Origin of the sequence: Streptomyces sp. NPDC051776 (genome assembly GCF_040681345.1) — a bacterium.
GTDB lineage: Bacteria > Actinomycetota > Actinomycetes > Streptomycetales > Streptomycetaceae > Streptomyces.
Genome location: NZ_JBFAYQ010000010.1, coordinates 1 through 55,843, shown reverse-complemented (window position 1 = coordinate 55,843; position 55,843 = coordinate 1). Strand labels below are relative to the sequence as shown.

46 protein-coding genes and 5 pseudogenes are annotated in these 55,843 nt (G+C 70.9%); 28 read left to right on the top strand and 23 right to left on the bottom strand.

Annotation, left to right across the window (positions count from 1 at the left end):
* Window positions 1-210 (bottom strand): annotated as a pseudogene (locus AB0M26_RS10825) (hypothetical protein); the annotation flags it as partial.
* A gap of 61 nt (window positions 211-271) precedes the next feature.
* Here AB0M26_RS10825 and AB0M26_RS10820 point away from each other — a divergent pair.
* Window positions 272-1,312 carry an ROK family protein gene (locus AB0M26_RS10820; RefSeq protein ID WP_365257905.1) on the top strand — a complete coding sequence of 347 codons (1,041 nt, stop codon included), beginning with the start codon at window positions 272-274 and terminating at the stop codon, window positions 1,310-1,312.
* A 190-nt stretch (window positions 1,313-1,502) separates the two neighbouring features.
* Here the strand turns inward: AB0M26_RS10820 and AB0M26_RS10815 are convergent, their stop codons facing one another.
* Window positions 1,503-2,063 (bottom strand): GNAT family protein, encoded by a 561-nt coding sequence (locus AB0M26_RS10815; protein ID WP_365257902.1) that lies wholly within the window; start codon window positions 2,061-2,063, stop codon window positions 1,503-1,505.
* A gap of 208 nt (window positions 2,064-2,271) precedes the next feature.
* Between AB0M26_RS10815 and AB0M26_RS10810 the strand changes: the two genes are divergently transcribed.
* On the top strand, window positions 2,272-3,066 hold the full coding sequence (locus AB0M26_RS10810; RefSeq protein WP_365257899.1) for a DeoR/GlpR family DNA-binding transcription regulator: 795 nt from the start codon (window positions 2,272-2,274) through the stop codon (window positions 3,064-3,066).
* Between the two features lie 138 nt (window positions 3,067-3,204).
* Here AB0M26_RS10810 and AB0M26_RS10805 read toward each other — a convergent pair whose 3' ends face one another.
* The 3 genes from AB0M26_RS10805 to AB0M26_RS10795 form a co-directional block, all read right to left on the bottom strand.
* Window positions 3,205-5,781: an ATP-dependent Clp protease ATP-binding subunit gene (locus AB0M26_RS10805; protein ID WP_365257896.1), complete on the bottom strand. Its 2,577-nt coding sequence runs from the start codon at window positions 5,779-5,781 to the stop codon at window positions 3,205-3,207.
* 165 nt (window positions 5,782-5,946) lie between these two features.
* Window positions 5,947-7,425: a glutamate-cysteine ligase family protein gene (locus AB0M26_RS10800; RefSeq protein WP_365257893.1), complete on the bottom strand. Its 1,479-nt coding sequence runs from the start codon at window positions 7,423-7,425 to the stop codon at window positions 5,947-5,949.
* 224 nt (window positions 7,426-7,649) lie between these two features.
* The gene (locus AB0M26_RS10795) at window positions 7,650-7,793 is read right to left on the bottom strand and encodes a hypothetical protein (protein ID WP_365257890.1); all 144 of its coding nucleotides are present in this window, start codon (window positions 7,791-7,793) and stop codon (window positions 7,650-7,652) included.
* A gap of 707 nt (window positions 7,794-8,500) precedes the next feature.
* Here AB0M26_RS10795 and AB0M26_RS10790 point away from each other — a divergent pair.
* Window positions 8,501-8,977 carry a MarR family transcriptional regulator gene (locus AB0M26_RS10790; protein WP_365257887.1) on the top strand — a complete coding sequence of 159 codons (477 nt, stop codon included), beginning with the start codon at window positions 8,501-8,503 and terminating at the stop codon, window positions 8,975-8,977.
* Window positions 8,978-9,505: 528 nt separating this feature from the next.
* Here AB0M26_RS10790 and AB0M26_RS10785 read toward each other — a convergent pair.
* Window positions 9,506-9,832 (bottom strand): hypothetical protein, encoded by a 327-nt coding sequence (locus AB0M26_RS10785; RefSeq protein WP_365257884.1) that lies wholly within the window; start codon window positions 9,830-9,832, stop codon window positions 9,506-9,508.
* Window positions 9,833-10,149: 317 nt separating this feature from the next.
* Between AB0M26_RS10785 and AB0M26_RS10780 the strand changes: the two genes are divergently transcribed.
* Together AB0M26_RS10780 and AB0M26_RS10775 are read left to right on the top strand one after the other, a co-directional pair.
* Entirely contained in the window at window positions 10,150-10,779 is a 630-nt protein-coding gene (locus AB0M26_RS10780; RefSeq protein ID WP_365257881.1) for a redoxin family protein, read from the top strand.
* An 18-nt stretch (window positions 10,780-10,797) separates the two neighbouring features.
* Entirely contained in the window at window positions 10,798-11,697 is a 900-nt protein-coding gene (locus tag AB0M26_RS10775; protein WP_365257878.1) for a cytochrome c biogenesis CcdA family protein, read from the top strand.
* A gap of 108 nt (window positions 11,698-11,805) precedes the next feature.
* Here the strand turns inward: AB0M26_RS10775 and AB0M26_RS10770 are convergent, their stop codons facing one another.
* Complete coding sequence (locus AB0M26_RS10770) at window positions 11,806-13,233, bottom strand: DUF1996 domain-containing protein (RefSeq protein WP_365257875.1); 1,428 nt, start codon at window positions 13,231-13,233, stop codon at window positions 11,806-11,808.
* 934 nt (window positions 13,234-14,167) lie between these two features.
* Between AB0M26_RS10770 and AB0M26_RS10765 the strand changes: the two genes are divergently transcribed.
* Window positions 14,168-14,383, top strand: a complete 216-nt coding sequence (locus AB0M26_RS10765) for a hypothetical protein (protein WP_365257872.1) — start codon at window positions 14,168-14,170, stop codon at window positions 14,381-14,383.
* A gap of 459 nt (window positions 14,384-14,842) precedes the next feature.
* Here AB0M26_RS10765 and AB0M26_RS10760 read toward each other — a convergent pair whose 3' ends face one another.
* Window positions 14,843-15,373 (bottom strand): pyridoxamine 5'-phosphate oxidase family protein, encoded by a 531-nt coding sequence (locus AB0M26_RS10760; RefSeq protein ID WP_365257869.1) that lies wholly within the window; start codon window positions 15,371-15,373, stop codon window positions 14,843-14,845.
* Between the two features lie 312 nt (window positions 15,374-15,685).
* Complete coding sequence (locus AB0M26_RS10755) at window positions 15,686-16,093, bottom strand: hypothetical protein (RefSeq protein WP_365257866.1); 408 nt, start codon at window positions 16,091-16,093, stop codon at window positions 15,686-15,688.
* 348 nt (window positions 16,094-16,441) lie between these two features.
* On the opposite strand from AB0M26_RS10755, the gene AB0M26_RS10750 reads away from it, so the two are divergent.
* A complete protein-coding gene (locus AB0M26_RS10750) occupies window positions 16,442-17,719 on the top strand; it encodes a damage-control phosphatase ARMT1 family protein (protein ID WP_365257863.1) in 1,278 nt (425 codons plus the stop codon).
* A 194-nt stretch (window positions 17,720-17,913) separates the two neighbouring features.
* On the opposite strand, the gene AB0M26_RS10745 is transcribed toward AB0M26_RS10750, so the two are convergent.
* Window positions 17,914-18,123, bottom strand: coding sequence for a hypothetical protein (locus AB0M26_RS10745; RefSeq protein ID WP_365257860.1), 210 nt, complete (start codon window positions 18,121-18,123; stop codon window positions 17,914-17,916).
* Between the two features lie 508 nt (window positions 18,124-18,631).
* Window positions 18,632-19,576, bottom strand: coding sequence for an aminoglycoside phosphotransferase family protein (locus AB0M26_RS10740; RefSeq protein WP_365257857.1), 945 nt, complete (start codon window positions 19,574-19,576; stop codon window positions 18,632-18,634).
* A 298-nt stretch (window positions 19,577-19,874) separates the two neighbouring features.
* Here AB0M26_RS10740 and hemC point away from each other — a divergent pair, with 298 nt between their 5' ends.
* Complete coding sequence (hemC, locus tag AB0M26_RS10735) at window positions 19,875-20,813, top strand: hydroxymethylbilane synthase (protein WP_365257854.1); 939 nt, start codon at window positions 19,875-19,877, stop codon at window positions 20,811-20,813.
* A gap of 190 nt (window positions 20,814-21,003) precedes the next feature.
* Here the strand turns inward: hemC and AB0M26_RS10730 are convergent, their stop codons facing one another.
* Window positions 21,004-21,495 carry a hypothetical protein gene (locus AB0M26_RS10730; protein ID WP_365257851.1) on the bottom strand — a complete coding sequence of 164 codons (492 nt, stop codon included), beginning with the start codon at window positions 21,493-21,495 and terminating at the stop codon, window positions 21,004-21,006.
* 456 nt (window positions 21,496-21,951) lie between these two features.
* Here AB0M26_RS10730 and AB0M26_RS10725 point away from each other — a divergent pair, with 456 nt between their 5' ends.
* The 4 genes from AB0M26_RS10725 to AB0M26_RS10710 all read left to right on the top strand — a co-directional run bounded on the left by AB0M26_RS10725 (window position 21,952) and on the right by AB0M26_RS10710 (window position 24,396).
* Window positions 21,952-22,812, top strand: a complete 861-nt coding sequence (locus AB0M26_RS10725) for a helix-turn-helix transcriptional regulator (RefSeq protein ID WP_365257848.1) — start codon at window positions 21,952-21,954, stop codon at window positions 22,810-22,812.
* Entirely contained in the window at window positions 22,813-23,055 is a 243-nt protein-coding gene (locus AB0M26_RS10720) for a DUF397 domain-containing protein (protein WP_365257845.1), read from the top strand. It abuts the gene before it with no gap.
* Between the two features lie 96 nt (window positions 23,056-23,151).
* Window positions 23,152-23,961: an SAM-dependent methyltransferase gene (locus AB0M26_RS10715; protein WP_365257842.1), complete on the top strand. Its 810-nt coding sequence runs from the start codon at window positions 23,152-23,154 to the stop codon at window positions 23,959-23,961.
* A gap of 108 nt (window positions 23,962-24,069) precedes the next feature.
* A complete protein-coding gene (locus tag AB0M26_RS10710) occupies window positions 24,070-24,396 on the top strand; it encodes a nuclear transport factor 2 family protein (protein ID WP_365257839.1) in 327 nt (108 codons plus the stop codon).
* A 138-nt stretch (window positions 24,397-24,534) separates the two neighbouring features.
* Here AB0M26_RS10710 and AB0M26_RS10705 read toward each other — a convergent pair whose 3' ends face one another.
* On the bottom strand, window positions 24,535-25,113 hold the full coding sequence (locus AB0M26_RS10705) for a hypothetical protein (protein ID WP_365257836.1): 579 nt from the start codon (window positions 25,111-25,113) through the stop codon (window positions 24,535-24,537).
* A 650-nt stretch (window positions 25,114-25,763) separates the two neighbouring features.
* Between AB0M26_RS10705 and putP the strand changes: the two genes are divergently transcribed.
* Window positions 25,764-27,290, top strand: a complete 1,527-nt coding sequence (putP, locus tag AB0M26_RS10700) for a sodium/proline symporter PutP (RefSeq protein WP_365257833.1) — start codon at window positions 25,764-25,766, stop codon at window positions 27,288-27,290.
* A gap of 247 nt (window positions 27,291-27,537) precedes the next feature.
* Here the strand turns inward: putP and AB0M26_RS10695 are convergent, their stop codons facing one another.
* From AB0M26_RS10695 to AB0M26_RS10685, 3 genes and pseudogenes are all read right to left on the bottom strand, one after another.
* Entirely contained in the window at window positions 27,538-28,527 is a 990-nt protein-coding gene (locus tag AB0M26_RS10695; protein ID WP_365257830.1) for an NAD-dependent epimerase/dehydratase family protein, read from the bottom strand.
* Window positions 28,528-28,659: 132 nt separating this feature from the next.
* Entirely contained in the window at window positions 28,660-29,241 is a 582-nt protein-coding gene (locus tag AB0M26_RS10690; RefSeq protein WP_365257827.1) for a hypothetical protein, read from the bottom strand.
* A 182-nt stretch (window positions 29,242-29,423) separates the two neighbouring features.
* Window positions 29,424-29,908: pseudogene (locus AB0M26_RS10685) on the bottom strand (GNAT family N-acetyltransferase); the annotation flags it as partial.
* Between the two features lie 845 nt (window positions 29,909-30,753).
* Here AB0M26_RS10685 and AB0M26_RS10680 point away from each other — a divergent pair.
* The 10 genes from AB0M26_RS10680 (at window position 30,754) to AB0M26_RS10635 (ending at window position 44,160) form a co-directional block, all read left to right on the top strand.
* Window positions 30,754-32,034: a YcaO-like family protein gene (locus AB0M26_RS10680; protein ID WP_365257824.1), complete on the top strand. Its 1,281-nt coding sequence runs from the start codon at window positions 30,754-30,756 to the stop codon at window positions 32,032-32,034.
* Between the two features lie 428 nt (window positions 32,035-32,462).
* Entirely contained in the window at window positions 32,463-34,268 is a 1,806-nt protein-coding gene (locus AB0M26_RS10675; protein ID WP_365257821.1) for an ATP-binding protein, read from the top strand.
* Window positions 34,265-34,687: a roadblock/LC7 domain-containing protein gene (locus AB0M26_RS10670; RefSeq protein ID WP_365257818.1), complete on the top strand. Its 423-nt coding sequence runs from the start codon at window positions 34,265-34,267 to the stop codon at window positions 34,685-34,687. The genes AB0M26_RS10675 and AB0M26_RS10670 overlap by 4 nt, the downstream gene beginning before the upstream one ends.
* Window positions 34,688-35,405: 718 nt before the next feature.
* Window positions 35,406-36,197 carry a DeoR/GlpR family DNA-binding transcription regulator gene (locus AB0M26_RS10665; protein ID WP_365257812.1) on the top strand — a complete coding sequence of 264 codons (792 nt, stop codon included), beginning with the start codon at window positions 35,406-35,408 and terminating at the stop codon, window positions 36,195-36,197.
* Between the two features lie 299 nt (window positions 36,198-36,496).
* On the top strand, window positions 36,497-37,435 hold the full coding sequence (locus tag AB0M26_RS10660) for an SIS domain-containing protein (RefSeq protein WP_365257809.1): 939 nt from the start codon (window positions 36,497-36,499) through the stop codon (window positions 37,433-37,435).
* A 705-nt stretch (window positions 37,436-38,140) separates the two neighbouring features.
* A complete protein-coding gene (locus tag AB0M26_RS10655; RefSeq protein ID WP_365257806.1) occupies window positions 38,141-39,514 on the top strand; it encodes an FAD-binding oxidoreductase in 1,374 nt (457 codons plus the stop codon).
* A gap of 370 nt (window positions 39,515-39,884) precedes the next feature.
* Window positions 39,885-40,478 carry an LAETG motif-containing sortase-dependent surface protein gene (locus AB0M26_RS10650; protein ID WP_365257803.1) on the top strand — a complete coding sequence of 198 codons (594 nt, stop codon included), beginning with the start codon at window positions 39,885-39,887 and terminating at the stop codon, window positions 40,476-40,478.
* Between the two features lie 339 nt (window positions 40,479-40,817).
* The gene (locus tag AB0M26_RS10645; RefSeq protein ID WP_365257800.1) at window positions 40,818-41,399 is read left to right on the top strand and encodes a PadR family transcriptional regulator; all 582 of its coding nucleotides are present in this window, start codon (window positions 40,818-40,820) and stop codon (window positions 41,397-41,399) included.
* Window positions 41,400-41,511: 112 nt separating this feature from the next.
* Window positions 41,512-43,533: an NADPH-dependent 2,4-dienoyl-CoA reductase gene (locus AB0M26_RS10640; protein WP_365257797.1), complete on the top strand. Its 2,022-nt coding sequence runs from the start codon at window positions 41,512-41,514 to the stop codon at window positions 43,531-43,533.
* Window positions 43,534-43,809: 276 nt separating this feature from the next.
* A complete protein-coding gene (locus AB0M26_RS10635) occupies window positions 43,810-44,160 on the top strand; it encodes a GNAT family N-acetyltransferase (protein WP_365257794.1) in 351 nt (116 codons plus the stop codon).
* Window positions 44,161-44,227: 67 nt separating this feature from the next.
* On the opposite strand, the gene AB0M26_RS10630 is transcribed toward AB0M26_RS10635, so the two are convergent.
* Window positions 44,228-45,058 carry a putative protein N(5)-glutamine methyltransferase gene (locus tag AB0M26_RS10630; protein ID WP_365257791.1) on the bottom strand — a complete coding sequence of 277 codons (831 nt, stop codon included), beginning with the start codon at window positions 45,056-45,058 and terminating at the stop codon, window positions 44,228-44,230.
* 564 nt (window positions 45,059-45,622) lie between these two features.
* On the opposite strand from AB0M26_RS10630, the gene AB0M26_RS10625 reads away from it, so the two are divergent.
* Window positions 45,623-46,081: an SRPBCC family protein gene (locus AB0M26_RS10625; RefSeq protein ID WP_365257788.1), complete on the top strand. Its 459-nt coding sequence runs from the start codon at window positions 45,623-45,625 to the stop codon at window positions 46,079-46,081.
* Window positions 46,082-46,445: 364 nt separating this feature from the next.
* Entirely contained in the window at window positions 46,446-46,841 is a 396-nt protein-coding gene (locus tag AB0M26_RS10620) for a VOC family protein (protein WP_365257785.1), read from the top strand.
* 66 nt (window positions 46,842-46,907) lie between these two features.
* Here AB0M26_RS10620 and AB0M26_RS10615 read toward each other — a convergent pair.
* The 4 genes and pseudogenes from AB0M26_RS10615 to AB0M26_RS10600 form a co-directional block, all read right to left on the bottom strand.
* Window positions 46,908-47,384 (bottom strand): annotated as a pseudogene (locus AB0M26_RS10615) (MFS transporter); the annotation flags it as partial.
* 180 nt (window positions 47,385-47,564) lie between these two features.
* A pseudogene (locus AB0M26_RS10610) lies at window positions 47,565-47,762 on the bottom strand (GNAT family N-acetyltransferase); the annotation flags it as partial.
* Between the two features lie 260 nt (window positions 47,763-48,022).
* Window positions 48,023-49,681: an FAD-binding oxidoreductase gene (locus AB0M26_RS10605; RefSeq protein ID WP_365257782.1), complete on the bottom strand. Its 1,659-nt coding sequence runs from the start codon at window positions 49,679-49,681 to the stop codon at window positions 48,023-48,025.
* Between the two features lie 614 nt (window positions 49,682-50,295).
* On the bottom strand, window positions 50,296-50,838 hold the full coding sequence (locus AB0M26_RS10600) for a hypothetical protein (RefSeq protein ID WP_365257779.1): 543 nt from the start codon (window positions 50,836-50,838) through the stop codon (window positions 50,296-50,298).
* Between the two features lie 234 nt (window positions 50,839-51,072).
* Here AB0M26_RS10600 and AB0M26_RS10595 point away from each other — a divergent pair, with 234 nt between their 5' ends.
* Window positions 51,073-51,513, top strand: coding sequence for a thioesterase family protein (locus tag AB0M26_RS10595; RefSeq protein WP_365257776.1), 441 nt, complete (start codon window positions 51,073-51,075; stop codon window positions 51,511-51,513).
* Between the two features lie 707 nt (window positions 51,514-52,220).
* Complete coding sequence (locus AB0M26_RS10590) at window positions 52,221-53,177, top strand: M28 family metallopeptidase (RefSeq protein WP_365257773.1); 957 nt, start codon at window positions 52,221-52,223, stop codon at window positions 53,175-53,177.
* A 649-nt stretch (window positions 53,178-53,826) separates the two neighbouring features.
* On the opposite strand, the gene AB0M26_RS10585 is transcribed toward AB0M26_RS10590, so the two are convergent.
* On the bottom strand, window positions 53,827-54,258 hold the full coding sequence (locus AB0M26_RS10585; RefSeq protein ID WP_365257770.1) for a protein phosphatase: 432 nt from the start codon (window positions 54,256-54,258) through the stop codon (window positions 53,827-53,829).
* Window positions 54,259-54,456: 198 nt separating this feature from the next.
* A pseudogene (locus AB0M26_RS10580) lies at window positions 54,457-54,708 on the bottom strand (GNAT family protein); the annotation flags it as partial.
* A gap of 398 nt (window positions 54,709-55,106) precedes the next feature.
* On the opposite strand from AB0M26_RS10580, the gene AB0M26_RS10575 reads away from it, so the two are divergent.
* Window positions 55,107-55,574: a lamin tail domain-containing protein gene (locus AB0M26_RS10575; RefSeq protein ID WP_365257767.1), complete on the top strand. Its 468-nt coding sequence runs from the start codon at window positions 55,107-55,109 to the stop codon at window positions 55,572-55,574.
* Window positions 55,575-55,843: the final 269 nt, after the last annotated feature.

Here is a 55,843-nt window from a genome sequence, read left to right as displayed (position 1 = left end):
ATGCGGTGCGAGGTGCGCGATGCGGTGCGCGCGATGCGGTGCGAGGTGCGCGATGCGGTGCGCGCGATGCGGTGCGAGGTGCGCGATGCGGTGCGCGCGATGCGGTGCGAGGTGCGCGATGCGGTGCGAGGTGCGCGATGCGGTGCGCGCGATACGCATGGTCCGGCGTGGGTGATCCGGTGCGAGCACGCCCGGTCGGGGCACCGCCATGGCAGGCTCGCCCTACGGGCACGCCGTGCACGAGACGACGACACCGGACGGATGAAGACCCATGGCACACCCTCACCAGGGCCGGGCGGACGGAGACGACCCGGCCGACCGGGCCCCGGACGCGGTCCTCGGGCTGGACATCGGTGGGACCAAGCTGGCGGCCGGGGTCGTCGGCGCGGACGGCGGGGTGCGCTCGTTCCTGGTGGCACCCACCCTCGTCCAGGAAGGGGTGCGGGCCGTGCTCAACCGGCTGTTCGACCTCGGCCGCAAGGCGATCGACGAGTCCGGGACCGATCCGCGGCGCATTTCCGCCACCGGCATCGGCTGCGGTGGCCCACTCGACCCCGCCGCGGGCATCGTCCTCCGCCCGCCGCACCTCCCCGGCTGGATCGACGTGCCGGTCACGCGCCTCGCCGAGGAGCGCTACGGCAGACCGGCCGTCCTGGACAACGACGCGACGGCCGCCGCGGCGGGCGAACACCGCTTCGGTGCGGGCACCGGTGCCCGGCACATGCTCTATCTGACCTTGTCCACCGGAGTAGGCGGCGGCGTCGTGATCGACGGCCGCACCTACCGTGGCGCGGCCGGGAACGGTGGCGAACTCGGCCATGTGACGGTCGACCGCACCGGGCGCCACTGCCGCGGCTGCGGCCGCACCGGCTGCCTGGAGGCGTACGCCTCCGGCACCTCGATCGCCGAACGGGCCCGCGAAGCCGTCGCCGACGCCGAGGCCGCGGGACGGCCGACCGCACTCGTCGCGTACGAGCCGCTCACCGCGGCCGATGTGTCGTACGAGGCCGGAGCGGGCGATCCCGTCGCAGCCGAGGTGTGGATCGCCACCACCAAGGCACTGGCCTGTGGCATCACCTCGCTCGTCAACGTCTTCGAGCCCGAACGCGTTGTGCTCGGCGGGGGCGTGACCCGCGCCGGTGAACAACTTCTCGCGCCCGTACGCCGCCTCGTGCGCGAGCAGGCCATGGGGCCTGCGGCCGGCGCCGTACGCATCGTGGCGGCCCGCACCGGGGACCGGGTCGGCGTCGTCGGGGCCGCCGCCGTGGCCTTCGAACGAACCGGCTTCCCCGGCTACGGCGCCGGTGCCTGACGGCCGTCCTCGCGGGGGGGGCGACGCCGGGAACGACGCGCGCCGCAAGACAGTGCCCTGCACCCGGGGGACCGTGCCGGCGCACGCCCGGCGGCGTACCCCCGCCGACAGTCACGTCCACGAAGCGGCCCGGCCGCAACGGGCCGCGCCGGACGCGCTTGCCGCCTGCACGGCCGCCGCACCTCTCGGCTCACGGTTGCGGCTCGTCCGCCTGCCACTCCGGCGCCAGGACCGACCAGATCTCCGTATCGTGCCGTTCTCCGCGGTACAGGTGGTTCTCCCGCAGCACGCCGTCCCGCCGCATGCCGAGTCGGCGGGCCACAGCGATGCTGGCCGCGTTCCCCGACGAGACCCACCACTCCACGCGGTGGATGCCCCGCTCGCGGACGGCCCAGTCGATGATCACGCGCGCGGCCCGGGTGACCAGGCCCCGGCCCGCCGCCGACGGTTCCAGCCAGCAGCCCGCCTCAGCGGTGCCCTGCTCGACGTCCATCGTCCGGATGAGGACTCCGCCGACCAACGTGCCGTCCGACCAGATGCCGTGGATCCGGCCCGTGTCGGCTGCCGTCTTCTCCGCGTACCTCTGGAGGTATGAACGACTCGACTCCAGGTCCGTGACGACGTCCGGCAGCCCGACGAACCGTCCGATGAACTCCCGCCCCCGGTCCATGTGGGCCAGGAACTCCTCGGCCCGCCACGGCTCCAGCGGGCGCAGCTTCGCGCCGTCGTCGCCCAGGGATATCGCGTACATCGTCACCTTCCGCGGTGGGACCGTCCAGGCACGCGATCACCCGCGCGCACCGCGGGGGATCCTCGCACAGGCCCGGCGACGTGGGCGCGGGTGGCAGCGGGCTCTGCGGGCTCTCCGGTGGACGGGACGCCCTGCTAACGTCGGAATTGCGTGAATCGCGCAAGAAGTCGCCTCCGATGCCGGGTCTCCGGCGGAAGGGGACCGTGAGGTGGCCGGTCGGGAGCGCTCCTCCACCAGGGACAGGCGGCAGCGCCTGGTGCAGCTCCTGGGCGACGACGAGCTGAGCGTGCACGCCCTGGCGGCGGAGTTCGAAGTCTCCCTGTCGACGATCCGCCGGGATCTGGCCGTCCTTGCGCGCCGCGGCCGGATCACCCGCACCTACGGCGGGGCGGTGGACCCGCTCGGTGCGGAGCGGCGCGGTACCGGCGGCGGACCGCCGGGCGGGCCGGACACGGTCGCGGCGGCATCGGCAGCCCTGGTCCACGACGGCGCGGTGGTGCTGCTCGACGCCGGGCGCGGCGTCGAGCGGCTGGCCCGCGAACTGCGCGACCGCACCGACATCACCGTGGTCACCAACGGTCTGGCCACCCTGTTCGAACTGGTCGATGCCGTCGTGGAGGTCGTCGTCCTGGGCGGCACACTGCGGCGGCCCCACGCGACCCTGGCGGGTACGAGGACGGAACAGGCCCTGCGCAGGATCAGCCCGGATCTCGCGTTCCTCGGTGCCGAAGGACTCGATCCGGAGCGCGGCGTCAACTGCCCGGACGCCGAACAGGCCGCGCTGAAGGAGCTGATGGCCGAGTGCGCCCGCGCCACGTGGGTGCTGACGGATCACGCCGGGACGGGTGCCCCCTTCCCCTACTGGGCCGCCATGCCCCCGGGGACGGGCCTGGTCGCGGCGGGAATCGACGCGGACCTGGCCCCGTTCGCCGCCGCACACTGGAGGGTCCGCGGCGCGGGGACTCCGGACGACGACCGTACGGGTGGCGGGAGCACGGAGTAGTGCAGGGATCGGCAACTGCGCCGTCTCGGAGGGCGGTTGAGTCAGGACAGTCAACCCGACGGCCGGCCCACGAGCCGTCCAGCAGGTTCAGCCGTCCAGCAGGTTCAGCCCGTCCAGCCGTCCAGCCCTTCAGCAGGTTCAGCCCGTCCAACCCGCCTCCGCCTGGGCCTCCGGCTCCTCCGCGGGGCCCCGGTGCATGGTCAGCTTCCCGTCCGCCACGTCCACCACCACATGACCGTGCGGCTGGAGCCTGCCGCTGAGGAGCAGCCTGGAGAAGTGGTTGTCCACCTCGCGCTGGATGGTGCGCCGCAGTGGCCGGGCCCCGTACTCCGGCTGGTAGCCCCGGTGGGCCAGCCAGTCGACCGCCTCCGCGGTGAAGTCGACCGTCACGTCCTGGGCGCGCAGACGCCGCCGCGTCTCGTCGAGCAGCATGCTGGTGATGCGCCGGAGCTGTTCGTCGGTGAGTTGACGGAAAATCACGATCTCGTCGATGCGGTTGAGGAACTCCGGCCGGAAGTGCTCGCGCAGCGGGCGCAGGACCCGTTCGCGCCGTGCCTCCTCCTCCGCCTCCCCGTCGCCGCCCGCGCCGAAGCCCAGCGTTCCGCCGCGGCCGGAGATGGCCTCCGAGCCCAGGTTGCTGGTCATGACGATGACCGTGTTGGTGAAGTCGACGGTCCGCCCCTGGGAGTCGGTGAGCCGCCCGTCCTCCAGCACCTGCAGCAGCACATTGAAGACGTCCGGGTGTGCCTTCTCGATCTCGTCCAGCAGCAGCAGGGAGTACGGGTGCCTGCGCACCGCCTCCGTGAACTGCCCGGCACTGTCGTGGCCCACGTACCCCGGAGGTGCTCCGACCAGCCGGCTTACCGTGTGCCTCTCCTGGTATTCGCTCATGTCGAGCCGGACCATCCGGTCTTCGCTCCCGAACAGTGCCTCCGCCAGCGCTCGGGCGAGTTCGGTCTTGCCGACGCCCGTCGGACCGAGGAAGAGGAAACTGCCCACGGGCCGGTCGGGGCTGGACAGTCCGGCGCGGGAGCGCAGCACCGCATCCGCGACGGCGGTGACGGCCTCGTCCTGCCCGATGACCCTCTGGTGCAGCTGCTCCTCCAGGCCCAGCAGACGCTCCTTCTCCTCCTGGGTGAGGCTGCTGACGGGGATGCCGGTCTGCCGCGAGACGATGTCGGCGATGTCCTCGACGGTCACCTCGGGGATGCGGTCCCCCCTCGGTTGCTCCTTGCGCTTGCCTTCCTCGATCCTCTTCTCCAACTCGGCGATTCGATCCCGGACTTGTACGGCCGTCTCGAAGTCCTCGGCGGCCACCGCCTGCGCCTTGTCCCGGCGGAGCTGCTCCACGTCGCGTTCCAGGGACCGGATGTCCGTGCCCCGGGTGGAGGAGCGCAGCCGGACCCGCGCCCCCGCCTGGTCCATCAGGTCGATCGCCTTGTCGGGCAGGAACCGCTCGGTGAGGTAGCGGTCGGACAACTCGACGGCGGCCAGGAGGGCTTCGTCGGTGTAGCGGACCTGGTGGTGCGCCTCGTACCGGTCGCGCAGGCCCCGCAGGATCTCGACGGCCTCGTCCGGGCTGGGCTCGGGGATGAGCACGGGCTGGAAGCGGCGGGCGAGCGCCGCGTCCTTCTCGATGTAGCGCCGGTACTCCTCCAGCGTGCTCGCGCCGATGACATGGAGCTCGCCGCGGGCCAGGGCGGGCTTGAGCATGTTGCTCGCGTCCATGGGCCCGCCCTCGGAGCCGCCTCCGCCCGCGCCCACGACCGTGTGCAGCTCGTCGATGAAGATGATCAACTCGTCGGAGTGGGAACGGATTTCGTTGATCACGGCGGTCAGCCGCTCCTCGAAGTCCCCGCGGTAACGGGTCCCCGCGACGATGCCGGACAGGTCGAGCCGTACGACCCGCCGCCCCAGCAGGATGCCGGGGACGTCGCCGTCGACGATGCGCTGGGAGAGCCCTTCGACGATGGCGGTCTTGCCGACACCCGCCTCCCCGATGAGCACCGGGTTGTTCTTGCCCCTGCGGGCCAGCACCTCGACGGTCTGCTCGATCTCCTCCTCGCGCCCGATCACCGGATCGATGCGCCCGCCGCGCGCCAGGTCGGTGAGATCGCGCCCGAACTTGTCGAGCGTGGGCGTGCCGTGGTCGCCCGTGGCCGTACGTTGCTCGGGGGAGCCGGGCGGTGCCGCGATGCCGCCGGGGACGCCCGAGCGCGGATCGAAGTGGGCGGCATTGAGGATCTGTCCGGCCGTGGAGTCGCGGTTGGCGGCCAGCGCCACCAGGACGTGCTCGGGCCCGATGTACGAGGCGCCGGTGGACCTGGCGATGTCATGGGCGTCGAGCAGGGCGCGTTTGACGGCGGGTGTGACGGCGATCTGCCTGCGCGGCGGGCCCTCGCCCGCCCGGCGGTCGATCTCGGCCGCGATGGCGTCGGGGTCGGCACCGGCGCGGGACACCATGGCCCGCGTCGGCCCCGCGCTGAGCGCGGCGCGCAGGAGGTGCTGGGTGTCGAGGTCGGTGCTGCCGTGCTCGGCGGCATAGGAGGCGGCGGCCGACACGAGCTGCCGCGCCGGTTCGCTCATCAGGCGTCCGAAGTCGAAATGGCGCGAGTCGGGCCGGCGGCTCTGCGGCCCGGTGCCGAGCAAGTGCGAAAGGAAGTCTCCGAGCGGGTCCCGGCCGTATTCCTCGGGACCCCTGTACCCGCTGTTCATAGGCGTCCGTCCCGATGGCCCGGAGAGGACCGGGCCACGCTGTCGTCGTGTGGGGTGCGGCTGCGGGCGGGTTTCCCCGTCCGCCGGGGCGACACATCGCCGTGGTGCTTGTTCCGTCACTTCGCTCGAAGGGCGCCCACCTTTCGCTGTGCTGCCGGGGGTTCCTCAGTCGACGGGCCAGGTGTGTGCGGGGGCGTTGAGGTGCATGTAGTCGATGTACTGCCTGGTCATACGGCGCAGCGCCTCGTGGTGGCCGACGTGGTCGGCTTCCTCGATGCGGTGGTACATCTCCGCCTGCCACAGAGCCCCGTTGCGCTGTGTGACGCACCGCTGCTCGATGATGCCGAGCATGGGCTCGCGCCACGCGGCATCGATGCCGGAGCGCTCCAGCCCCGTGTGGGCGAGGGGCAGCAGCCGCCGCAGCACCAGTTCGGATGCGGGCACCTCGCCCATTCCCGGCCAGTAGAGGCGGGCGTCCATGCCGTGCAGCGCGGCGGCGTGCAGATTGTCCTCGGCCGCCGAGAACGACATACGGGACCACACCGGCCGGTCCTCTTCCACCAGGGCCCGCAGCAGCCCGTAGTAGAGCGCCCCGTTGGCCGTCGTGTCGGCCATGGTGGGGCCGGCGGGCAGCACCCGGTTCTCGATGCGGAGGTGCGGCGTGCCGTCGACGACGGCGTAGACGGGGCGGTTCCAGCGGTAGATCGTGCCGTTGTGCAGGGTGAGTTCGGGCAGTTCCGGGATCACACCGTGCTTGAGCGACTCCAGAGGGTCCCCGGGTTCGCACAGGGGGAGCAGGGCGGGGAAGTAGCGGACGTTCTCCTCGAACAGGTCGAAGACCGAGGTGATCCAGCGCTCCCCGAACCAGACCCGGGGCCGCACCCCCTGGGCCTTCAGCTCCACCGCGCGTGTGTCCGTGGCCTGCTCGAACAGCGGGATACGGGTCTCCCGCCACAGCTCCTTGCCGAAGAGGAAGGGGGAGTTGGCCGACAGAGCCACCTGGACACCGGCGATGGCCTGCGCGGCGTTCCAGTAGTCCGCGAACTCGTCCGGACTGACCTGCAGATGGAACTGCGTACTGGTGCAGGCGGCCTCGGGTGTGATCGTGTCGGCGTAGGTGCGCAGCCGGTCGACGCCGTCGATGGCGATGCGCAGATCCTCGCCGCGCGCCTGGAAGATCTGCTCGTTGAGGAGGCGGTAGCGCGGGTTGTCTACGAGGGCGTCCTCGGTGACGTCGGTCTGCTGGAGCGTGGGCAGGATGCCGACCATGATCAGGTGGGCGCCGACCGTCGTGGCCCTGTGCTCGGCGTGGTTGAGGGCGTCGCGTACGTCCTGCTCCCAGGCGCCGGGGCCGCCGGTGGTCAGCTGGCGCGGCGGGATGTTGATCTCGAGGTTGAACCGTCCCAGCTCACTGGCCCAGGCCGGATCCGCGATGGCCCGCAGGACCTCGGTGCTCTGCATCAACGGCTCGCCCGAGTCGTCGACGAGGTTGAGCTCGATCTCCAGGCCGACCTGCGGGCGCCCGGTCTCGAAGCGCTCGTCCCGCAGCATCTGGGCGAAGGCGTCCAGGCACCGGTGCATCTTCTGTCGGTACTCGCGCCGGTCTTCGCGGGTGAAGACCCGTGCGGGGACATCACGTCCCATCCGTCCTCCCGAGGCCTGCTCGGCGGACACTCCCTTCGCATGTCAGCGTCCCACGACCGGCCCGCACCTGCCAGCGACCGGATGGCTGGGTACGTAGGGCGAACGCCCGACAGCTCACGGTGACCCGGTCCCGGCGCACGGAACGGACGGTCGTGCGGCGGCGTCCCCCGGGGCCGACGGGGGCTCGGGCGCCGCGGTGACGGGCGCTGTGACGGGAGCGGGGGCTACTCCTCGGCGGAGGCTTCCGGCGTCCGGCCGTCGGGCGGGCTGACCCAGCCGCAAAGGCCGCAGACGTAGCGGTTCTGCAGACCGTCTATCTGCGCTCCGCAGGCTGGGCAGGTGTTGGTGGAGTACGTGTCGCTGCTCAACGTTGCGCCCCGCAATTCCCGCAGAGCCAGCCGCCGTTCGGGCTCTGTTGCATCTGGCCGCCGCACTGCGGGCATTGATTCCGGGTTTCTGCCGGATCGATTCTCACAGCGAACTCCCGTCGTCCGTTCATTAGTGGAGACGCACGGGAACGTCACAGGTTCCATCCGCCGCTCTCATGGTCAACCTTTGGCCTGCACGATGCTCTCTGTAGGCGAACTGCGGATGGCCGTTCCCAGGCGCTCAACTGACGCTGTGACGGATCACGGACTGCGACAGGCCCGTCACCAGCGGAAGCATGAGCGTCTCGCCTTCCTTGAGCACTGCCGGCGGGGCGACTGCCCGGTCCGGCGCGACGCATGCATGGACGGTCCGCTCTTCACGTCATCGGCGGCCGACCGCCTCATCCTCCCCTCATCCGCCCGGCCGCCTCGGCCCCATTCCCCTATGCCCGGCTTCGGGCTGCTCCAGCCCCCGGCCGTGGCCGTCGTCGGCGCCCGGAGGTGTGGGTGCGGAACGGCGGTGACGGGTGAGGCTGTTGGGGTGTGGGCGGCATGGACGGTGAGCAAAGTCACACCGCTCGGAGGGTCTCCCTCCGTATTTCGTCCAGTTTTGCGAGGGCGGGCTTCCGGTTCGTCCAAGCCTCGGCTCACGGCTGGCTGAGGTAGGTCTCTTTCGTAGATGCATAACTCAGTGACATAAGTGGCTTATGGAAACCCGCCGGAACACCGAGGGCGACCCGGTGGCCGCGGAGACGGCGGCCGTACTGGAACGCCTCCTCCGTCTCTTCCGCCGCCTCGGGGCGCCCGTGGGGCTCTCGCTCACCGCCGTGTCGACGTTGAGCGCCCTGGAGCGGACCGGGCCCGGCCGTCTCACCGCACTCGCCGTCCGTGAGGGCGTCACCCAGCCCGCGATGACCCAGCTCATCTCCCGCCTGCAGGGGGCGGGACTGGTGACGCGGGCCTCCGATCCGGAGGACGGCCGGGTGGTCCGCGTACACATCACGGATGCCGGGCGCGAGGCGCTGGCCCGCCGCCGAGCGGCCCGCGCCGAGCGCCTCGGGGAACTGCTGGACCGGCTGTGCCCGGACGACCGGGCAGCGCTCCTCGCTGCCCTTCCCGCCATCGACGCCCTGACCCGGCTGGAGCCGGAGGACCGTACGAGCCCGGCTCGCGTGGCGCCCTGAGGCACCGGCCCGTCCGGCTCCCGGAGGATCTGCCTCCTCCCGCGCCCCGGGGAACGGCATTGCGCCGCGCCGGCCCGCGGCGTGCCGGCCCGCGGCGCGCTGGTCCGGGCTCACCGTGATCGTGGCGTTCAGCGCCCTGGCCGGCGCCTCGGACGGCATCGCCGGGATCGTCGGCTTCCGACAGTGCGCGGAGCCGGGGCCGGGACCGCCGAAGCGCGATGCGGTCCGGCACGAGTGCGGGTGGCCGGGCCTTCCGGTCCGCCCGCGGGACCGTACCCGTGCAGCCGCGCGCACGGTCCCTGCCACTACAGCTCGGTGCCTGGGCGCCGACCGCGGAGACGCCCGCCCAGTCGATGGCGGACGTTGAGGTCGAGCAACTCGGTGGCCTGTGCGGGCACGGGCAAGGCCTGCGGCACTCGTCGGGGGTGCACGGGGCGTCGTCCCCGTGCTTGCGCGCATCGGCTCCGTCCCGACTGCCCGTCCCCTCCTGGCCGGCCGCCGACACGGCCGGCCTGTGGCGGGCGGGGGTTACGCCGTGCGGGGCTGTTCGCCGGGCTGCTGGAGGGCGTGCCGCGGTGTCTCCTGGGAGCGGACCGCGTGCACCACCGACGGCGTCTCGGACGTCTCCTTCGCGGCTCCGGCTTCCTTCCCGTTGGGCGACGCCGGGGCGGGGCGGGTGCTCAGCTTGTGGCTCGCGGCCTCGTCGAGACTGATCGGACGCCCCATCTGGGCGGCGAGACGGCCGGCTTCATGGCCGAGCAGGGCGATGTCCTCCCAGCGGAGGCGCAGCACCAGGCGGAGCTCGGCCTTGCCGTCCGGGAGGGCTTGCAGTTGAAGGGCGTGCGGTTCGCTCATGCGACGGTCCTCCTGGGGGTCGGCAGCGGCAGGGCGGGCATGTTCCGCCCGCTGGTCCGCGGACGTGTGTCCAGAGATACGCAGGGCGGAGGTGGCCTGTTCAGCCGGGCCGGTCGTACTACAGCACCGCGCCTCCCCGCCGTACCGCACAGGACCTCAGCGTGATCCCGCACGGCACCTCAGCGCCCCACCCGCGCAGCGCCTCCGCGTGAAGCGACCTCCCGGGCACCGAACGCTTCCCCCGCCCGGGCCGTATAGCTGGGGGAGCTCAGGTAAGCAGGGGGAGCTCAGAGCGTCACACCTCAAGGGAGCCCGCCATGCGCATGCGCCGCCCCGCCCGCGTCCTCGTCACCGCTCTGCTCGCTGCCTCCGCGTTCGCCACCACCGGGTGCGCCACGGACAGCGGGGCCGGTGCGGCCTCCTCCAGCAAAGCGGCATCCGTAGGGGACGGGGCGCAGAAGGCGGACGGCGGGGGGCGGACCGCGGACGGCCGGGCGCAGGCCGGGGACGACGGCGCTCCGGACTCCGGAACCGACGGGGTTCCCGCGACCCTGCGGTTCCGGGGTACGACCCTGGACGGCAAGCCCTTCGACGGCTCGACCCTGGCCGGGAAGCCGGTTGCGCTGTGGTTCTGGGCGCCGTGGTGCGGCACCTGCCGGGGCCAGGCGCCCCAGGCGGCCGCACTCGCCCGGACCTATAGGGGCAAGGTCCATGTCGTCGGCATCGCCGGACTCGACACGACCGGGCCCATGAAGTCCTTCGTCTCCTCGACGAACGTCAGCGGCTTTCCACATGTCGCCGACGAACGGGGCGCCGTATGGAAGAAGTTCGGCATCACACAGCAGAGTTCCTTCGTCCTTCTGGACGAGAAGGGCGAGGTGGTGCACAGCGGAGTCCCCACGGGACCGGGGGAGTTGGACGGTCTCGTCTCGAAACTCGTCGGCTGACGCGGCCGGTCGCGACCGATGACGGATCTGCCCTTCGCCCTGGCGCTCACCGCAGGCATGCTCGCCGCGGTCAACCCGTGCGGGTTCGCCCTGCTGCCCGCCTATCTCTCGCTGCTCGTCCTGGGCGACGGCTCGACTACGCGCGTCGCGGCCGTGGGACGGGCCCTGACCGCCACCGCGGCGATGACCGTGGGGTTCGCCGTCGTGTTCGCGCTCTTCGGGCTGGCTGTCGCGCCCGGTGCGGCACAGGTGCAGCAGCAACTGCCCTGGTTCACCGTCGTGTTCGGGGCCGTGCTCGCCGCGGCCGGAGCCCGGCTCCTCACCGGCCGCCCCCTGCCGTCCCTGCTGCCGCGTATCCGCCGCGCCCCCGCCGTCACCCGGTCCGTGCCGTCCATGGCGCTCTTCGGCGCCGCGTACGCCGTCGCTTCGATCGGCTGCACCATCGCACCATTCCTGGCGATCGTGCTGTCCGCGTTCCGCAGCGGATCGGCGCCGGAGGGGGTCCTGCTGTTCCTCTGCTACGCGCTCGGCATGGGCGTGATCACCGGCGCCGCCGCCGTGGCGGTCGCCCTGACCCGTACCGCCGTGGTCGGCGGCATCCGCAGACTGGGCGCGATCGCCGGACGCCTGGGCGGCGCCCTGCTGCTGGTGGTGGGCGCCTACGTCGCGTACTACGGCTGGTACGAGATCCGGGTGTTGCGCGGCTCGGCAGTGACCGACCCGGTCGTCGACGGCGCGGCCGCGGCGCAGCGGTGGATCGCGGACGGCCTGGACCATGCCGGTGTTCCGCTGATCGCCGTGGTGTTCGCCCTGCTGCTCGCGGCAGCCCTTCTGCCGTACGGTCGCGGCCGGTCACCTGGCGTCCAGGGGACCGGCCGCGACCGTGTGGGGCCTGGTCAAGACCCCGCCGGGCAGTAACGCGGTGGGCGCGTCGGGCGGTGCGTGCGCCGCTTCAGCGGCCCGGGCCGGGGCCCTGGGCGCCGCGGCGGGGGCGCACCGGTTTCGGAGCGCCCCCGCGGCGAGCCGTCAGCCGCAGTTGCGTCCGCCGTTGATGCACGAAACCGCTTTGCGCATCAGGGCGTCGGACATCACGTTGATGAAGTCGCCGTGGTCCGTGACGGGCTTGTGGAGCTGCTCCGGGAAGCTGTCGACGGCGAAGACGGAGCCCGGCCTCACGTCGTAGGTGATCCGCTGCACGAGCTGCGGAATGGCCCGGAAGCCCTGCGGGCAGGCGCCGCTGCGGTCGGCGAAGGCCACATGCGTGCGGTGGTTGGCGCTGTCGATGTTGACACCGTCCCAGCAGCTCTGGAAGTTGAACGTCCGCACGACCCGGCTGCCGCTCGGGCACAGCGGGTACTTGTCCTTGAGCTGCCGGTTCTCGAAGCCGGTGCAGCTCCAGGAGGCATTGGCGTTGGCCGGGCCGTTGGTGAACGACTTGGCGTCGCCGGTGATGATGCGCAGGAAGCGGGGCATGGCCGTGACCTTTCCGACCGGGCTGCCCTTGAAGGTCAGTTTCACTGACGCCGGCTGGAGGATGCGGCCGATGTTGCCGTCCTGACCGCCGCCGGGCTGGTCGGCGTCGGCCTCCTGCTGGCCGTTGCGCAGACGGAGCACGGGCCAGTAGTGGGTGGAGCGGTCACCGTTGGAACAGGTGGTCCCGGCGGCGGCAAGGCTGTCGTTCGAGGAGAACGCGTTGGTGTCGAGGTTGCCGACGTAGTCGTGCTTGTGGTGGGCGCCGTTGCTCACACCCGGGGCCGCGATGACGTTGTCGGAGTTGAAGTGCTTGTTCCCGTTGCGTCCGCATCGTGTCCGGAACGTACCCACCGAGGCGTCGAGTTGCTTGGCGGGCTTGGCGACGTTGGGCCGCACGGTCCTGATGTCGACGAAGTCCGATCGGACGGGGCCACTGGCGGGCGGCGCGGAGCCACTGGCGTTCGGAGCGGGCGCGGTCGCGTTCGGGGCGGGGGTGCCCTGCGCGGAGCCCACGTCGGGGTCCCGTTTGACCGTGCACGACGCCAGCGAGACGAGCCATCCCGGGCGGTCGCCGGCCCGGTCCAGGGCCGTGCCGATACGGTCGAGCGCGGTGCGGCGCTGATCGGACAGCGGAGCCAGCACCCGAGTGCTCACCCACTGCCGGTCGCTCGTCGTACGGGACGTGGCGAGCCGCTGGTACGCGTCCGCAATCTGGCTGTCCATTCGCGCCAGCTCCGTGTCCACTGCGGGCCGTACCTGCCGCGGTACCCGCGAGAGGCGGAGCGTGACGTCCGGGCAGTCGATGGTGAGCCCGGCCTGCTGTACGGCGGCCGGAGTGGAGGTGGGGGCGGGGGCCCCGCCCCAGCCCGCCGAGGCGTTGTCATTGAGCAGTACGATCCCGCCTCCGCCCAGCGCGAGAGCGGCCACGGCAGCGATGGCCGTACCGATGACACGGGAGCGTCTGTGGCCCTTGTTTCTCACGAGGGGCCCCTTTCCGTTCGTCGTCCGCGCCGGGTGCCGACGTACGGGGTCGGGCCCGGCTTGATGCGTACCGAACCGTCCCCTGGCCCAGAGGGGACGGTTCGGTGCATGGAGATATACGGATGGGGGCGCGTTCGTGCTCGATGGTAGGGCGGAGAACTTCGTCGAATATGTCCGGGGCGCGCGGCGGAGCGTACGCGCCGGGTGCCCGCGGACCCGTACGGGGTGGCCGGCGAGGTGTACCGAGCGAACCGGCGGGCCGGCCGATGGCGGGCCTACCGGCCCCGGCAGGAGCTACAAGTCTGCCTTTCGGTCGCTCCATGCGCGTTGCCGGATCCGGCCCGAGATGGTGCCGCAGGCGCTCTCCTGTCGTACGCACGCCGGTCCTTCGAGGTGCCGCCGGCGCTGGGCGGAAGCGTTCGTCGCAGCGACGGGGCGGAGGACCGGTGCTGGGTGTGATGGGGGCCCGGGTGCTGGGTGATGGGAGGCCCGGGTACTGGGTGAAGGGGAACCCGCTGATCCGTCGACACCCTGGCCCGTCTTGGCCGAACCGCGCATCGTTGAGCGAGCGCCCTGCCCCGCGCCCATGCCCCGTCTTCTCGTAGCGCAAATCGCACCATGGGGAGTACTCCCTCCCGGGTGCCCCGCGCAGACCGTCGAGCCTCCCGGCCGGGACCGGATCCGGTGACCGGAACTCCCCGCGCGTAGGGCGATTTTGCGGCGGTCGCGACCCTTCGCCCAGTGCCCACGGTTGTCCGGAATTCAACGTTGCGCTGTGGCCGTGGGCGATGGGGCGTGGACACCGCGCAACGGGCGGAGGCTTCGCGATGGCCTCGCGGGCGTGCGCTGCCGGGGCCGATGAGCGGCCCGTTCGTGAGCCGTCGCGGGCCGGGGAGGACATGCGCGGCGGCCGCCGCTGTCACACGCTGGGAACATGACTGACGCACGGACCCCGATCGTGGTGTCGCGGGTCATGCCGGGCGATCGGCCCTTCCGCATCGTGGAAATCAACGGGGAGATGGTGGGGACCGCGCACGACATGCTCGATGTGGTCCGACTGGCCCAGCGCGCGGGCTTCCGGAATATCGATCTCGACGATCCGGCCGTCGTCAGATGGGTGGGCGGCGGCAAGTACACCTGGTCACTCTGAGCCCCGGGGCCGGCGTCCCGCAGCACCGCCCGCGCCGACTCTCCCGACCGATCCGGCCTGGGTCTCCCGGGTTCGAGCCGGCGCCCTGGGGCCCGGGGCGAGAGCAGGGCATTCGGGGGTGGGTGCTCGGAATCCGGGTCGGGCGCTGGGGATTCGGGGCGACTTGCCGGTCTGTGGGGCGAGCGCCCCGGGCTCGGGGTCTGGCGCTCGGAATCCGCAGCGGGGCCGGGGATCGGGGTGCTCGGACTCCGGGAGCGGGTGTTCCCGATACGAGCCGGTGCCGACCGGGCCTCGCTTCGGCCGGTGCCTCGGTTCGGAGGGCTGGCCTGGTGGGGTCGGGTGTTCCGGTTCGGGTGGGTGTTCCGGTTCGGAGGGGCGTCCCCCCGGCGTTCGGGCGGTGTCCCGGTTCGGAGGGGTGTCCCGGTTCGGGGGGCGTTCGGGCGGGTGTCCCGGTTCGGGTCAACCAGCGGTGGTGGCGGGGAAGCGCCAGCGGGTCTGGCCGTACCGGCCCTTGGCGAAGCCGAAGGCCGTCGCCGGCGCGACCCGGAAGACCAGGGCCCGGCCCGCCTCGTGCTGGAAGGCTCCGTCGCGTACGTCGAAGTGCCAGTCCTTGCCGTACTTCGTCTCGTACGCAGCGGCCGCCTGCTGCAGTGCGACGTCGTCTGTCACCCGCACCGCGTCTCCCTCCACGACCAGATCCAGCCCCTCGTTGAGTCTGTTGCACCCCGTGGTCAGGATGCAGTGGGTGTTGGTGCGCAAGTTCTTGGCCTTGCGCTCCTCCGGTCCCGTGCAGAAGAGGAGTGCGTCGTCCACCCAGACGGCGAGGAGGGGCGTGACGTGCGGGCGGCCGTCGGGGCGCACGGTCGTCAGCCAGAAGAGCTCGGCCCGTTCGAGTTGGCCGCGCGCGGTCGGCCACCGGATCGCGGACGCCTCCTTCATGCTGTAGCGCTCGTCCAGTTCGGTGACCGGTTCCGGTGCACTGGCTGCCATGGTGTTCCCTGCTTTCCGCTCTTTTCCGCACTCTCGCTCGTACTGCCGCCTGCCGCCTGCCGGCGGGCGGACGCGGCCGGGCGCCGGCGTGGGCGCATCCCGGTGCGCCTTCACGGCCGGCTGTAGATGAGACCGGGTACGGCCTCCGAAGTCATCGGTGTGCGCGGGGAGCGCAGACACGGGACGTGAACCGCACGAGGGCCCGCTCGCGCGTCGGGGACAGGACGACCCTGGGCGGTGCGCCTGGACGCCCCGGTGCACGGAACAAGCCGGGGCGGCCGGTGTGGGCCGCCCCGGCTTGCACCGGGGTGACTACTGACCGGGGCCCGCGGCCCCGGTCTCGCCGAGGTTCACGGCGTCGCCCTGCCCCGCCTGGCCCGCAGCGCTGTCGCCCTGGCCCTGGTTCAGGCCCTGGCTCTGGTTCAGGCCCTGGCTCTGGTTCAGGCCCTGGCCCTGATCCTGGCCCTGGTTGGCGGCCTGCACGGGGAGGGTGCCCTGCGCGGGACGCCCCGCCGGACCCACGGACGTGCTCGACACACAGGACTCGTTGCGCTCACCCAGGCTGGGGAGCAGGCCGCCGAGGATTCCGGGGTTGACCTGCCGGGAGCACATCTGCATGTTGCCGCCGCCGCCCGGACCATCGGCGACTGCGGGTGACGCGATGAACAGGGCGCCGCACAACCCGGCGCCTACTGCGGACATGCAAATCAGCTTGCGCATGAAAACCTCCTGATCGAGAGCACGTTGTTCCCACCGTGTCGCGGAGATCACGGAGCCGCACGCGGGCTTACTGCGACCGGGGTGACGCACCGTCGGTTATGCGCAGCGTTCACGTCGCGCCCCGGGCCTGGCCCATCACTTGTCCTCATTCATGACGATGCGTCAGTGATTTCGGCCTCTGATCCCTTCAGCAAGTCATGATCTGATGTGTCACCAGGTGATGCAGAGTCATGCGGCTGTAAGGTCCCGCCGGCGGTGGCGGCCCCTTGGTGCGAGACCGAGAGAAGTGCGTACCCGAGAGAGCGCGAGACCGAGAGAGAAGCGCATACCCCGAGAGAAGGTGCTGCGATGAGCCGATCCCGGACGGCGCCCGGACAGGACGGCGTCCCGCCGCCCATCGTGAGCAACGAGCCGGGATCCTTCCCGTACAACGTCTGGCACGAGCGTCATCCCGCACTCTTCCGGCGGCTGAAGGAGACGTTTCCCTTCGGAGCCGGTCAGCGGCAGGCACTCGACCGGTTGCTCGAGGAGACGCTCAGCGGTGTGATCGAGCCGCTTCCGGACACCGCACACGACCATGCGGTGTGGTCCGGGCCGTGGGACCGGGGGCACTACGACACGCGGTGGACGGATGCACCGTTCCTGTGGGCGGAGAGCTACTTCTACCGCCGACTGCTGGGGGCCGTCGGATACTTCGGGCCGGGACCATGGCAGGGCATCGATTCCTTCGGGCCTTCCAAGGACGGCGAGTTGAACAGCGAGACGGTCGACGAGGAGCTCACCGCCCTCGATGCCCTCGGCCCCGCGGGTACAGGCCCCCCGGGCCCCGCGACCCACACCGCCGGGAGCGGCACCGTAGGGACCGGCACCCCCCTCGCGGATGCCGATGACGGCCTGACCGATGCTTTGCTCCGGGCCGCGCTCTGGGGCAACCGTGCGGACCTCGGCTTTCTCATCACGGCGGGCGACGCCGGGCGGACCGACGGTGGCAGCCCGCTCGTCGCCGACGACCCCGAGACCCTGCATGCCCTGCTGAGCCCCTCGGCCCGGCAGGGCGGACGTATCGTCATCGTCGCCGACAATGCCGGGCGCGAACTCATCCCCGACCTCGTCCTGGTCGACCACCTGCTGACCAGCGGCCGCGCCGCCACGGTCACGCTGCACATCAAGCCGCAGCCCTACTACGTCTCCGACGCCACGGCCGCCGACGTCCTGGCGAGCCTGCGGAGAATGGCCGCCGCGCCAGGTCGAGCCGGCGGCACCGGCGGACGGCTCTTCGCGGCGATGCGGGATGAGCGGCTGAGGCTCGGCGCGCATCCGTTCTTCTGCGCCCCCTTGCCGTACGAGGAGATGCCCGGCGATCTGCGAGAGGACTTCGCCTCGGCTTCCCTCACGATTCTCAAGGGCGATCTGAACTACCGCCGTCTGGTGGGCGACCGGCACTGGCCCGCGACCACGCCCTTCGCCGAGGTCACCGGCCACTTCCCCGGACCGGTCGCGGCCCTGAGGACGCTGAAGTCCGACGTCGTGACCGGGCTGTCGGCCGAGACCGTCGCGGCGCTCGACGCCTCGGGCGAGGCGTGGCGCACCAACGGCCGTCATGCACTGATACAGGTCCGGCCCTGACCCTGCTCCGGTACTCCCGGGCGTTCGGCTTGACCGTGCGCCGGGCACCCGTACGGCCCCGACAGTGCGACAGCGACCCGTGCGCCCGGCCGGTAGGGCAACGGGCTACGCAAGGGCTGCGCAAAGGGCCGAACGAGACGAACCGGGGCGGCCGCGTCGCGGCCGCCCCGGCGGGTGCTGAAGATGCGCGGGGATCAGCTTCCGGGGTTGACGGCGCTGCTGGTGACGCAGGACTCGGCCTGGTTACCGGCGTTGGGCAGGAGCCCGCCGAGAATCCCGGGGTTCGTCTGCTTGGAGCACATCTGCATCGTGCCGTTGGGGCCCTCGGCCATGGCGGGCGAGGCGAGGACGAGAGCACCGAAGAGCCCGACGCCGACGGCGGACAGACGGATGATGTTGCGCATGGGAAACCTCCTGTGAGAGCGCGTGGGACCACGGTGTCCCGTTGATCAATCCATCGCACCCGGACGTACTGCGAGCGGGTTGCGGAGGTGACGGGCCGTCGGCGTGTCGGGGTGACAGGTCGTCAGGAGACATTCCACTTTCCGGCCCCGGAGGTCCGGGGAGACCCCGTTCGGCCCAGCCGGTGCCTCGTCCGGCGTACGGGGGCGTCGTACGGGGGCGTCGTACGGGGGCGCCATGGACGGGAGCGGACGGCGAAGCGTGCAGAGTCGGGGCCGAGCCGTGCGGAGTCGGGCTCGGAGCCGTGCGGAGTCGGCCGGTCTCAGGCGTCGTCGCTCGGTGTGCCCCGGTGAAAGTACAGTCGCCGGCCCTCGTCCTTCAGGCGCCGGTCCGAGGTGAGCCGCGCGCGCTGCTCGGATCCGCGTCCCGCTCCCACCGCGCCCCGCCGCAGACGATCGGCCCGACTCGGACTCCGGCCGCAGCGTCGGAGTCCCCCCGGGACGCTGTCGCTCATGATGCGCACCCGCCCCACACACGCTGCTCCGCACGCTCGGCCCGCAGAGCCGCCAGCATCGAATGGGCGCGCTCGACGCTCTCGATGTCCCGGTGCTCGATGCCCCGGCGCAGCGCGATCAGGGCCTCCACCGCTGCGTACGAGACACAGGCACGGCGCTCGGCGTCGGTGAGCTCGCGTCCGTATCCCTCGTAGAACGCGGAGCGCAGGCCAGAACCGGTCTGCAGCAAGCCGTACTCCAGGCCCGCGAGATCGCGCCGCGCCGCCGGCTCGACGCAGGTCCGCTCGAACCCGATGAGGCGGAGGAGCTGCTGCCGTTCGTCCCAGAGCCAGTTCCGGGGCTGGTAATCGCTGTGGGTCGGCACGCCGGGGAGGGACGGCGGCGGTTCTTCCGCGATGGCGCGGAGCAACTCCTCGTCCTCCCGGGCCAGATACAGCGCCGCTCCGTTGAGCATCTCCTCGACATCCGCCGCCCAGGTCGCCTCCGGCCCCGCCCCCGCATTCGCGGCTGGACCCGCGGCTCCCGCTCCCTCCGACGCTCCTGTTCCCGCCGTGGCGCCGACGGGAGCGGAGTGCAGACGCGCGAGCAGCGCCCCCGCCTGCCGGTACGCCTCGCGCTCCTCCTCCGGTGCGGGCTTGCGGATGCTGAGCGGGCGGCCGGGGAGCGCGGTGAGGACGATCGCCCCCGTCTCGGCGTCCGCCGCCGCCAGTTCGGCCGCGTGCCCCTCGCCGAGGTACCCCGTCCATCTGCGGTACGCGGTGACCTCGCGGTCGAAGGACTCCGCCTCCGCGTGCCTCCTGGCGAACCACCGTCGCCCGTCGAACCCCTTCACTTCCCAGCCTCTAGTCCCGCCAGGTCCTCCCCACGCATGCTCGCCGACCGTGAACTCGCCTGCCACGGAACCGACCAGGTGATGCAACTCCCTGGGCATGTCGGACATGACCTCTCCCCCTTGCGATCAGACAGCCGACGAGGCCGCCTCTGCCGCCGATACGGCGCTTCTGCGTGACGCGCCGGACACCCGTGGTCACCGGGTGCTGACAGAAGGATGCCAATCGCCACTGACATCCGGGGGCAGTACTCCACTGTTGCTACCACGAAGTCCTGTTCCTCTCGGCGCCGAAGGCCTTGCGCGCGAGATCCCACCCCAGCGCTCACGCTCCGCCCCCTGCCGCTGCTGCCGTCGCCCACTGGATCCGGTACACGACCCCGGGATCTGACGCTCTATCGTGTACGCCATGTCCGCCCCAGAGTTGATCCGCATCGTCTCCCGCTCCTCTCCCATGGCCCTGGCCCAAGTCGAGCGGGTCCGTACCGAACTGGCCGCCCTGCACCCCGGAGTCCGTACCGAGGTCGTGCCCGTCACGACATCGGGGGACCGATGGATGGGCGACCTGGCGAAGCTGGGCGGGAAGGGCGCGTTCACCAAGGAGGTGGACGCCGCTCTACTGGCGGGCGAGGCGGATCTCGCCGTGCACTGCGTCAAGGATGTGCCCGCGGACCGGCCGCTCCCCGCGGGAACGACCTTCGCGGCCTTCCTCAAGCGTGACGACATCCGCGACGCTCTGATCCACCCCGGCGGACTGACTCTCGACGAGCTGCCCCCCGGAACGCGCATCGGTACGTCGTCCGTGCGCCGGGTCGCCCAATTGGCCTCCTCTCACCCGCACTTGGAGTGCGTACCGATGCGCGGCAACGCCAACCGCCGCCTGGAGAAGCTCTACGCGGGGGATGCCGACGCCCTCCTCCTCGCGGTCTCCGGGCTCGAACGCATCGACCGCACCGATGTGATCACCGAGGTCCTTTCCGTGGAGACGATGTGCCCGCCGATCGGCGCCGGGGTGCTGACCCTGCAGTGCCGTGAGGACGACACCACCACGATCGACGCCGTGAGCGGACTCGGGGACCCGGCGGCGCATCGCGAGACCACGGCCGAGCGGATGTTTCTGCACGTGCTGCAGGGGCACTGCAATTCGCCCATCGCCGGATACGCCCGGGCCGAGCGCAACGGCGGACTCTCCCTCCGGGCCCGTGTGTTCACCCCGGACGGCAAGACCGTACTCGACGCCCATGAGTGGGCCGGCCCGCTCGACCCCGCGACGCTCGGCACATCCGTGGCCGTCGCGCTGCTGCGCCAGGGTGCGCGCGAGCTGATCGACAGCATCGCCCCCCACTGAGCCCCGCCGCCCACGGTTGCGCGCGGGACGCGCGGGTGCTTCACCCCGCTTCGGCTTGCCACCTCCCGGGCCGGACAAGCGTCACCGGCGTAGGGACCGTCACCCTCGTGCGGTTCGTCAACCCTCGTGCGGTTCGTCATCCTCGTACCGGTCCAGCACAGCGCACCCGTTCAGTGTCCGGCCGACCTGGTCACCGCGCGTGGACCTGCTGTCCGAGCCAGTCCTCCGACCAGGTCGGCGAGGATCCGGTGGCCCGGCACACGGCCATGTACAGCAGGATCGGGTGGGTGTACGGCATAGTGTCGACCGGCCAGTGGATCAGCCGGGGCGCACCGGGCCGTCCGCCCGCACGCTGCTGTCGCGGCTCGGGTACGTAACCCCCCACTGCGTAGCGGGCCTCCGGCGGCCAGGCGACCCCTTGGTGGGAGCCGGACGGCACGACCCACCACCAGTGTTCGCCGTCGTCGAAGATGCACCCCACCCTCGGCAGGGCTTCCAGGATCCGTGGTCCGATGTGCCGCGACACCCCCAAGGCGTCGCATCCGAGCGACAGAGGCAGTGCGGAGGGAACATCAAGACGCCGCAGGGGGACCGGTGCCGGACGGCGGCTCCGCTCGCCGAGCAGTCCGCGGGAGAGACGGGAGACCAGATCCCGGGCGGTGTTCGGCCTGGGGTGGTTCATGCGACGGCCCCGTCACGGGACCGAGGCGTCCGGGCCCTCTCGTCCGTACGGCGCCCTGAGGACTCTTCTTCTGTGCGGCGTCCTAAGGACCTGGCGTCCGATCGGTGTCCTAAGACCCTCTTGTCCGCACGGCGTTCGACAGGCATTCTCACTCGGGCCTCGCGGCCCGCGGCTCACGGCGAACGCCGGTGCCGGAGAACGAGCGTGTCGTCGTACGAGTCGTCATTGCCCGAGCGAAGGCCACGGCGGCTCCTAACGGTGGGGGTGTGCGGGATGTTGCCGCACTTTCTGTGCCGCAGCGACGTGAACGGCACGAACGTCACCATGACCAATATGGTTGTGTGCGCTGACACTTGGCAAGACCCACTCTGAACATTGCAGAGTTGAGATTGCAGTGTGTCCATGGCCAGCCGGACCGTGGCAGACTGCGGCCATGAACGTGTGGGGAGGTCCCGCGTGAGCGAGCCGCGCTCCGCGCCGACCGTGGGTCAGGTCGTTCTCGGCAAGCGTCTTCAGGACCTGCGCGAGCGTGCGGGGCTGAAGCGGGATCAGGCCGCCCGGGTGCTGCGCGTCGCGCCCGCCACCGTCCGCAGGATGGAGACGGCCGAGGTCGCCCTCAAGGTGCCCTACGTACGAATGCTGCTCGAGGCCTACGGTGTCGCCGGGTGCGAGGTCGATGCCTTCATCGAGCTCACCGAGGAGGCCAACAGGCCGGGCTGGTGGCGGCGGTTCCACGACATCCTGCCCGACTGGTTCAGCCTGCACGTCAGTCTGGAAGGCGCGGCGAGCCTCATACGCGCCTACGAGCCCCACTTCGTCCCCGGCCTCCTCCAGACCGAGGACTACGCCCGCGAGGTCCTGCGCTCCGGCGCGCTCGGGCAGTCCAGGCCAGATGACCTCGAGCGGCACGTGGCGCTGCGCATGGAGCGGCAGAATCTGCTGTCCCGCCCGGGTGGACCGAGACTCTGGGTCGTCATGGACGAAACGATTCTGCACCGCCGGGTGGGCTCTCCCGGGCTGATGCGAGCACAGATGGACCGACTGCTCGAAGCGGCCTCGATGCCCCAAGTCACGCTGCAGGTCGCCGAGTTCGCCTCCGGACACCACCCGGGCACCTACGGGCCGTTCGTCCTCTTCCGGTTCGCCCTCCCCGAACTCCCCGACATGGTCTACGCCGAGTACCTGACGGGCGCCGTCCACCTGGACGAGCGGCGGGAGGTGGCCTCCCATCTGGAGGTCCTGGACCGTATGGCGGCCCAGGCCGCGACCGCACAACGCACTCGGGACATCCTCAGGGAATTCCGCAGGGAGATCTGAATGGATCGCGAAGGCATCTACAACGGTATGCGCGCCACCGACCTGGGCACCGAGGGCTGGCAGAAGCCCTGGAGCGGTGGCAACGGCGGCAACTGTGTCGAGGCCATGAAGCTGGCGGACGGCCGGGTGGCGCTGCGCCAGTCCAACGACCCCGAAGGGCCCGCCCTCATTTGCACCGGCGCCGAGATCCTGGCGTTCGTCCAAGGGGCGAAGGCGGGCCAGGCCGACTTTCTTCTGTCCTGACACACCCCTAAGCGACGAGGCTGTCACCGCACGCACCATCAGGCTGTCGTCAACCGGCCGTCACCGGCCAGGACATCACCCACAGGAGCGCTCCCGATGACCGCACGAGAGGCCGAGGCCGGCCGGATCGACACCAGCAGGCCGCACCCGGCGCGCGTCTACGACTGGTTTCTGGGCGGCAAGGACAACTACCCCGTCGATGAGACCCTCGCCCAGCAGATCCTCGCCGTCGACGCGAACGCGGCCGACACCGCGAAAGCCAACCGCTCGTTCATGCACCGCGCAACCCGCGGGCTCGCGCGCGGTGGAATCCGCCAGTATCTCGACATCGGAACCGGGATCCCCACTGAACCCAATCTCCACCAGGTCGCACAGGGCGTCGCTCCGGAATCCCGCATCGTGTACGCGGACAACGATCCGATCGTTCTCCGCCACGCCGAGGCGCTGCTGCGCAGCACACCCGAGGGCGCCACCGGCTACATACAGGCCGATGTGCGCGAACCCGCACGGATCACCGAACTGACCGCCGGCGTCCTGGACTTATCCCGTCCCGTCGCACTGTCCCTCATCGGACTGCTGCATTTCGTCCCGGACGAGGACGACGCATACGGCCTCGTGCGCAGCCTCCTCGACTCCCTTGCCCCCGGCAGCCATCTCGTCCTCTCCCATGTCACGGGGGACTTCGATCCCGCGTCCACGGAGCGCGTCGTCGGGCTCTACGGCAAGGGCGGCGTCACGCTCAGGCCGCGGAGCAGGGTCGAGGTGGCAGCGTTCTTCGAGGGTCTCGACCTCATCGATCCCGGGCTCGCCCCGGCCCCGCTGTGGCGCCCGGATGCGGGGTCCGTGCGCCCAGACCCCGCGGGCCCGCCCGCCCCCGTGTACGCGGCGGTGGCGCGAAAGCCATGACCGCGAGACGCCTCTACAGACCATCGGCTCGGCCGCAGTCAGCCGGGCGTGACGGGATCCACCACGGCGATCACGCGAGGAGCGCGATGGGCGTCAGAGGCGACAGCGGTGCAGCGAGGCGTACGCCGTGGCGCCCCTCCGCTGGCGACGGCCGGCGTCGACGCGGAGGCCATCAGGGCGTGGCCCGGCACCTGGGACGGACCGCAGGGCTACGAGGTGGAGCAGCTCGCCGTCTCCGCGGCGGGCGACGTGGCGTTCACCCACAGCCTGGACCACATGTACGGCACCCAGTCGGGAGCCACGACCGACCTGTGGTTCCGGACAACGCTGGGACCGGAGCGTGTCGACGGCCGCTGGCTGATCACTCATGAGCATCAGTCGACGCCGTTCTACATGGACGGCTCGGGCAAGGCCGCGCTCGACCTCGCTCCGTGAATGCCGTGCCGTAGCCCTCGATCCGTCCGGTGTTCTTACGGACGGTGCTTTTCCGGCCCGTGGCGGTGCGCCCGGTGCCGCTGCGCTCGGGTGCCGCACCGCAGTGTGCCGCACCGCGGGCGTGTCCGTGGACGACGGTCACCGGGAGCGGCCGGGCAGGTAGGGGGACAGCATGCTGATCACCCGGTCCAGACCGGCCACCGGCTCGGACTGGTCGGTCATCACGGTGACGTGATCGTGGACGACCACGTACTGGATCATGTCCCGGGCCTGCTCGTTGATGGTGCGCCGCGGAAGGTTCGGGAAGTCCGCGGAGCTCAGCGCCTGGCGCAGCGAGCGCAGCCCGGAGGCTTCCACGGTGCCGCCCGGACCGGTCTTCCCCTTGTTGACCGTGGTGTAGGTGCCGTCTTCGAGGACGCGGAGCTGCTCCTGCCGTCCGGCGAACCCGCCGGTGACGACCATCTCGACCAAGACCGGTGCGGGTACCTTTCGGTCCTGGGAGACGGTCGGGGAGGGGGAGGGCGCCCCGGAGGCGGAGGGGCCGGGCTGTCCGGCTGACGGCGAGGAGGCGGCCCGGGAGGAGCCGGCCGACGAGGGCCGGTCCGGGGACGCCGTCGGCGTCGCGGAGGCGTCGTGGCCGTCACCGCAACTCGATGCGAAAAGCGCGACTGCCGCCGCCAGCGCGACCACCGTACTGGTCCGGAATCTCAGGCTCACGGCCACTCCTTGAGATGGCGTCTTAGGGGGATCGATCGAACTCTGCCGCTTTCCGGTCCCGGAAGAAAGGAGGCTGCGCGGTGCGTGAATCCGTACGCCCGAGGATGGGCCCGTGGCCCGCACCGTCGGCGTTTGCCGTCGTCGCTGCGCCCGCCGTCCGTCCCCGCGCAGGGTGACGGTCCGTCCTCGTGCTGGGTGACGGTGCGTTCCCGTCCGGGGTGACGGTCCCTCCTTGTGCTGGGTGACGGTGCGTTCCCGTCCGGGGTGACGGTCCCTCCTTGTGCTGGGTGACGGTGCGTCCTCGTCCGGGGTGACGGTCCCTCCTTGTGCTGGGTGACCCCCGGACGGGCCCCGGACCGACCCCGGACCGACCCCGGACCGACCCCGGACCGACCCCGGACCGACCCCGGACCGACCCCGGACCGACCCCGGACCGACCCCGGACCGACCCCGGCAACACCCGAGAAGGGCTCGCGCTTCCCAGCTTGGACACCGGTCAAACCTGGACACGATATTGGGTCGGCATCCATATTGTCGGCTCGCCCCGGGGTCTCTAATCTCTGGGTTCCGAACCGGAGAGGCCATCCCCGCGTGACGGCTCCGTGTGACGGCTCCAAGTGACGGCAGCGCCAGCACCAAGGGAGAGGCGGATGACCATCCTGACCGTACCGGTCATGATCAGCTTCGGACTGTTCCTGCTCGCCATGATCCTTGTGGGCATCTGGACGTACCAGGAGACCAGCACCTTCTCCGACTTCGCCCTTGGCGGTCGTCGCCTGAGCGCACCGGTGGCGGCGCTGTCGGCGGGCGCCAGTGATATGTCCGGCTGGCTGTTCCTCGGCCTGCCCGGCGCCGTGTACGCGACCGGCATCGGCGCCACGTGGATCGCCGTCGGACTCGTCATCGGTACCTATCTCAACTGGCTGCTGGTGGCGCCCCGTCTGCGCACGTACACCGAACTGGCGGGCGACTCCGTGACGCTCTCGGCGTATCTGGAGGAGCGCTTCGAGGACAACACCCGGCTGCTCCGCTTCATCTCGGCCGCGGTCATCGTCGTGTTCTTCACGGTCTACGTGGCGAGCGGCTTGCTGGCGGGCGGCGTGCTGTTCGAGGAGATCTTCGGCGGGGGCTTCGAGTTCGCGCTCACCGTCTTCGCCGTGGTCATCGTGGCCTACACCATCCTGGGCGGCTTCCGCGCGGTGAGTATGACGCACACCGTGCAGGCCACCGTGATGTGTTTCGCCGCGGTCGTCCTCCCGGCCGTTGGCATCGGACTGCTGGGCGGCTGGACCTCGTTCGAGAGTGTGATCAACGCGAACACCCCGGCACTCCTGGACATGGGAGCCGAGGCGAGCTTCGACGGCGGCCAGTGGGCGTCCGGCAAACCGCTCACCGCCGTTGCGGTGATCTCCCTCCTCGCCTGGGGCCTCGGCTATTTCGGCCAGCCCCACATACTTGCCCGCTTCATGAGCATCCGCAGCACGCGTGAGATACCGCTGGCCCGCCGCATCGGCACGACCTGGGTGATCATGGTCCTCGCCGGAGCCTCACTCGTGGGACTGGTCGGCATCGCCTCGCTCGACGAACCGCTGGACAACCCCGAGACGGTGTTCATCGCGCTGTGCGCGCAACTCGTCAATCCCTGGTTCGCGGGCCTGCTCCTGGTGGCGGTGCTCGCTGCCATCAAGTCCACCGCCGACAGCCAGCTGCTGGTGTCGGCGACCGCGTTGACGGAGGACTTCTACCGGGCGTTCCTCAAACGGCGCGCCTCGGACGCCACGCTGGTGCTCGTCGGCCGGGGAACCGTCGTGGTCGTGGCCCTGGTCGCGTACGCCATCGCCCTCAGCGGCGGCGCGGTGCTGGACATCGTCGCGTATGCCTGGGCGGGCTTCGGCGCGGCCTTCGGTCCGGTGCTCATCCTCTCGCTCTACTGGTCGCGCATGACGTGGGCCGGGGCGCTGGCCGGGATCGTGGCCGGTGCCCTGACGGTCGTCTTCTGGAAGAACATCGACCCGCTCCTCGGGCCCTTGCAGACCGGCGTCTACGAGATGGTGCCGGGCGTGCTCGCCGCCACGCTCGCCGCGCTGTTCTTCGGCCGGTTCGTCGGCCGTCCGCCGATGCGCGCGTGGTCGGGTTCGATGGAGAACCGGAGCAGCACGAAGGTGATGGTGGGCTGAGCCGCCGGGCTTTCCGAGTTCGGCCCTGCCGCTGCACGGGTTCGGCCCCGTCCCCGGGGTTCGGCCCTGCCGCTGCACGGGTTCGGCCCCGTCCCCGGGGTTCGGCCCTGCCGCTGCCCGCGTTCGGCCCCCCGGCGTACGGCTCGCCTCCGTCCAAGTACGCTTCGTCGCCGCCCGAATACGGTTCGCCGCGCCGGGGGCACCGGGACACACCCCGACCCCCCGGCGCCGCCTTCCCGTGCCGGCCTCAGGAGATGTTCCGCAGGACGCTCTCCTCCTTCTCGGGGTCGAGCCCGACGGCCGGGCGGTCGGGCCGCTGAGGCGCCCGCATCCCCAACTCCCGCAGCCAGGCCCACGTATCGGCCACCGTCTCGCCGACCGGCCGGCAGCGCAGCCCGGCCGCGAGGGCCTTCGACACGTCCCCGCCGTGCAGGGTGTCGTGCAGTTCGCCCGGTGGCGCCCAGACAGGGAGTTCCGTCCACGGCTCGATACCGGCCGCGAGCACTGCCTCCGGGGCCAGCCAGCGGAGCCGGGCGTCGCTGCCCGTCACACGCGCGCAGGCATCCAGGAGCTCGCCCATGGTGACGTGACCGGGCGGGCCGACGAGGTTGTACGGCCCCCCGAGCCCCGCCTCCGCGGCGTCCAGGACCCAGACGGCGAGATCTCGCGCGTCGATGTACTGCAGGGGCAGATCGCGCGGTCCGGGCGCGAGGACCTGGCCGCCGCGCGCGATGCGGTTCAGCCACCAGGGGAGCCGTCCGACGTTCTCCCAGGGGCCGAGGATCAGCCCCGCCCGCGCCAGTAGCCCCCGGTCCCCGAAGGCGTCGGTCACGGCCATCTCCCCGCCGCGCTTGGCCTGTGCGTACGCGACGTCACCGAGGCCGGGCGAAGAGTCCACGAGCAGGCCGTCCTCGTCCAGCCGGGCCGCGGACGGGAATCGGTAGACGGACCGGCTGGAGACATAGACGTACCGGCCGGCCCGGCCGGCCAGCAGACGGGCCGTGTCGCGTACGGCCGACGGCGCTCCGGACCAGGTGTCGACGACGACATCCCACGTGCCGTCCTTCAGGGCCTCCAGACCGCCGGGCGCCCTGCGGTCGCCGTGCAGCACGGTCATGCCGTCCGGCGGGCCGTGGTGTCCGCGGTGGAAGACCGTCACCTGTCCGCCACGGGCGCGGGCCTCTTCCGCGACGTTCCGTCCCACGAATTCCGTTCCGCCCAGCATCAGTAGTTTCATGCCGCTGACTCTGCCTGCCGCGTGCCGCGTCGGGGACGTCTTCCTGCTGTCAGCAGATCCGCCGAGGGCCGAACCACGCAGGCGCCTCGGCCCACGCGACGCGCCTCCCTCGGTGCTACGGGGAAGGCCGGGTCAGTTGCCCGGCAGACCGTCCGTCAAGTCGCCGATCACGGTGTCGAGCGTGCCGCCCACACCGTCGACGACGCCGTTGACCGGACCACGGTCCTGTCCGCCGTCGTCCTGCTGCCGGCCGGCGGACTCGTCGGTGGCGGTGGCGCGCCCTGTACCAGGGGACTTGGTGGCCTGGGAACTCGTGCCGGACTTCGGAGTGGCGGGCCGTTCCGCCGCCGGTGCCGAGCTGGGGGCGGTGACCGGCGTGGCCGCCGCGGTGGGGGTACCGGCATCGTCCGAAGCCTGGGACGCGGTCCGTTCGGCACCCGCTCCGTAGCCCCGGTCCTGGAGGAGCTCCGGCTCGGCTGAGTGGGTGGGCTTGAGTGCGGGGTGGGCGGGAGTGGTGTCCGCCGCGGTGGGCTCATCCCCCGGCGTCCCGCCCTGGCGGGAGTCGAGACCCGGCCGCGCCTGCACGGGCGCGTCGTCACCCGCGGTGGAGTGGATCACGAACGCGATGCTGCCCGCCGCACCCAGGGCGACGGCGGTCCTGAGCGCGCTGGAGTGCGCGTGCTGTATGGGGGTGGGTCTGCGGTGTCGGCCCATCTCGCTGCTGTCTCCCGGTGACGTCGCTGGGCTGGGCGGGGGTGGGCGCCCCAGTAAAGTCCGGCGAGAGGGCCGAACGCAGTTCCGAGACGTACTCGTTACAGGTCGGGGAACGAAACCGGACCATTTCCTTCGGCTGTTCTGCCGTCGTGTGGCGCGCTGCGGCGTATGGGCATTCTCTGGAGCGTGCGATACATGATGTGCAGCCCCACATAGCCTTGCGCCGGATGCCGGAATCCTTCCGGGATCGTGCCGATCACGTCGAAGCCCAGCGTCTCGTACAGCTTCACCGCGTGCTGGTTCGTCTCCACGACGGCATTGAACTGCATGCCGCGGAAGCCCGCGGCGCGCGCCCACTTCAGCGTGTGTTCGACCAGGGCCCGGCCCACACCGCGCCTGCCGTGCTCGGGGTCGACCATGTAGCTGGCGCCGGCCACATGGGAGCCGTTGCCCCTCTGGTTGCGGTTCATCTTGGCCGAGCCCAGGACGTGCCCGTGTCGTCGACGGCGATCACGGTGCGGTCGGGCGGTGGCAGCAGCCACCAGTCACGGCCCTCTTCCTCGCCGAGGTCGAGCGGAAAGGTGAAGGTGTCGCCCGCTGCGACGGTGCGGTGGAAAAAGGGCCAGATGGCGGGCCAGTCCTCCGCGGTGGCTTCCTTGATCAGCATGACGGTACGGGGGGCCGGCGGGCCAGCGCTTTCCCGTTAGGCACTTGTCCTGACCTGTGTACGGGCTCCGGTCCCCCGGAAACCCGGCGAAGGCGAGGAGCCCGGTTCGTCGGGGCGGGAACCGGAATTTCAACCGTCATCATTTCTCCATGCAATGAATCCGCAACCGCGGCCTGGGTGAAGGGCCGAACTCCGGCATGGTCCAGCCGCATATGATTCGCGCCACACGGACCGAACTCTTCGTTACGGACGGTGTGTTGACGTGCCGGTCGTTACGGACGGTAACGCGCCTCCGGCCGATTCAACCCTGAACCATCGCGTGAACGCAATGTTCACAAGTGCAGCCATCCGCTGATCTTCGCTGCGGCCCGGGGCAGTTCGGCGTGGCTTACAGGAAAGTCGTGGACGCCGTCAAGAGGGCCGGTTGCGGACCTCGTTCAGGGGTTGTGGATCTTCGGGTGAACTGCAATCCTCACCTCGGCATCCATTCCCGATGCCGGTGAACAGGTGAACAAGTGAAGGCTTCGACGGGTCCATGGCGCGGTCCCGCGCCAACTGATCGACGAGGAGACAGGCTCTTGCGGTCCGACTCAGTACCGGGAGCCGAACATGGTCCGGAAGCTTCGCGGAGTGTGATGGCCCCGGTTCCGATTTCCTTTCGGCAACTCCCTTCTTCAAGGATCGAACACCGGATTCACTATTCACCGAACGAAGCGCGGGGCGGCACGGCGATCCGTAGTCGGCCCGGAGAATCCCGGCCCAGGTCGGAGGGCCGGCCCGAAAGAGTTCGGAATTCCGCGGACAGGGAACGCGATGACGTATGCGGAGCGGCAGGAGGTGGCCTGATGGAAGGTCAGAAGGTCATGGAGTGCTTCTGTAGCGGTGATGAGCCCGACGCCGGGGAACTGCTCCCGATGTTCATGACGGCGATGGGTCCGCTCGCGGGCGGCAGGGGACTCCTGGAGGAGGAGCACGACTTCTGCGGCGACAGCCGTGCGGCGCTGCTGCGCCACGCGGAGGGCCGTGGCGCCGAGCACACCGGTACGGTCGTGGGCGCCGCCTTCGAGGTCTTCGAGCGCCACAGCCTGTCGGTCTACCGCGAGGATCTGCTGCTGACCGCGAGTTACGGGTCGCTCGAGGAGCAGCTGTTCGACGCCGTCGCGCCCTCCCGGTTTCTGTGCGCCCGGAGTTCGACCGTTGCGGACCGGCGCAGAGCCGATGCCCTGCCGCGTTCGTGGGTCCGCGGCGTCTCACTTGCGACCGGCGCCGACTGCCTCGTCCCGGCCCAGGCCGTCCACCTCCCGTACTTCGTGCCCGAGGGCGAGGGCTATCTGCGCGACCCGGTCGCCACCGGTGCCGCCTCCGGACTCTCCTGGTCGGCCGCCGCACGCCGCGGGCTTCTCGAAGCGGTCGAGCGCGATGCGCTGATGATCATGCACTACCTGCAGCTCTCGCCCGACAGGCTCGACCCGCGGCTCTGCCGCGACGGACGGCTGGGCGAACTCCTTGCCGCAGCACGGCGGGACGGCTTGGACGTCCGGCTCTTCCGCGTCCCGACCGACCTGCCCGTCCATGTGGCCGTGGCCCAGGTGACCGATCTTTCGGGCACCGGACCGGAGACGACCCTCGGTGCCAAGGCGTCGCTCTCGCTGCACGAAGCCCTCGCGGGTGCGGTCCTGGAGGCGGTCTGCTTCCGCCGCGGCCTGCAGGAGCGCTACGAGGACGTCGTGCGCTACGCCGACGAGTGGCTCGGCACCGGGTCGGACATCGGCTGCCGGGAGGACCGCGTCGGCTACTGGGCCCAGCCCGGCCGGTCCCGCGAACTCCCGTATCTGCATCAGGAGGGGCCCGCGCTGAACCCCGCCGACCTCGTACCCAGGGCAGGGTCGATGCGACGCCTTGTCGCGCAGGTCCTCGACCGCGTCGGGGACGTCGTGGTCTGCGATGTGACGACGGACGATCTGCGCGACATGGGGGTTTCCGTGGTCAAGGTCGTGGTCCCGGACCTGCAGCCGATGCATCTGGCCGAGCCCTTGAGGGTGTTCACGCCCCGCCTGCTCGGCTACGGCGCGTCCAGTGGCTACGGAAAGGTCCTTCCCGGCGACTCGCCGCACCCCTTCGTCTGACCAGCCGCCCCCGCGGGAGACCCTCCACGCTCCCCGGCGGCCCCGTCCCTCCGCACGGCTCGCGGGGGACTCGGTGCGGGCCCGGAATGCCCGCCCGCAGTGCTCGTCCGCAGTGCCCGTCGCGGTGCCGTCGGGAGTGTGCACCGGGGGTCACGTCTCAAGCGCGGCGCGTGGAACTCCTGCGTCAGCCGTCTACTTCTGATGGCCTCAACTCCTCATATCTGGCCGGAACTTGACGAACCTTCACTCCACCGGCACCACGACGCGCCACTGGATCCGTATCGTTGGGACAACCTGCAAGATCGATCTCACAACCGGTCGCCGGCGCGTCGGGAGTTGATGGGGACCGGGCGTTCTCACGGACTCCGTACGGAAGCGTGCCCGCCGCGGCCGGCCCTCCGCTCCCGTCCGAGGAATGGATGACACCCATGCCGGACGCACCGATCTGGCTCCTGCTCCCGGGCCTGGCCGCTGCCGGGGCGGTGGCTCTGCGGTACCGGACCATTGCCGCCGCCCGCGCAAAACGCATCCAGGCCCTCGAAGCAACCGTTCAGGACCGCGAACAGGCCATTCGTATGCGCGACGCCGAGGCGCGCCACTTGGTCGAGCACCGTGTGCCGGCCCTGTTGAAGGGCCTGCGGCAGAGGCAGCCGACCGAGGCGCCCGGTCTGCTGCACGACGAGCTGGCGGGCACACCGTTCGCGCAGGCCCACTTCACGGTGCTGGAGATGTTCGGCCGCGTGCCCGCGGAGACGTCCGAACGTGCGGAGTCCGCGGCACGCGCCGCGGTCAAGACCGTGACCCGGTCGATGGAAGCGCTGCTCAACGAGCAGCAGCGGACCATTCTCGACATGCTGGAGCGGCACCACGACGAGAAGGTGCTGCATGACGCGAACGCCGTCCACCACGCCGGCAGCCAACTCGGCCGCAGAGCCCAGGTCATCGGTATCCTCACCGGTTCCAGACCGCTGCGCCAGCGGACCAACTCGCCACTTGAGGACGTCGTACGTGGCGGCATCTCCCGTATCCGCGACTACCAGCGGGTCAAGGTCACCGGCAGTCCGGTGGCCGCGGTCGTCAGCCGGGTCGTGGAGCCCGTGGTGCTCGCCGTCGCGGAACTCCTGGACAACGCGGCCCGTCACTCCGAACCGGGCTCGGACGTACGAGTGTGGTTCGTCGAGGGCCACAACGGCGTCAGCATCGTGATCGACGACGCGGGGGTCGGACTGAAGCCGGAGGACAGGGAGTTGGCGTCACGTCAGCTCTCCGGCCGCGAGCCGGTCCTCCTCACACGGCTGCGCAACCCGCCGAAGTTCGGCTTCTCCGCGGTGGGCGTGCTCGCCGCCCGGTACGGGTTCCGGGCCAGCGTCGAGCAGGAGTCGGACTACGGGGGCGTACGGGCGATCGTCTATCTCCCCAAGGGGCTTCTGACCACCGACGTCGATCAGCAGCCGGCCGCCGCACGGTCCCGTCCCGCCCTTGCCCGAACCGGGCCCGTGCTTGCGGCGGAACCCGCGACCGCGGCTGCCGAGCCGGGACCCGAGCATGGAGCCGAGCCGGGACCCGAGCATGGAGCCGAGCCGGGACCCGAGCATGGAGCCGAGCTCGAGTGCGGGGCCGAACCCGAGCCGGAAGCCGATCCCGAGTGCGCGGCCGAACGCCAGCGCGGGGCCGAACGCCAGCGCGGGGCCGAACGCCAGCGCGGGGCCGAAGGCCAGCGCGGGGTCGGACCCGGATCCGGATCCGGACCCGAACCCGAGCGCGGGCCCGAGCCCTTGCCCGGGCCCGGGGTCCCCGCGGTTGGTGGGCCGCCCCAGACCGAGGAATCCGGGGAGTCCGTCGGATCCGGGGGTGCGACCGACGCGGCCCGGTCCTGGACGGGTTCCACCGCGGACACAACCGATCCCCACCCGCGGGGGTCCGCCCCCGCCTCCGAGCGCCGGTCCCGGACCCCGGAGGCGCAGCCCGCTGCCCCCGGGCCGCAGCCCGAAGCGCAGCCCGATCCCACGGCAGAGGCTTCGCCCGAGCCTCCTGCCGCGGCCCAACCGCCGTTCCGCCTGCGCCCCGACGGCCTTCCCCAGCGTCGCCGGAACGAGCCGCGCCGTCCCGCCGCGCAGCCCCGGCCCGCGATGCAGACGCCGTCGAACCCCGCGGGCAGCGTGGGCGCGGTGGTACGGGGCCGCCGAGCCGCCCAGCGAGAGCAAGACCAGAACGAAAGGAACCCGGAGTCATGACCACCCCCGGCACCGACCTCAGCGGCCTCGGTTGGATCCTGGACGAGAACATCATCCGACTGCCGCACACGCTCCGCGCCGTGCTGCTGTCGGCCGACGGTCTGACCGCCGCCGCGTCCGAGGGCGTCGAGCGTGACATGGCCGACCGCATGGCCGCCGCGGTCTCGGGAATGCAGTCCCTGAGCCGTGAGGCGGCCGAGTTCGCCGACTGCCAGGAATCCCCCTGGGAGTTGACGATGATTCAGTACACCGACGGCTTCATCTTCACCATGGCCGCGGGGCCGGGCACCTTCCTCGCGGTCGCCACCACCGCGGACGCCGACGTCGAGGCCGTCTCGTACGCCATGGAGAAGGCGATCGACCGGCTCGGACACGAGATGAGCCTCCCCGCACGGGACTCGGCCGGCAACTCGGCGTGACCCGGCCCCGGCTCGGCCGGAACGGGGGGCAGACGCAGGGCTGCGGCCTGTCGTACCGTCAAGGCGAGCCCGGCGTCATCAACTTCGACGCAAGTCGGCCGCGATCCGCACCTCCACGGGGAGAGCGTCAACGCTTCGAGAGCCTCCGGTCCGCTGCGCCGTGAGCGCATGGCGTTCGGACACGGCGCCCGCTGCCTCGGCGCCAACTCGCCTGCCTGGAAGGCCGGTACGCGCCGGCCGCCCTCCTCGGCCGCCTCCCTTCCGCCCGCCTCCCTTCCGCCCGCCTCCCTTCCGCCCGTCTCCCTTCCGCCCGTCTCCCTTCCGCCCGTCGGCCGTCGACCTGGACGGGCCACGCCCTGCCGCCTCGCTCATGTCCAACGCGCATGAGGTCCCGCCCGTACGACCGCAGGGAAACGGTGAGCGCGTGCCGCCGCACAGCTGACCGCCCCGGACGCGAACCTACTGGAAAGGGGTACGGGGACGACCGGTACGGGGACGACCGCGGGGCACGCAGAACCGGTCGCGCGTCCGCCCGGCGTCACAGGCAGGCCTGGTGCGGTCCGCCGGGGTGCCGCACCCGGAATCCGCCCGTTGCGCGACAGCTGTACGACTTGTTGGTCATCGCACGATGGCATGCTTCAATGGCCGCCCTCGTTCGGAGTCGGGCCCCGGCGCCCGCCGCTCCGGAGCGCACGCCGCAGTACAGGGGGGCGATCGCATGGCCGGATCGGCGCAGGCCCGCTGGAGCGCGCTCCTGGAGAAGGCCACACGGGACGGCAGGATCGAGGTCGAGGCCGCGGCGGCCGATCTCGGGGTCTCCGCCGCCACCATCCGCAGGGATCTCGATGAACTCGCTCGCCAGCAGATGGTGACCCGCACCCACGGCGGAGCCGTGATCAACGCGATCGCCTACGACCTTCCCCTGCGCTACAAGATCTCGCGGCATGCCCGGGAGAAGGAGCGGATCGCCCAGGTGGCGGCGGGCCTGGTGAGCGCTGGTGCGGTCGTGGGCCTCAACGGCGGTACCACGGCCACCGAGGTCGCGCGGGCGCTGGCCACCAGGCGTGACCTGCAGGAGTTCGGGGCGGGCCCCTCGCTGACCGTCGTCACCAACGCCCTGAACATCGCCAACGAACTGGTCGTGCGCCGCCATGTGAAGCTCGTCGTCACCGGAGGGGTGGCACGCCCCGCCTCGTACGAGCTGATCGGCCCGCTCGCCACCGGGCTGCTGGCCGAGATCTCCCTCGATCACGCCTTCCTCGGCGTCGACGGCCTGGACGCCATGCACGGCGCGACGGCCGGGCACGAGGGCGAGGCGAGCATCAATCGGGCCCTGGCGAGCCGCGCCCGGCAGGTCATCGTCGTCGCCGACACCTCCAAGCTGGGGGAGCGGGCCTTCGCGCGGATCTGCCCGGTGGTCGACATCCATGTGCTGGTGACCGACAAGGACGCGCCGCCCGAGCTGACCGACCCGTTCGCCGAGGCCGGCGTCGAGATCATCCGCGCCTGAGCGCGGTCGTGCGGCGCCTGATGGCGCAGTCCCGTCCACACCCTGTCGCACCCGGATTCGCTGTCCGCGAGCCCGGACGTGCCTGCGCCCATACCCCCGAGGGCCCGTGGGCATCCCCCTGTCGTGATGGTGCCCGCACCCTGCCGGGCCCCTGTGGCCACGCCCCCTCCGGTGCGGAGACTCCCCTGATGCTTGTTTCTGCGTGAATTGCACTGGAAACACACAGGGTTGTTCATCCATGATCAATGGGTGCGGTGACACGAGGTGCGTCACGACGGCCGAGACGGGAGTGCCCAGCGATGAGCCGGACCGAGACCGAGATCGCCACCCAGCCCGAATGCTGGCGCCGCGCCATCGAGTTGGCCGGCCGACCCGACGGTCCCGCCTCCACCGGCATGCCCCGACCCGGCGAACGGGTCGCCGTCGTGGGCTGCGGCACCTCCCGGTTCATTGGCCATGCCTACGCGGTGCTGCGTGAGGCCGCGGGCCAGGGGGAGACCGATGCCTTCCCCGCCTCGGAGATCCCGCCCGGGCGGAGCTACGACCGTGTGGTCGTGCTGAGTCGCTCCGGCACCACGACCGAGGTGCTGGACGCGGTCCGCCGGCTCCGCGGGATGACCCCCTGCGCGGCGGTCACCGCGGACCCCGAAAGCCCCCTGGCGGCACTCGCGGACGTGGCCGTCGCACTGGACTTCGCCGATGAGCAGTCCGTCGTCCAGACGCGTTTCGCCACCACTGAGTTGGTGCTGCTGCGCGCGCTGCTCGGGGAGGATCTCGGCCACCTGGCGGGACAGGCGGCGGGCGCGCTGTCCGAGCCACTGCTCGACGGCCACCGCGCCGGACCCGGCGGGGGCGGTGTGCTCGAAGAATTGCTCGCCGCCGAACAGTTCACGTTCCTCGGCCGTGGCTGGGCCCACGGCATCGCCCTCGAGGCCGCGCTGAAGATGCGCGAGGCGGCAGGTGCCTGGACGGAGGCGTACCCGGCGAAGGAGTATCGGCACGGGCCGATCAGCGTCGCGGGACCGGGCCGGGTGGTCTGGTGGTTCGGCGAGCGGGACGCGCTCCCCGCCGGACTCGCGGACGACATCACGCGCACCGGTGGCCGGCTGGTCGCCCTCGGGCACGACCCCCTGGCCGACCTGGTCGTGGTCCAGCGGCTCGCCGTAGGCCTCGCGGCAGCACGCGACCTCGACCCCGACCGTCCCCGCCACCTCACCCGCTCGGTCATCCTGGCCTGACCCGCAGGGCGGTGGTGAGCCGGTGTGTCGAGGAGGGCCGTACGGGGGCGTCGTGCGCAGGAGAAGCCGTGTGCAGGATGCATGCGCAGCAGAAGCGGAACGCAGGACGCATGCGCAGAAGAAGCGGTGTGCAGGATGCATGCGCAGCAGAAGCCGTGCGCAGGACGCGTCCGACGGGAGGCACCACCGAGAGGGCGCCACCATCCGGCGCGCCGCGGCGTCAGCGCCCCTCCGGGTCCTTCCACGCTCCGGAGGTGTCGCGCAGGCTCGGCCTCGGGGACCACGGGGGCTGCGCGTCGGGCTCGCCCCCCGCACGAGCGCGGACGACGCGGACCGGTTGCTCGACGCGCTCGCGGACTTCCTCCGGCGGTGCCGGAGGACGGTCGGCAGGAGCCGGGCCGATGCCCGCTCCGCGGTCGGGGGCTGAGGCCGGTCGCGGTAACGCCGGCCCGGGCGCGGGACTCCGCGCACCCTCCGTGCCAGCACCATCCGCCGAACGTGAGCGTTGGGGCGTTGCCCCGGCCCTGACCGGCTGACGTAGCAGGGACCCCGGCATCGGCGCATGCTGGAAAGTGCGAACGGCTTCAGCGGTGTCCCGGCTGTCGACGCCCTCAGCGGGCGCTCGTCAGAACTGATCGTGAGCAACCGAAGCGACGTCACGGAGCTGTTCACAGGAGCTGCAAAGGCCCGTGCAAGGAGTGCGCGATGAACACGGCAATCCGCGACTCGCTCAAGGACAAGATCCGCGGTCCCGTCATGGCGCCCGGTCAACCGGGCTACGACGAGGCCCGCGCGATATACAACGCAATGATCGACATATCCCCGGCGGCCATCGTGCAGTGCGCGGACGTCGGCGACGTCATGACAGCGGTCCGGTTCGGCGCGCAGAACGATCTGGAGATCGCGGTGCGAGGCGGCGGCCACAGCGGCTCCGGGCTCTGTCTGCTCGACGGCGGATTGACCATCGACCTCTCGGCGATGCGCGGGGTCCGCGTGGACCCGGTCGCCGGGACGGCGCAGGTGGCCGGAGGCTCCCAGCTCGGCGACCTCGACCACGCCGCCCACGCCTTCGGCCTCGCCACCCCCAGCGGCATCAACTCGACCACCGGCGTCGGCGGTCTCACGCTGGGCGGCGGCCATGGCCACCTCACCCGCGCGTACGGACTGACCGTGGACAACCTGCTGTCGGCGGACATCGTCCTGGCCGACGGCACCTTCGTCACGGCGGATGCGAACCGCGAAGCGGACCTGTTCTGGGCGTTGCGCGGAGGCGGCGGCAACTACGGGGTCGCCACTTCCTTCACTTACCGGCTGCACCCCGTGGACACGGTCGGGGTCGGCTTCACCGTCTGGCCGGCGGAGCAGATCCCCGAAGTGCTGCGGTGGTACCGGGAGTTCCTGCCTCAGGCGACGGAGGACCTCAACGGCTTCTTCGCCGTCCTGGTCGTCCCGCCCGGCCCGCCGTTCCCCGAGGAGCTGCACGGGCGGAAGATGTGCGCCGTGGTGTGGTGCTGGGTGGGAGAGCCGGAACAGTTCGAGAAGGAACTCGCCGCGGTGGGCGACGCGGGGCGGCCGGCCTTCCACTTCACGATGCCGATGCCGTACCCCGGGTTGCAGTCCATGTTCGACGAACTGCTCCCGACCGGGCTGCAGTGGTACTGGCGCGGGGACTTCTTCGACCGGATCACGGACGAGGCGATCGATGTCCACGCCAGGTACGCGGGCGCCATCCCGACCGGGCTGTCGACCATGCACCTCTACCCGGTCGACGGCGCCGTCCACCGCACCGGCCCCGACGAGACGGCCTGGAGCTACCGGGACGCGCTCTGGTCGGGGGTCTTCGCCGGGATAGACCCCGACCCCGCCAACGCCGGCGCCATCAGGGACTGGTGCGTCGGGTACTGGGAGGAGCTGCACCCGCACTCGATGGGCGGGGCGTACGTGAACTTCATGATGGACGAGGGACCGGAGCGCGTACGGGCCACCTACCGGGACCACTTCGACCGGCTCGCCCGGATCAAGCGGGCCTACGATCCGGAGAACCTCTTCCACGCGAACCAGAACATCCAGCCGGCGTAGCGCGGTCGCGCCGGAGCACGAGCAGGGCCGCCGAGGCCCGGACGGGTGGTGCCGCGGCACCACCGGTCCGGAGCCGTCCGCTCCGGGCATCGCCGATCCGGAGCCTTCCGCCGCGGCACCGCCGGTCCGGGTCCCTGCGGTCCGCATTCAGCCGGTCCGGGTGAATGCCGGTCACCCGTCCGTCCGCTGAGGGCAGCTCCCGCCTCCTGAACTCCCCTGCCCGCCCCGCCCGGGGGGTCAAATCGGGGCGGAGCGGACGGCTCCGGAATGCTGTGAAGGATGGTGGCGGGGATGCCTATGAGACTCCGGGGGAGGGGCAGTACTGTGCGCTCGCACGGTCACTCGACCGACGTACATGCGCGGAGGATTCATGAGCGTATCCAGCAGATCGTGGCGGCGTTCGGCCGCTGTGACGACGGCCGCGGCGGCCGGCCTGATCGGGGTCGGTCTGACCGCCACGCCGGCGTCAGCGCACACCCCCCGGTGGACGGTGGACTGCTCCGAGGTGAGCGTCGACCTCACCGCCTACAACGAGAAGGTCACCAACACCGTGACCATAACCGTGGACGGCAAGGACCTGCTGCCCACGGAGACCTTCGGCCGCGAGTTCCACAAGAAGCTCGAGATCCCGAGCCACAAGAGCGAGGCGCAGGTGCGTCTCGTCGTGAAGGCCGGCGACAGCGACAAGTTCTCACGTGACGAGACCAAGGTCTCGCCGGTGTGCGAGGAGACCCCGACGCCGTCCGAGACCCCCTCCGGGACTCCCTCGGAGACCCCCTCCGCCCCGGCGGAGGAGACCCCCTCGGCCGAAGCTCCGGCCCCCAGCACCTCCGCGCCGGGCGACCTCGCCGAGACCGGCGCATCGAGCAACACCCCGCTCATCGCCGGCGCGGCCGCCGTGGTCGTGCTCGCCGGTGGCGGCATCCTCTTCGCCACGCGCCAGCGTCGCACCGCGCGCTCCTGAAGTCCTGGGGACGCTGCGCCCGCCGGTCCGGTGGCCAACCTCCGGACCGGCGCGGCCATCACTGCGGCGCGCAGACCCCTCCGTGCACCCATCACCCCGTGAAGACACCGGGGTCTTTTTGTTTGCCCGCGCCTCGCCTGTGCGGGGGCGGCCTCCGGCCGCTTGTCCGCCCGCACCCCCTGCCCCGCGATGCGGCTCGCCCCTGCAACGGGAGCGCACTGATGCTGCGGGTCCGGGCCGCCCTTCCCACGACGCCGCACGTCCTGTACGGTCACATTCATGGGTACTCAATAAAGTGAATACCCACGAGAGTGACCAGGGATGGGAGGGGGAAACGGTATGGCCCTGCGCCACGCGGTGCTGGCGGCGCTGCTGGACGGCGAGTACAGCGGCTACCAGCTGGCCAAGGCGTTCGACACCGGCGTCGCCAACTTCTGGCACGCCCTGCCGCAACAGCTCTATCTGGAACTCGGCAAGTTGGAGAAGGAAGGGCTGATCGCCGGACGGCAGGTCATCCAGGAGACCCGGCCCAACAAGCGCCTGTTCACCGTCACCGAGGCCGGTGTCGCCGAGCTGGAGCGGTTCGCCGCCTCGGCCTCCAAACCGTCCTTCATCCGCGACGACCTGCTGGTCAAGGTCCAGAGTGTCGACCGCATCGACGCCGGGCCCGTGATCGCGCAGCTCGAGGAGAGGGCGCTCATCGCCTCTGCCAAGGCCGAGATCTACGGCAAGACTCTGCGCTATCTCCGCGGCGGGCTCCCCGAAGAGGAGTTCCTGCGGCACGGCGAGCGCATCGGCCCGTATCTGACGTGCCTGCGCGGCCTGGAGTTCGAGGAGGAGCACCGCGACTGGTGCCTGCGGGCCGCCGGGATCATCCGCGCCCGCGAGTCCGGCGCGCAACACACACATGCCGGACGGTGACCGCATCACGGCTCGTCCCTGCCGCGAACCGTTCGGACGAATCGTACGGCGAGGCCACGACGGCCCGTACGACCGGCCGGATCGAACCCAAGAGCGCGAGGAGGCGCTGACCTTGACCGAGTACCCCCACCTGCTGAGCCCGCTCGACCTCGGGTTCACCACCCTGGCCAACCGCGTGCTCATGGGGTCGATGCACATAGGTCTGGAGGAAGTCCCCCAGGGCTTCGAGCGGATGGCCGAGTTCTACGCCGCCCGGGCCCGGGGCGGCGTCGGCCTCATCGTCACCGGAGGCATCGCGCCCAACCCCGAGGGCCGCCCTTTCGAGGGCGGGGCGATGCTCACCACCGACGCCGAGGCGGAGAAGCACCGGCAGGTGACAGCGGCCGTGCACGCCGAGGGCGGCAGGATCGCCCTGCAGCTCCTGCACTTCGGCCGGTACGCCTACCACGAGGACCTGGTCGCCCCCAGTGCGCTGAAGGCCCCCATCAGTCCGTTCACGCCGCGTGCGCTGAGCGACGAGGATGTGGAGCGGACCGTCGAGGACTTCGTACGGGCCGCGGAGCTGGCGAAGTCCGCGGGCTACGACGGCGTAGAGATCATGGGCTCCGAGGGCTACCTGATCAATGAGTTCATCGCCGCGGCCACCAACCACCGGGACGACCGCTGGGGCGGCGCGTACAGCAACCGGATCCGCTTCCCGGTCGAGATCGTCCGCCGGGTCCGGGAGCGCGTGGGGCCGGACTTCATCCTGATCTACCGGCTGTCGATGCTGGACCTCGTACCGGGCGGGTCGTCGCTGGACGAAGTGATCACCCTGGCCCGGGAGATCGAGGCGGCCGGGGCCACGATCATCAACACCGGCATCGGATGGCACGAGGCGCGGATCCCGACCATCGCGACGTCGGTGCCGCGCGGCGCCTTCACCTGGGTCACGAGGAAGCTCATGGGCTCCGTCGGCATCCCGCTGGTGACGACCAACCGCATCAACACCCCTGAACTGGCGGAGCAGTTGCTCGCCGACGGGCACGCGGACATGGTCTCCCTGGCCCGCCCGTTCCTGGCCGACCCCGACTTCGTCGCCAAGGCCGCGCGGGGAGCAGCCGATGCCATCAACACCTGCATCGGCTGCAACCAGGCCTGCCTCGACCACACCTTCAGCGGCAAGATCACCTCATGTCTGGTCAACCCCCGGGCGTGCCACGAGACCGAACTCATCCTGTCGCCCACCCGGCGCCGCAAGCACATCGGCGTCGTCGGGGCCGGACCGGCCGGCCTGGCGTGTGCCGTCTCCGCCGCCGAACGCGGGCACCGGGTGACGCTCTTCGACGCCGACGGCGACATCGGCGGGCAGCTCAACCTGGCGCGCAGGATCCCGGGCAAGGAGGAGTTCGACGAGACGCTGCGCTACTTCCGGCGCCGCTTGGAGGACGTGGGGGTCGACGTCCGGCTCGGCACCGCCGTCACCGCCGAGGACCTGATCGCGTACGGGTTCGACGACATCGTGCTTGCCACCGGCGTCACCCCTCGGATCCCCGGGATCCCCGGCATCGACCACCCGAGCGTGGTGAGCTACCTCGACGTCCTGCGCGACGACGCGAAGGTCGGGGAGCGCGTAGCCATCCTGGGGGCGGGCGGCATCGGGTTCGACGTCGCGGAATTCCTCACCGACGCGGGCCACGAGGGCAGTCTGACACCGGAGTTGTTCTTCGAGCAGTGGGGCGTCGACACCGAGTACCGCACGCCGGGCGCGCTGCAGGAGCCGCGCCGTACCAAGCCGTCGCGGACCGTGCACCTGCTCCAGCGCAAGACCACCAAGGTCGGCGCGGGACTGGGCAGGACGACGGGCTGGATCCACCGCGCCGAACTCCGCCACCGCGGTGTGACGACGTTGGCCGGGGCGACTTACCACAGGATCGACGACGAGGGTCTGCACCTGACGGTCGACGGTGAACGCCGCGTCCTCGAGGTGGACACGATCGTGGTGTGCACCGGCCAGGAGCCCCGGCGCGGACTGTACGAGGACCTGCGCGCCAAGGACTGCGAAGCTCACGTCATCGGCGGCGCGGACGTCGCGGCGGAACTCGACGCGAAGCGCGCCATCCTCCAGGGCACGGAACTGGCGGCGGCGCTCTGAGCGGCGGCACGCCTGCCGGAGGCACCGCACGGGCACGGGCGCAGGCGCAGGCGCCCACGCCGCGCGGGACGTGGCCGGGGACAGGCAACGGTCCCGGCGCAGGCACAGGTACTGGCCCCGGCGCAGGCGACGGCCCCGGTAGCCCCCCGGCGCCGGTGGTAGCGGTGCGGCCCTCCGCCCGGCCCGGCCCGGCCGGCGAGTGGGTCGCCGTGGCCGGGCTGCGGTGGCAATGGGTACAGGAGAACGGGGGGCCCCGTCACCACGCGCGAGGAGTTCGTGCGGCACTTCGCGGCCTGGGTCGAGGAGCATGCGGCGTCGCACCGCTGCCTGGTCGCGGTCCGGGACGACGCCGTCATCGGCATGGCCTGGCTGGCCGTCACCCGCCGCGTACCGAGCCCGCTCGCGCTGGAGCGTGCCGCGGCTGATGTGCAGTGCGTGTACGTGGTCCCGGAGGAGCGGAACACGGGCCTCGGTGGCCGGCTCATCGACGCGCTCGTGGAGCGTGCCCGGGAGCTGGGGCTCGAACGCGTCACCGTCCACTCCAGCACCCGGGCCGTACCGGCGGACGTCCGTCGTGGATTCTCGCTCTCCCCGCGGCTGTTGCAGACCGGCCTCGAACCCCCATGACACCCCCGACCTGAAGCTCGTTCAGTACGGGCTCCTGACGCACCGGCAGACGCTCCCGGACACACAGTCATGTTCCGTCCTGGGACCCGATGACCACGGTGGCGCACAGGTCCTCACAGCGGGCCACGCGCGGGGACAGCCCGTTGTGCCTGAACGATTCGATGGTCCCGGAGGCCTGGCCCTCGCTCGTCTCGACGAGCAGACGGCCGCCCGGCGCAAGCCACGATGGGGCCTCGGCCGTCACGCGCCGCTGCACGTCGAGCCCGTCCGCGCCACCGTCGAGTGCCATCCTCGGCTCGTGTAGCCGTGCCTCCGGCGGAAGCAGCCCGAACGCGCAGGTCGGGACGTACGGGGCGTTGACGACCAGCACATCGACCCGGCCCCGCAGTCTCGCCGGCAGCGGATCGTAGAGGTCTCCCTCGTGCACCTCCGCCGCCGTGCCGAGGTTCCGGCGGGCGCAGCGCACCGCGGCGGGCTCGATGTCGGCGGCGTGCCACTCGACACGGTCGCCGTCCGGCTCCGCCGCTGCCGTCAGCGCGGCCGCCACGGCGCCCGAACCGCAGCACAAGTCGACGACCACCGCGCGCCGCCGCCGCGCGAGCGCCTCGCGCAGCGGTTCCGCGGCCTGCCGGACCAGGAACTCCGTACGGCGGCGCGGTACGAACACGCCGGGCTCCACGGCGATCCGCAGACCGCAGAACTCCGCCCAGCCGAGCACCTGTTCAAGCGGCACGCCCTCGGCGCGCCGCTCCACCATGGCGGCGATCTCGATGGGCGTACGGGCGGTGGAGAGGATGAGCCGTGCCTCGTCCTCGGCGAAGACACAACCGGCGTCACGGAGCCGGGACGCGATCGCGGACGAGGGGAACAACGACGGAGAGGAGGGGGAAACCGACATGAGAGCCTTCCGGGTCACCGAAGGGCGCCCTCCAGGCCACCTATGCGAGGTGAACCGTACGACTGAGAGATGAGAGCACCCGGTCCGATACAGCGGTGATGGGTCCCACCTCCTCACAAAGTGCCTGCTGGAGCCCGCCATCGTACCCGACCGGACCCGCTCCGGGCCGCGCCCGCGGGCCGCGCGGCCGGCCGAGGGCGCTCAGGCCCCGGGGCGCGGGCCGTGGCGGACCCACACATTGGGCTCGACGTAGACATGTCTGCCACGCTGCGGACCTTGCCACCGCATCCCTGCCCGTGCGACCGAATTATCCGCGCGGGCTCGTGATCCGCCGTTTCTCCGCGCGGGCTCGTGATCCGCCGTGGGCGCGTCGCTGCAGACAATCGAGGACTCTTGTCGCGCGTGCCCGCCGTCACCCGGTGGCATTCCTCCGCGCGACAGTGAATAGAGCCCCCTTGGCGTGTCCGATTGAGATACGTCGAGGCGGGCACCCGAATGCGTCGACCGTCCAATGCGCCGTACGACACGACGGTGCGTACGGCACCGAGGGAAGGAGACGTATCCATGGGCATTGTGCGAGAGTCCGTTGAGGTCGAGGTCCCGGTGGGAACCGCCTACAACCAGTGGACGCAGTTCGAGGAGTTCCCCAACTTCATGGAAGGCGTCGAACGCGTAACCCAGCTGGACGCGAGCCACAATCGCTGGACGACGAAAATCGCGGGCGTGCAGCGGGAGTTCGACACCGAGATCATCGACCAGCTCCCCGACGAGCGCATCGCGTGGCGCACGACGAGCGGAGACGTTCAACAGCGTGGACTGGTCACTTTCCAGTCCCTGGACGACACCCACACCCGCGTCGATCTGGTGATGGAAGTGGAACCGGAGGGCCTTACGGACAAGGCCGGGGATCTGCTCGGCATGCTGGACCGGCGTACGAAGGGCGACATGAAGCGGTTCAAGGAGTTCATCGAGCACCGTGGAACCGAGTCAGGGGCGTGGCGGGGCCGCATCTCTCCCGGCTGAACTCTCCGCGAGGATGAGCCAGGGGCGGGTCCGGGCCGGGCCAGCGGCCCGGACCCGGGTCACGCGACGGTCATGGCGTGACACCCACGCCGTGACACCCACGCCGTGAAATCCGTGCCGTGATATCCACGCCGTGAAATCCGTGCCGTGATATCCACGCCGTGACATTGACGTGCCATCAGGATGCCACGGCAGAACGACGAGAAACCGAGGAACGGTCTTCCGGCAATTTCCTGTTCAAATCCGTTACCGCGCATATCGCTTGAGTCTTCGCGTCGCGACCGCAGCGCGGGCGTGACGACCGGCTCCGGGGGTACGCGTGCGTACGACGCGGGCGCCGGGCCTGCGGGGGAGGGAAACACCAATGACGGTCGCCAAGACATGCGTTCTCGTTCTCGACTGCACCGAGCCGGAAAGCCTGGCCGAGTTCTACGCCCGGCTGCTGAACGCCGAGACCCGCCGCGGGTCGGACCCGGACTACGTCGAAATCATCGGTCACGCCGGTGTGCGCCTCGCGATCCGTCGTGACCACGGACTGACGCCGCCGAGCTGGCCCCGCCCCGAGGACGCGCAACAGGCACACCTTCAAGTCCTGGTGCCGAAGGTCGAAATGGACGCCGCGGAGCGTGAGGTGATCGGCCTCGGCGCGACTCCCGTGGACGCCAGGGACAACTCCGGTCCGCGCGACGTACGCGTCTACTCCGACCCCGCGGGCCACTCGTTCATGCTCGTGGCAGGCGAGGGGCGGCTGGGAGAGTAGCCGGGCTCCGCGCCTCCTGCGCATCATCGGAACACCCTGTGGTTGGCGTGTCAACGGTTTGTCCTGATAGCCGCCGAGGAACGGCCCGACAGCGGCCACCACACCGCCGAGTCCCGACCAGGCACCGATGGCGCGGCCCCGGTCGTCCGGATGGAAAGTCGCCGCGATGATCGCCAGGCTGGACGGGGTGAGCAGCGCCCCGCCGGCGCCCTGCAAGGCGCGTGCCGGCACCAGCAGAGTTGCGTCAGGGGAGACCGCGCACAGCAGGGACGCCAGAGCGAAGACCGCGGCGCCCACCACGAACACGCGCCGGTGGCCGTACCGGTCGCCCAGGGAACCGCCGAGAAGGATGAACGCCGCGAGGATCAGCGTGTACGCGTTGACCGTCCACTGCAGTCCCGCGACGCCCACGTGAAGGTCGCGGCCCAGGGCGGGCAGGGCGATGTTCACCACGGTCGCGTCCAGCATGGCCATACCGGATCCGAGGACCGTCGCCAAAAGGGTCCAGCGGCCGCGTGGTTCCCCGAGCCGTATGCCGCCCATGGTCCGCGGCGGCCCTGTGTGCGCCGGAGGTGCGTCGTGCCGCCGGCCGTACTGCTGTGGGGGCTGGTTCATGGTGTCTTCCGGGTCAGTCGACGAGTCGGCCGCGGTGGACGGGGCCCACGAGATCGGCGTACTGGGGATTCCTGCGGATGTGGTCCGCGATGAAAGGCAGAGCGGAGTGACGGCCAGCCCCCGATCGCGTACGTCGTCGAATGCGGCACCGGCGAGCGCGTGGGCCAGGCCCCGCCGCTGGAACGCGGGGGCGATCTCGGTGTGGGTGAAGACGATGCGGCCGTTCCTGGTGCGGTACTCCGCGAAGCCCGCCAGATCCACAACCACGCGGACTTCGTAGCGGGCCTGTTGGGCGTTGTCGGTCACCTGGGGATGGTCCGGCCCCGGTCATGGCGCCTCCTCGGGTCGGCGTGGGGGATCGCGCGGGCCCGGAATCCGAAGATTGATGTGACAACACTAGGCAATGTCGTTGATGTGTCAACCGGCTGCCCGTTCGGAGCCAGGGGCGGATGACGCCTTGAGCCCGCGGCATCTTGCTTTGAGGGCCACGGGCTTCCCTGCTCCACCGGTGCGGTCACCACCGCGGAGGTGCCCCCCGCGGTTGGTCACGCACCGGTGCTCAGCCGTCAGCGCGTCGGAAGGGACTGCGGAAAACGGAAGACGCGCCCCGGGTCGTAGGCCGTCTTCACCTCGGTCAGACGGGCGAGGTTGGCGCCGTAGTACGCCTTCTTCCAGTCGGACAGCTGCGGATCGATGTAGTTCTGGTACGCCTGACCGCTGGCATGCGGCCGCATCGCCCCGTGCAGGGTGTCGAGCCAGGCGCGGCTGCGCTTGATGGCGGTGGAGGAGGCGCCGTTCGGCCAGTTGGCGATGTACTGCACGAGAAACAGCGCGTTGCGGTGCACGAACGCGGTTTTCCGCGGCGCGACCCGGTTCGTGGCCCCGCCCAGGGCGTCGAAGGCGATGCTGCCGCTGCCGCCGGACGGGGCGATACGCGCATAGCGTTCGACCTGCTTCAGCAGCGCCGCGATACCGGTGGCCGACAGTGGCCGGGTGTAGAAGTCGGAGCGCGCGGCATACGACGCCCGTGCCGTACGGCCCGCCGGATTCTGGCCGGGGAGCTTGCCCTGCAGATGGCACTGCGCGGACGTCCATCCACTGGCGCCCGCCATCACCAGCATCGTGTCGTAATGCGACCGCGTCCGGACCACCGACGATGCCGGCTGGACGCCCACCGCGTCGACCAGCCGGTCCAGGTGGTTGCGCAGACCCGACTGCGGGCCGAGGTAGTTGGCACCGATCCCCACGCGCGGGGTGCCCGCGGTGCCGGTGAGGTGGAGGTTGGCCCAGAGCGCGTCGGGGGCGTGCGGCGCCCACTTCTGCCAGGCACGGATCACGGCGGCGGCACGTGACCACGGCCAGGACAGGAACGCGTAGCTGCAGTCCGGCGCGGCGTGGGTGCGGAAGTGCAGTTCGGTGACGATGCCGAGATTTCCACCGCCGCCGCCCCGCAGCGCCCAGAAGAGGTCGGTGTGGTGGCGCGCGTCGACCTCGAGGACGCGGCCGTCGGCGGTGACTATCTCGACACCGGTCAGGCTGTCGCAGGTCAGCCCGTACGCACGGCTGGTGACACCGACGCCGCCGCCCAGTGCGAGACCGGTGACCCCCACGGTGGGGCATGATCCGGCGGGGATCGTGCGCCCGTTGCGGTTGAGCGTGGCGTACACATCGATGAGGCGCGCCCCGGCGCCGATGGTGGCGGTCGCCCCGGAGGACACCTTCTTCATGGCGCTGACGTCGACGACCAGGCCGGGACCCGAGGACCAGCCGGCGTAGCTGTGCCCGCCGCCGCGGACGGCGACTGGTATGCGGTAGCGCTTGGCGAAGGCCAGACAGGTCCGTATGTCCTCCCGGTGCGACGGATAGGCGACACCGGCCGGCTTGATGGAGTCGAACTGCGGTTGGAACAGGCGCCGCGCCGCGTCGTACTGCCGCTGCCCCGGACGCACCAGCAGACCGTCCAGGTCGCGGGCGAACCCGGACCAGTCGGCCCCGGCGGGAGCTGCCGCCGCCGCACGGTCGGTGCACGCCGGCACCCACGCCGCGGCGGCGATGCCCAACCCGGCGCGCAGAACGTCCCTCCGCCTGCTGCCGGAGCCGGGGCGGGAACCGAAGTGTGAGCCGACGCCGGACAGGTCGGCTCCTGAAGCGTGGTCGGCCGGCGGCGCCTGCGCCGGGAGCCCAGGTATGTGCGGCAGTTCGGTGCGGGCTGCGCTGTCGGACACGCGAGGTCCCCTCCCCGTGAGGAACGATCGGGCCTGTCCGCGGCCGACGAGGGCGTCGCGCAACGGAGTTGGCCGGTGGCTTGCGGCGTGCCGCGGAAGGACGGCTCGACCTGCGCCGATGCCCTCGTACCGCGTCGCACTCAGGGGGATGGCGGATTGCTCGCGGCGGTTGCACGGAGAAGGGGACGATTTCCCGCGCGGGCGGACGACTCGGGAGGCCGGATGACGGCGGGGCAATGGGGCGGAGGTCCGTGCTCGATCCCGCACGGTCCGGCTTCCAGTTGGCCGAGTTCGCGGCTCCCCTGGAGTTGCCGCTCGTCCCACCAGGTGGCCGCGGTCCCCATCAACGTCCCGAACTCGTCGCGTGCTTGGCGGAATCTCCGGGGGTCGCCCCACCGGGAACGATCTCGAACTTTCCCGGGGACGGTCGTCAGGACGGTCGTCGCGCTCCCCGCGGATGTACGCGACGAGGTCGGGGACCTCGCCGACGGGCCGAACGCGGCGCTGCCGGCCGAGGCGGACAGCGGAACCGCCGCGTCTCGGCGGGCGGCCCGGCGCACAGGTCTGCGGTGGGCCGGAACCCGGCGAGCGGGCTTCCCGTACAGAGGCCGTTGCTAGTGGCGTGCTTCGGCGGCGTCGCGCTCGGCGAGACGTTTGAGCGTGAGCAACTGTTTGCGCATCATCACCAGATCGCCCCAGGCGAGGAGCCGTCTGAGGACCTTGTGGCGCAGTGCGGTGCGCGCTTCGGCGTCCACTTTGACCACGAGGCGGCACCCGCCCGCTTCGCGCGGGCTCACCGCGTAGGTCACAGCCATCTGACCGTGCCGCGGCACCAGTCGCTGCGGCAGGACGCCGGTGATGTGACGACCGACCTCGAACTCCGCGATGTCGAAGACCAGGAAGCTCTGCCCGACGGCCGGCGGCGGCAGATCCGGCGTCAGACGGTCGGGACTCCTGCGGCCGCGGAAGTCGATCCAGTCGTAGCTGTACGGGGCGATGGTGAGCTGCTGGAGCCAGCGGAAGACGAGGTCGCAGGGGGCCGAGACGTCAACGGCCCGGATCCAGCCCTCGTAGGGGACGTTCAGTAAGGCGTCGCAGGGATACGGCGCGCTCTGTTCCGACGGAGTTGCGCCCCATACGCGCCCGTTCACCTGCATGGGGGTGACACTACTTGATCGGTTCGTGTACTGATCAGGCGCACTCGTGATCCCCGGAACAACTCCGCGGGCCCGACTGCGATTTCGGGGCCGCGGCCCGCTGTCCACGCGGCCGTCAGTGTCGGAGGTGACGGGATATGGAGGATGTTGAACGCAACACTGCGACGCTAGTTAACGTTCACTAACCTCACAGTCGTACGGGCTTCGTTGGACTGTGGACCGAAGGAAACGCGGATGACCACCGGCATGGATGTGACGTATCGCGGGACGGTCTACCCCTGGCACTGCGATCACATGGGGCACATGAACGTGATGTGGTACGTCGGGAAGTTCGACGAGGCCACCTGGCAGCTCGTCGCGGGCGTCGGCATAACGCCGGAGTACCTGCGCAGCAGCGGCCGCGGCATGGTGGCCGTGGACCAGAGGATCTCCTACCGGCGGGAGCTGCGTGCCGGGGATGTGGTCCTGGTCCGATCGGCCTTCCTGGAGGTGCGGAGCAAGGTGATCCGCTTCTGCCACCGGATGGAGGACGCGGCCACGGGTGAGGTCGCGGCTGTAGCCGTGCTGACCGGGGTGCACATCGACGCGGAGGAGCGGCGCTCCTGCCCGATGCCGGAGGAGTATGTGGAGCGGGCGCGGGCGATGGTGATCGACTTCGACCCCGGCTTCAAGTAGCCCGAACCGTACGCACCCCGAACCGCACGAGCTTCGAACACTACGACTGTGCGTGCTCCGAACCGTACCCACGCCGGACCGCGACGTAGCTCGCACTGCCCCCGGGTCCGACGGCGGGTGGTCCGCGGTGCAAGCGGCGCTTGCCGGCGCATGCGTGCGGGGAGCTTGTCTGCTGCGCTCGCGCAGCACGTCCGCGGGTGCGGTCTGATCCCGTAAGGCCTCCGCCAGGGGCCGGATCCCCTCACGACCGATCCTCACGACTGAGCACGTGTCGCCCCAACGGCTCTCCGGCGGCCGGGACATCACCTCCTCCGGTTCGGCGGCCCGGAGATCCGCATCAGGGGGCTCCTGGGTGGTCCGGGTCCGTGTACGGCGAATGGTGCGAGAGCGAGCGCGCTTCCCGCTGGTGCCGTTCTCCCGCTCACGCTCCTCACGACGCCTTCCCCGGAGCGGCTGGGCCACACCCGCCGGCCGGAGTTCGACCTGACGCGAATGCCCTTGGTCCGGGGCGCACGCCGTGGTCCTGCCGGGGGGCCGATTCCCTCGGAGGAGTCGCTCGTTCACGCGTCGCCGACGGCCTTCAGGAGAACTGTGGTTCGCTCACGGAACCTCCGCATCCGATATTCGCTCTTGACGATTGACGCCAATATGGTCAGTCTCTTGTCTCCACAACTCGCAGCTCCATCCCCCCACTTCAGGAGCCAACAGTGTTCACTGCAAAGAACCTGCGCCGTGGTGCGCTCGCAGCCGGAACCTCCGCCGCGTTGGCGGCCGCACTCCTCAGTGCAGCGGTCGGAGCCCAGGCCACGGACGCTCCCACCGTCAAGGCCGCCCCTGACATCGACGTCGCGGCCGTCAAGGCCGACCTGGCCGAGTTCCAGAAGATTGCCGACGCGAACGGCGGCAACCGTGCCCACGGCCAGCCCGGACACAAGGCCACGGTCGAGTACATCAAGGGCAAACTGGACGAAGCCGGTTTCAAGACGAGCCTTCAGGAATTCGAGTCGGGCGGCGCCAAGGGCTACAACCTCATCGCCGACTGGCCGAAGGGCGGCGGCGACAAGGTCGTGATGGCCGGCTCGCACGTCGACTCGGTCCCCGACGGACCGGGCATCAACGACAACGGATCAGGCTCGGCCGCGATCCTCGAAGTCGCGCTCGCCGTCGCCAAGGCCGACCTCCAGCCGTCCAAGCAGCTCCGCTTCGCCTGGTGGGGCGACGAGGAGGACGGCATGGTCGGGTCGAAGCACTATGTCGACAGCCTCGAGTCCGGCGACGTGTCCAAGATCGACGCCTACCTCAACTTCGACATGATCGGCTCGCCGAACCCGGGCTACTTCGTCTACGACGACGACCCGCAGCTCGAGAAGGTCTTCACCGACTACTACAAGGGCAAGGACATCAAGACCGAGCCCGAGACGGAGGGCGACGGCCGTTCCGACCACGCCTCCTTCAAGGACCAGGGCGTGAAGGTCGGGGGCATCTTCTCCGGCGCCGACTACAAGAAGACCGAGGAACAGGCCTCCGGCTGGGGCGGCAAGGCCGGCGAGCCCTTCGACGCCTGCTACCACCAGGCCTGCGACGACAAGTCCAACATCGACGACAAGGCCCTCGACACCAACTCGGACGCGATAGCCAACGCCATCTGGGAACTCAGCTCCTGACCCTGGCTCCTGGCCCTGCGCGGCACCGCGGACCCTGTGCCGCGGTCGACGCAGCACGGTCGACGCAGCGCGGTCGACCTGACCTGGACGTGCGGCCCGGACGCCCGACACCGGGATCCGGGCCGCACGTCGTGTGTGCGAGCCCAGTGACCTACGCAGGTGTGCGGCACCCAGGAGCCCGTATGGCCACGGGTGGCGCCCCTGACCGTAGGCACCGCCGAGCAGCCCCGGCCCGTCGGACGGACAGACGGCTCTGAGCGGCGCAGTGATCGAACGCCGGGACGCGCCCGACGTCATGGAGAACGGCACGGCCTGGGGCGAGTTGAGGGCCACGGCCGTCTTCGATCCGGCCCTGCGCGAACAGTTGCGCAAGTCCACGGCGCACGGACCGAGTTCGACACCGGCCTCATGCGGCGGGCGCAGGGATCGGGCACCGTCGCGGACCACGTCGTGGCGGGGGACGCGGCGGAGCGACTCATCGGATCGGTGGAGGGCCTCAGCAACGCCAACGCTGGCTCAGCGGCTCGGCGATGCTGTCACGCATACGCGCAGTGCTGCGCGACGCGGTCGAGGTGGAGCTGGGTCCGGCACCGGACCGGACGTGGGGCGTGGTGAGGGCCGCCCGGATCCGGGGAGGACCGCCGGGCGATCAGTCGGCGAAGCGGCGTACGTACCGCCGCTGCCAGGGTGTCTCCACGGCGTGGGCGTCATAGCGGCGGCGCACGAAAGCCACCGCCTCGGAAGGCGGTACTCCGTCGAGGACGGCGATACAGGCGAGGGCCGTGCCGGTCCGCCCGCGGCCACCGCCGCACGCGATCTCGACCAGGTCGGTCTCCGAGCGGCTCAACGCCTCGCCGAGAACGGTCTTGGCCTCGTCGCGTCTGCTGGGCACCCAGAAGTCGGGCCAGCGCAGCCAACGTGCCTCCCACGGAACCGCCGGGGGCTCCTTCCCGAGCAGATAGACCCCGTAGGTCGGCTGCGACCCGGCGGGCAGCGGCTCACGGAGGCCGCGACCTCTCACCAGGCGCCCGGAGGGAAGGCGCAGCACACCGGCGTCATTGGACTTCCATGTTTCGGTCACATGATCACCGTAGGGGCCGCAGTCGGGAGGATGTGGCGCCGATACGTACTGTTGAGTAGTGGCCACTCTCACGTGGTGAATCCGGTCTCATACCGGTGTATGGGCGCCCGAGTTCGGGGCCGGCGGTCCGGCGGCAGTCCCGCGGAGCGGAGCGGTGCGCCGTGGGGGTCGGACTCGTGGGCGCGCGTGTGAAGGCCGGTCGCCCCGGGTGAGCGCGTGGACGTGCACGTCGTGCCATCCGTCGAGGTGGAGAAGCGCACGGCGTTTGGTGCCCTCGTGTGCGAAACCGGTTTTCACCGCGGCCCGGCATGAGGCGGGATTGGCCACCGAGTGCGCGAGTTCGAGGCGGTGGAATCCCACCTCGTTCAGGGCCCAGGCCGCCAGCGCCACAACGGCCCGTGGCGCGATGCCGGAGCCGCGCGCGGACGCCACGGTCCAGTACGCACATTGGTTACTCACGTCGAGGACACGGTCGGCCGGAACACCGGTGGAGCCGGCCGCCGGCTGAGCCGTTGGGGTGGCCGGCCTTTGTTACGTGTCACAGGTGTGTCGTTCCGCGGAGCAGACGCGCCGGTGGGAGCCGGGCCCGTGAGGGCTCTCCGATGGCCCCGTGGCCGCTTGGGTGGGTGTATTCGGCACGAGTGTTGGGCGTGCGGGTGTCGAACCCCATCACGGGAGGCGGCAGTTGTTCCGTAAATATCTGTGTTGTGTAACGGCAAGTGGTTGATCGATGAACGGCGTGCCGGTGGCCTCACTGTGGTCTCGCCCCGGGCCGCCCGGCCCGGGTTGACCACCGGTCACAGCCGCTTCGGCGCGGCTGGGCCTCTCCAGAAAGCTGGGGGATCACCATGTCCCGCACTTCTCGTACTGTCACCGTCACCGCTCTGATCGCCGGTGCGCTGCTGTCCGCGGCCGCCGTGCCGGCGACCGCGCACGAGGACCGCCACCATCACCGTGGGGTGGAGATCGGTCAGATCCAGTTCGACGCTCCCGGGCCCGACCGCTTCAGCAACCGATCGGTGAACGGCGAGTACTTCACCGTCGTCAACACCTCGCGGCGTCCCGTCCAGCTCCGCGACTACACCGTCTCCGACGGCAGCCGCACCTACCGCTTCGACCGGCTGCGTCTTCGGGGCGGCGAGGAGGTCGTCGTCCGCACCGGATTCGGCCGCGACCAGCGGCTGCTCCGCTTCCAGGACAGCGACCGCCACATCTACAGCAATTTCCGCGGAGGGCTCGTCCTCCGCGATCGTGGCGGCGCGTCCGTCGACCGCTGCTTCTGGAACTGGAGGGACGGCGGCCACACGGGCTGCTGATCCCGGAGCCGGCAGGTGACACCGCTGCCCCCTTCCCTCGTCCAGGGACGGGGGCAGCGGCATGGTGCGCCCAGCATGGGCGATTGCTTGGGGGTGGAAGTCCCCTGGGGGAAGAGGTGGTGCTAACCCCGAGCCGGAGGCAAGGGCGTCATCGTGAGGTGGGGTCTGGAGGAAGCCCGAGGCGAGACCTGGGTACCGAGGAACACGAACCGCGTATAAGGCGTGCTGGCTTGGGTGAGCCTGCCATGTACGGCGATGCCCGTCACTGC

Bases quoted from the DNA above. Each gene is read 5' to 3' on its own strand.
- AB0M26_RS10665 (WP_365257812.1), top strand. From the start codon at position 35,406: ATGGCCGGATCGGCGCAGGCCCGCTGGAGCGCGCTCCTGGAGAAGGCC.
- AB0M26_RS10760 (WP_365257869.1), bottom strand. From the start codon at position 15,373: ATGGCAGCCAGTGCACCGGAACCGGTCACCGAACTGGACGAGCGCTAC.
- AB0M26_RS10800 (WP_365257893.1), bottom strand. From the start codon at position 7,425: ATGGGACGTGATGTCCCCGCACGGGTCTTCACCCGCGAAGACCGGCGC.
- AB0M26_RS10625 (WP_365257788.1), top strand. From the start codon at position 45,623: ATGGGCATTGTGCGAGAGTCCGTTGAGGTCGAGGTCCCGGTGGGAACC.
- AB0M26_RS10595 (WP_365257776.1), top strand. From the start codon at position 51,073: ATGACCACCGGCATGGATGTGACGTATCGCGGGACGGTCTACCCCTGG.
- AB0M26_RS10755 (WP_365257866.1), bottom strand. From the start codon at position 16,093: ATGCGCAAGCTGATTTGCATGTCCGCAGTAGGCGCCGGGTTGTGCGGC.
- AB0M26_RS10730 (WP_365257851.1), bottom strand. From the start codon at position 21,495: ATGAACCACCCCAGGCCGAACACCGCCCGGGATCTGGTCTCCCGTCTC.
- AB0M26_RS10790 (WP_365257887.1), top strand. From the start codon at position 8,501: ATGGAAACCCGCCGGAACACCGAGGGCGACCCGGTGGCCGCGGAGACG.
- AB0M26_RS10775 (WP_365257878.1), top strand. From the start codon at position 10,798: ATGACGGATCTGCCCTTCGCCCTGGCGCTCACCGCAGGCATGCTCGCC.
- AB0M26_RS10785 (WP_365257884.1), bottom strand. From the start codon at position 9,832: ATGAGCGAACCGCACGCCCTTCAACTGCAAGCCCTCCCGGACGGCAAG.
- AB0M26_RS10750 (WP_365257863.1), top strand. From the start codon at position 16,442: ATGAGCCGATCCCGGACGGCGCCCGGACAGGACGGCGTCCCGCCGCCC.
- AB0M26_RS10720 (WP_365257845.1), top strand. From the start codon at position 22,813: ATGGATCGCGAAGGCATCTACAACGGTATGCGCGCCACCGACCTGGGC.
- AB0M26_RS10765 (WP_365257872.1), top strand. From the start codon at position 14,168: ATGACTGACGCACGGACCCCGATCGTGGTGTCGCGGGTCATGCCGGGC.
- AB0M26_RS10645 (WP_365257800.1), top strand. From the start codon at position 40,818: ATGGCCCTGCGCCACGCGGTGCTGGCGGCGCTGCTGGACGGCGAGTAC.
- hemC (WP_365257854.1), top strand. From the start codon at position 19,875: ATGTCCGCCCCAGAGTTGATCCGCATCGTCTCCCGCTCCTCTCCCATG.
- AB0M26_RS10650 (WP_365257803.1), top strand. From the start codon at position 39,885: ATGAGCGTATCCAGCAGATCGTGGCGGCGTTCGGCCGCTGTGACGACG.
- putP (WP_365257833.1), top strand. From the start codon at position 25,764: ATGACCATCCTGACCGTACCGGTCATGATCAGCTTCGGACTGTTCCTG.
- AB0M26_RS10820 (WP_365257905.1), top strand. From the start codon at position 272: ATGGCACACCCTCACCAGGGCCGGGCGGACGGAGACGACCCGGCCGAC.
- AB0M26_RS10780 (WP_365257881.1), top strand. From the start codon at position 10,150: ATGCGCATGCGCCGCCCCGCCCGCGTCCTCGTCACCGCTCTGCTCGCT.
- AB0M26_RS10620 (WP_365257785.1), top strand. From the start codon at position 46,446: ATGACGGTCGCCAAGACATGCGTTCTCGTTCTCGACTGCACCGAGCCG.
- AB0M26_RS10575 (WP_365257767.1), top strand. From the start codon at position 55,107: ATGTCCCGCACTTCTCGTACTGTCACCGTCACCGCTCTGATCGCCGGT.
- AB0M26_RS10740 (WP_365257857.1), bottom strand. From the start codon at position 19,576: ATGTCCGACATGCCCAGGGAGTTGCATCACCTGGTCGGTTCCGTGGCA.
- AB0M26_RS10600 (WP_365257779.1), bottom strand. From the start codon at position 50,838: ATGCAGGTGAACGGGCGCGTATGGGGCGCAACTCCGTCGGAACAGAGC.
- AB0M26_RS10745 (WP_365257860.1), bottom strand. From the start codon at position 18,123: ATGCGCAACATCATCCGTCTGTCCGCCGTCGGCGTCGGGCTCTTCGGT.
- AB0M26_RS10660 (WP_365257809.1), top strand. From the start codon at position 36,497: ATGAGCCGGACCGAGACCGAGATCGCCACCCAGCCCGAATGCTGGCGC.
- AB0M26_RS10715 (WP_365257842.1), top strand. From the start codon at position 23,152: ATGACCGCACGAGAGGCCGAGGCCGGCCGGATCGACACCAGCAGGCCG.
- AB0M26_RS10670 (WP_365257818.1), top strand. From the start codon at position 34,265: ATGACCACCCCCGGCACCGACCTCAGCGGCCTCGGTTGGATCCTGGAC.
- AB0M26_RS10630 (WP_365257791.1), bottom strand. From the start codon at position 45,058: ATGTCGGTTTCCCCCTCCTCTCCGTCGTTGTTCCCCTCGTCCGCGATC.
- AB0M26_RS10690 (WP_365257827.1), bottom strand. From the start codon at position 29,241: ATGGGCCGACACCGCAGACCCACCCCCATACAGCACGCGCACTCCAGC.
- AB0M26_RS10675 (WP_365257821.1), top strand. From the start codon at position 32,463: ATGCCGGACGCACCGATCTGGCTCCTGCTCCCGGGCCTGGCCGCTGCC.
- AB0M26_RS10655 (WP_365257806.1), top strand. From the start codon at position 38,141: ATGAACACGGCAATCCGCGACTCGCTCAAGGACAAGATCCGCGGTCCC.
- AB0M26_RS10805 (WP_365257896.1), bottom strand. From the start codon at position 5,781: ATGAACAGCGGGTACAGGGGTCCCGAGGAATACGGCCGGGACCCGCTC.
- AB0M26_RS10815 (WP_365257902.1), bottom strand. From the start codon at position 2,063: ATGTACGCGATATCCCTGGGCGACGACGGCGCGAAGCTGCGCCCGCTG.
- AB0M26_RS10680 (WP_365257824.1), top strand. From the start codon at position 30,754: ATGGAAGGTCAGAAGGTCATGGAGTGCTTCTGTAGCGGTGATGAGCCC.
- AB0M26_RS10695 (WP_365257830.1), bottom strand. From the start codon at position 28,527: ATGAAACTACTGATGCTGGGCGGAACGGAATTCGTGGGACGGAACGTC.